General features: G+C 40.7%; 49 protein-coding genes and 1 riboswitch (1 of these 50 running past the window's edge). Of the genes, 23 read left to right on the forward strand and 26 right to left on the reverse strand.

Translation table 11 applies throughout. The annotated features are described in order from the left end of the window. Nucleotides 1-468: 468 nt before the first annotated feature. The 4 genes from BFL47_RS15080 to BFL47_RS15095 all read left to right on the forward strand — a co-directional run bounded on the left by BFL47_RS15080 (nt 469) and on the right by BFL47_RS15095 (nt 7792). Nucleotides 469-1035, forward strand: a complete 567-nt coding sequence (locus tag BFL47_RS15080) for a hypothetical protein (RefSeq protein ID WP_069660633.1) — start codon at nt 469-471, stop codon at nt 1033-1035. A 162-nt stretch (nt 1036-1197) separates the two neighbouring features. Continuing rightward, on the forward strand, nt 1198-2751 hold the full coding sequence (locus tag BFL47_RS15085; RefSeq protein ID WP_069660634.1) for a cryptochrome/photolyase family protein: 1554 nt from the start codon (nt 1198-1200) through the stop codon (nt 2749-2751). 84 nt (nt 2752-2835) lie between these two features. Then, nucleotides 2836-2937: riboswitch (SAM riboswitch) on the forward strand. A gap of 75 nt (nt 2938-3012) precedes the next feature. Beyond that, nucleotides 3013-6696 carry a methionine synthase gene (gene metH / locus BFL47_RS15090; RefSeq protein ID WP_069660635.1) on the forward strand — a complete coding sequence of 1228 codons (3684 nt, stop codon included), beginning with the start codon at nt 3013-3015 and terminating at the stop codon, nt 6694-6696. 139 nt (nt 6697-6835) lie between these two features. Further along, a complete protein-coding gene (locus tag BFL47_RS15095) occupies nt 6836-7792 on the forward strand; it encodes a methylenetetrahydrofolate reductase (protein ID WP_069660636.1) in 957 nt (318 codons plus the stop codon). 138 nt (nt 7793-7930) lie between these two features. Here the strand turns inward: BFL47_RS15095 and thrC are convergent, their stop codons facing one another. The 3 genes from thrC to thrA are packed head-to-tail and all read right to left on the reverse strand — an operon-like array spanning nt 7931 to nt 12614. Then, nucleotides 7931-9238 (reverse strand): threonine synthase, encoded by a 1308-nt coding sequence (thrC, locus tag BFL47_RS15100; protein WP_069660637.1) that lies wholly within the window; start codon nt 9236-9238, stop codon nt 7931-7933. Next, the gene (locus BFL47_RS15105; RefSeq protein WP_069660638.1) at nt 9235-10167 is read right to left on the reverse strand and encodes a homoserine kinase; all 933 of its coding nucleotides are present in this window, start codon (nt 10165-10167) and stop codon (nt 9235-9237) included. Before BFL47_RS15105 ends, thrC begins: the two co-directional genes overlap by 4 nt. After that, complete coding sequence (gene thrA, locus BFL47_RS15110) at nt 10167-12614, reverse strand: bifunctional aspartate kinase/homoserine dehydrogenase I (protein WP_069660639.1); 2448 nt, start codon at nt 12612-12614, stop codon at nt 10167-10169. The genes BFL47_RS15105 and thrA overlap by 1 nt, the downstream gene beginning before the upstream one ends. A gap of 384 nt (nt 12615-12998) precedes the next feature. On the opposite strand from thrA, the gene rsgA reads away from it, so the two are divergent. The 3 genes from rsgA (at nt 12999) to BFL47_RS15125 (ending at nt 14785) form a co-directional block, all read left to right on the forward strand. Then, nucleotides 12999-13919 (forward strand): ribosome small subunit-dependent GTPase A, encoded by a 921-nt coding sequence (gene rsgA / locus BFL47_RS15115; protein ID WP_069660640.1) that lies wholly within the window; start codon nt 12999-13001, stop codon nt 13917-13919. After that, nucleotides 13919-14377, forward strand: a complete 459-nt coding sequence (gene dtd / locus BFL47_RS15120) for a D-aminoacyl-tRNA deacylase (protein WP_069660641.1) — start codon at nt 13919-13921, stop codon at nt 14375-14377. The genes rsgA and dtd overlap by 1 nt, the downstream gene beginning before the upstream one ends. 81 nt (nt 14378-14458) lie before the next feature. Continuing rightward, entirely contained in the window at nt 14459-14785 is a 327-nt protein-coding gene (locus BFL47_RS15125) for a nucleotide pyrophosphohydrolase (RefSeq protein ID WP_069660642.1), read from the forward strand. Nucleotides 14786-14794: 9 nt separating this feature from the next. Here BFL47_RS15125 and BFL47_RS15130 read toward each other — a convergent pair whose 3' ends face one another. The 6 genes from BFL47_RS15130 to BFL47_RS15155 form a co-directional block, all read right to left on the reverse strand. Next, nucleotides 14795-15532, reverse strand: coding sequence for a 2-phosphosulfolactate phosphatase (locus BFL47_RS15130; protein WP_069660643.1), 738 nt, complete (start codon nt 15530-15532; stop codon nt 14795-14797). A gap of 2 nt (nt 15533-15534) precedes the next feature. Then, nucleotides 15535-16611, reverse strand: a complete 1077-nt coding sequence (gene gcvT, locus BFL47_RS15135; protein ID WP_069660681.1) for a glycine cleavage system aminomethyltransferase GcvT — start codon at nt 16609-16611, stop codon at nt 15535-15537. A 122-nt stretch (nt 16612-16733) separates the two neighbouring features. After that, complete coding sequence (locus tag BFL47_RS15140; RefSeq protein WP_069660644.1) at nt 16734-17360, reverse strand: ribonuclease HII; 627 nt, start codon at nt 17358-17360, stop codon at nt 16734-16736. A 1-nt stretch (nt 17361) separates the two neighbouring features. Beyond that, the gene (locus BFL47_RS15145; RefSeq protein ID WP_069660645.1) at nt 17362-18615 is read right to left on the reverse strand and encodes a PP2C family protein-serine/threonine phosphatase; all 1254 of its coding nucleotides are present in this window, start codon (nt 18613-18615) and stop codon (nt 17362-17364) included. A 65-nt stretch (nt 18616-18680) separates the two neighbouring features. Beyond that, nucleotides 18681-19781: a glycosyltransferase family 2 protein gene (locus tag BFL47_RS15150; RefSeq protein ID WP_069660646.1), complete on the reverse strand. Its 1101-nt coding sequence runs from the start codon at nt 19779-19781 to the stop codon at nt 18681-18683. A 13-nt stretch (nt 19782-19794) separates the two neighbouring features. Beyond that, on the reverse strand, nt 19795-20769 hold the full coding sequence (locus tag BFL47_RS15155) for a lysylphosphatidylglycerol synthase transmembrane domain-containing protein (protein ID WP_069660647.1): 975 nt from the start codon (nt 20767-20769) through the stop codon (nt 19795-19797). A gap of 83 nt (nt 20770-20852) precedes the next feature. Between BFL47_RS15155 and ruvC the strand changes: the two genes are divergently transcribed. Then, nucleotides 20853-21422: a crossover junction endodeoxyribonuclease RuvC gene (gene ruvC / locus BFL47_RS15160; RefSeq protein WP_083257213.1), complete on the forward strand. Its 570-nt coding sequence runs from the start codon at nt 20853-20855 to the stop codon at nt 21420-21422. A gap of 49 nt (nt 21423-21471) precedes the next feature. Here ruvC and BFL47_RS15165 read toward each other — a convergent pair whose 3' ends face one another. From BFL47_RS15165 to dxs, 3 genes are all read right to left on the reverse strand, one after another. After that, nucleotides 21472-21870 (reverse strand): HIT family protein, encoded by a 399-nt coding sequence (locus BFL47_RS15165; protein ID WP_069660648.1) that lies wholly within the window; start codon nt 21868-21870, stop codon nt 21472-21474. 2 nt (nt 21871-21872) lie between these two features. Continuing rightward, nucleotides 21873-22346, reverse strand: a complete 474-nt coding sequence (gene greA / locus BFL47_RS15170; RefSeq protein WP_069660649.1) for a transcription elongation factor GreA — start codon at nt 22344-22346, stop codon at nt 21873-21875. 147 nt (nt 22347-22493) lie between these two features. Further along, nucleotides 22494-24422, reverse strand: a complete 1929-nt coding sequence (gene dxs, locus BFL47_RS15175; RefSeq protein WP_069660650.1) for a 1-deoxy-D-xylulose-5-phosphate synthase — start codon at nt 24420-24422, stop codon at nt 22494-22496. A gap of 119 nt (nt 24423-24541) precedes the next feature. Here dxs and BFL47_RS15180 point away from each other — a divergent pair, with 119 nt between their 5' ends. From BFL47_RS15180 to BFL47_RS15190, 3 genes are read left to right on the forward strand one after another with little or no spacing between them, the layout of a single operon-like run. Next, entirely contained in the window at nt 24542-25321 is a 780-nt protein-coding gene (locus BFL47_RS15180; RefSeq protein WP_069660683.1) for a segregation and condensation protein A, read from the forward strand. Then, nucleotides 25321-26592: a serine hydroxymethyltransferase gene (glyA, locus tag BFL47_RS15185; protein ID WP_069660651.1), complete on the forward strand. Its 1272-nt coding sequence runs from the start codon at nt 25321-25323 to the stop codon at nt 26590-26592. Before BFL47_RS15180 ends, glyA begins: the two co-directional genes overlap by 1 nt. A 25-nt stretch (nt 26593-26617) precedes the next feature. Then, a complete protein-coding gene (locus tag BFL47_RS15190) occupies nt 26618-27028 on the forward strand; it encodes a response regulator (RefSeq protein WP_069660652.1) in 411 nt (136 codons plus the stop codon). Nucleotides 27029-27295: 267 nt separating this feature from the next. Here BFL47_RS15190 and BFL47_RS15195 read toward each other — a convergent pair whose 3' ends face one another. Together BFL47_RS15195 and rlmN are read right to left on the reverse strand one after the other, a co-directional pair. Further along, nucleotides 27296-27997 (reverse strand): ComF family protein, encoded by a 702-nt coding sequence (locus BFL47_RS15195; protein ID WP_069660653.1) that lies wholly within the window; start codon nt 27995-27997, stop codon nt 27296-27298. A 7-nt stretch (nt 27998-28004) separates the two neighbouring features. Further along, a complete protein-coding gene (rlmN, locus tag BFL47_RS15200) occupies nt 28005-29129 on the reverse strand; it encodes a 23S rRNA (adenine(2503)-C(2))-methyltransferase RlmN (protein ID WP_245681386.1) in 1125 nt (374 codons plus the stop codon). Between the two features lie 100 nt (nt 29130-29229). On the opposite strand from rlmN, the gene BFL47_RS15205 reads away from it, so the two are divergent. The 11 genes from BFL47_RS15205 to BFL47_RS15250 all read left to right on the forward strand — a co-directional run bounded on the left by BFL47_RS15205 (nt 29230) and on the right by BFL47_RS15250 (nt 39841). Then, nucleotides 29230-30408: an amidohydrolase family protein gene (locus BFL47_RS15205; RefSeq protein WP_069660654.1), complete on the forward strand. Its 1179-nt coding sequence runs from the start codon at nt 29230-29232 to the stop codon at nt 30406-30408. A gap of 24 nt (nt 30409-30432) precedes the next feature. Further along, complete coding sequence (locus BFL47_RS15210) at nt 30433-30714, forward strand: acylphosphatase (protein ID WP_069660655.1); 282 nt, start codon at nt 30433-30435, stop codon at nt 30712-30714. An 11-nt stretch (nt 30715-30725) separates the two neighbouring features. Further along, entirely contained in the window at nt 30726-32237 is a 1512-nt protein-coding gene (locus BFL47_RS15215) for a lipopolysaccharide biosynthesis protein (protein WP_170827331.1), read from the forward strand. 15 nt (nt 32238-32252) lie between these two features. Next, the gene (gene dut / locus BFL47_RS15220) at nt 32253-32684 is read left to right on the forward strand and encodes a dUTP diphosphatase (protein WP_069660656.1); all 432 of its coding nucleotides are present in this window, start codon (nt 32253-32255) and stop codon (nt 32682-32684) included. A 3-nt stretch (nt 32685-32687) separates the two neighbouring features. After that, on the forward strand, nt 32688-34415 hold the full coding sequence (locus BFL47_RS15225) for a tetratricopeptide repeat protein (protein WP_069660657.1): 1728 nt from the start codon (nt 32688-32690) through the stop codon (nt 34413-34415). Continuing rightward, on the forward strand, nt 34393-35178 hold the full coding sequence (locus BFL47_RS15230; RefSeq protein ID WP_069660658.1) for a DUF4292 domain-containing protein: 786 nt from the start codon (nt 34393-34395) through the stop codon (nt 35176-35178). The genes BFL47_RS15225 and BFL47_RS15230 overlap by 23 nt, the downstream gene beginning before the upstream one ends. An 18-nt stretch (nt 35179-35196) precedes the next feature. Beyond that, the gene (locus tag BFL47_RS15235) at nt 35197-36456 is read left to right on the forward strand and encodes a murein hydrolase activator EnvC family protein (RefSeq protein WP_069660659.1); all 1260 of its coding nucleotides are present in this window, start codon (nt 35197-35199) and stop codon (nt 36454-36456) included. An 83-nt stretch (nt 36457-36539) separates the two neighbouring features. After that, nucleotides 36540-36863, forward strand: a complete 324-nt coding sequence (locus BFL47_RS20425) for a Sec-independent protein translocase subunit TatA/TatB (protein ID WP_211480976.1) — start codon at nt 36540-36542, stop codon at nt 36861-36863. Nucleotide 36864: 1 nt separating this feature from the next. After that, nucleotides 36865-37062 carry a twin-arginine translocase TatA/TatE family subunit gene (tatA, locus tag BFL47_RS15240; protein WP_069660660.1) on the forward strand — a complete coding sequence of 66 codons (198 nt, stop codon included), beginning with the start codon at nt 36865-36867 and terminating at the stop codon, nt 37060-37062. Nucleotides 37063-37165: 103 nt separating this feature from the next. Further along, complete coding sequence (gene gatA, locus BFL47_RS15245) at nt 37166-38599, forward strand: Asp-tRNA(Asn)/Glu-tRNA(Gln) amidotransferase subunit GatA (protein WP_069660661.1); 1434 nt, start codon at nt 37166-37168, stop codon at nt 38597-38599. 57 nt (nt 38600-38656) lie between these two features. Continuing rightward, the gene (locus tag BFL47_RS15250; RefSeq protein WP_069660662.1) at nt 38657-39841 is read left to right on the forward strand and encodes a lytic transglycosylase domain-containing protein; all 1185 of its coding nucleotides are present in this window, start codon (nt 38657-38659) and stop codon (nt 39839-39841) included. Between the two features lie 25 nt (nt 39842-39866). Here BFL47_RS15250 and BFL47_RS15255 read toward each other — a convergent pair whose 3' ends face one another. Both BFL47_RS15255 and BFL47_RS15260 read right to left on the reverse strand, forming a co-directional pair. Then, the gene (locus BFL47_RS15255) at nt 39867-40394 is read right to left on the reverse strand and encodes an OmpA family protein (protein WP_069660663.1); all 528 of its coding nucleotides are present in this window, start codon (nt 40392-40394) and stop codon (nt 39867-39869) included. A 2-nt stretch (nt 40395-40396) separates the two neighbouring features. Then, entirely contained in the window at nt 40397-41185 is a 789-nt protein-coding gene (locus BFL47_RS15260) for a DUF4198 domain-containing protein (protein WP_069660664.1), read from the reverse strand. 168 nt (nt 41186-41353) lie between these two features. Between BFL47_RS15260 and BFL47_RS15265 the strand changes: the two genes are divergently transcribed. Continuing rightward, nucleotides 41354-42139: a hypothetical protein gene (locus BFL47_RS15265; protein ID WP_139125834.1), complete on the forward strand. Its 786-nt coding sequence runs from the start codon at nt 41354-41356 to the stop codon at nt 42137-42139. Here the strand turns inward: BFL47_RS15265 and BFL47_RS15270 are convergent. The 10 genes from BFL47_RS15270 to BFL47_RS15315 all read right to left on the reverse strand — a co-directional run. Then, nucleotides 42136-42756, reverse strand: a complete 621-nt coding sequence (locus BFL47_RS15270; protein ID WP_069660666.1) for a SprT-like domain-containing protein — start codon at nt 42754-42756, stop codon at nt 42136-42138. The two genes, BFL47_RS15265 and BFL47_RS15270, sit on opposite strands and share 4 nt — an antisense overlap. An 11-nt stretch (nt 42757-42767) precedes the next feature. Then, entirely contained in the window at nt 42768-44870 is a 2103-nt protein-coding gene (gene feoB / locus BFL47_RS15275) for a ferrous iron transport protein B (protein WP_069660667.1), read from the reverse strand. Nucleotides 44871-44880: 10 nt separating this feature from the next. Further along, entirely contained in the window at nt 44881-45102 is a 222-nt protein-coding gene (locus tag BFL47_RS15280; protein ID WP_069660668.1) for a FeoA family protein, read from the reverse strand. A 182-nt stretch (nt 45103-45284) separates the two neighbouring features. Continuing rightward, nucleotides 45285-45683 (reverse strand): VanZ family protein, encoded by a 399-nt coding sequence (locus BFL47_RS15285; protein ID WP_069660669.1) that lies wholly within the window; start codon nt 45681-45683, stop codon nt 45285-45287. Continuing rightward, nucleotides 45680-46063 carry a glycine cleavage system protein GcvH gene (gcvH, locus tag BFL47_RS15290; protein WP_069660670.1) on the reverse strand — a complete coding sequence of 128 codons (384 nt, stop codon included), beginning with the start codon at nt 46061-46063 and terminating at the stop codon, nt 45680-45682. The genes BFL47_RS15285 and gcvH overlap by 4 nt, the downstream gene beginning before the upstream one ends. Before the next feature lie 45 nt (nt 46064-46108). Continuing rightward, nucleotides 46109-52993: a T9SS outer membrane translocon Sov/SprA gene (gene sov, locus BFL47_RS15295; RefSeq protein WP_139125835.1), complete on the reverse strand. Its 6885-nt coding sequence runs from the start codon at nt 52991-52993 to the stop codon at nt 46109-46111. Between the two features lie 197 nt (nt 52994-53190). Next, a complete protein-coding gene (gene ruvA / locus BFL47_RS15300) occupies nt 53191-53775 on the reverse strand; it encodes a Holliday junction branch migration protein RuvA (protein WP_069660672.1) in 585 nt (194 codons plus the stop codon). Between the two features lie 8 nt (nt 53776-53783). After that, nucleotides 53784-56075, reverse strand: a complete 2292-nt coding sequence (locus BFL47_RS15305; protein ID WP_069660673.1) for an NADP-dependent malic enzyme — start codon at nt 56073-56075, stop codon at nt 53784-53786. Nucleotides 56076-56140: 65 nt separating this feature from the next. After that, nucleotides 56141-57532, reverse strand: a complete 1392-nt coding sequence (locus tag BFL47_RS15310; protein ID WP_069660674.1) for a LutB/LldF family L-lactate oxidation iron-sulfur protein — start codon at nt 57530-57532, stop codon at nt 56141-56143. 12 nt (nt 57533-57544) lie between these two features. Next, nucleotides 57545-57671: the final stretch of a M61 family metallopeptidase gene (locus BFL47_RS15315; protein ID WP_069660675.1), read on the reverse strand. It continues 1697 nt past the right edge of the window; only the last 127 of its 1824 coding nucleotides appear in the window; its start codon lies beyond the right edge, outside the window — the gene reads right to left on this strand; it ends in the stop codon at nt 57545-57547.

The raw sequence follows: 57671 nt of genomic DNA on the forward strand, positions 1-57671 counted from the left end.
GTGTATAGCTATATTAGGACGAGACATCATGATCATATTGGCTATATTGCTGGTTCGATGCTGCTTCGACCATGGTAGCTTAGTGCACCCTTGGTTGTTCGCCTTCGCACGAGCGAGCGAGCTGTCGAGAAGCTTTTAGCATGGTATCACCTACGTTACAAATATATACACTTTGTACAGCTGCCTCCTAGCTGGTACTTACCCGAATACAATAACAATCAATAAATCTACCAAACTTATTATCCACTTAAATCTTCTAAAACATACACTTGATTGTAAATTCGTTGATTTAATACGAATTAACCATGAACAGTGCACCTTTATATTTGACTTAAGGAAGAACTTTTCAAAAAGATTATACCTATTATAACCACATTTCACAATTAAGAAACATCGGTTGGCGTTATATTTGTAATAGCATTTATATCTTTATATTAATTACAGAGGCACTTATTACTACCGAATAATATGCACGAGATTGAACCATTTTATCGCTGGCGGGATGATTATGTAGCTGCTGAAGACGAGCTTTCGCCGTTTTATCAGACGGAATACAGCGAGTTTGAATTTGACAAAAAAATATACAATTACTTCATCCATCCGCAATGGGATTACTTTGGGTCGCAAACGTTATACCTTAAAATCCTTTTTGCTGATTATGACAACAACTTCGCCATAATCGAATTTATTGGCGAATGGAATGACACTATTTATAACGACGTCATGCTTTTAAAACGCGAAATTATTGAGGTGATGATGCACGAAGGAATAAATAAATTTATCCTCATTGGGGAAAATATATTAAATTTCCATTCCTCAGATGATCTCTATTACGAAGAATGGTTCCAGGATGTGGAAGACGGATGGATTGCCGCAATCAATTTTCAGGAGCACGTTATAGAAGAATTTAAAAAGAGCAATATCGATTACTATATCAATTTCGGAGGACATTTAGACGATCTACCCTGGCGGAGTCTGAATCCGGTTCAATTATTCATGCGCGTAGAAGAACAACTAACCAAAAGGCTTAATTAGATATCTCAGCGCTCAAATCTTTCTTGAATTATCTACACTATAAGCCTATTAGCGTAGCCTATTAACAAAAATTATGTCTCTGACAGATAAACAAGAATTCAAGGTTGATTTTGCTTCTGATAGTTGTACAATTAAATTTAACCTGATAAAAGAAAGTAACCAATGGCATCTTCAAAACCTACATTTAAAACACTTCGGCTTATTTTAGGAGATCAACTAAATAGCAATCATTCCTGGTTTAAAACGGTTGATCCTTCGGTTACATACGTAATGATGGAAGTTCGGACGGAAACAGACTATGTCTGGCATCATATCCAAAAAGTGGCTGCTTTTTTTTCGGCTATGCGGCATTTTGCAGAGGAATTGAAGCATAAAGGACATCAGGTTATTTACATCCGCTTAAGCGACGTTGGGAATTTACAATCATTTCAGCACAACCTGGATCTATTAATAGACAAGGAAGCATTTACACACTTCGACTATCAGCTACCGGATGAATACCGACTGGACCAACTATTAAAGAGTTATACTGACTCCCTTTCGATAATAACTCATGTAGTGGACTCTGAACATTTTATGAGTACCAGGGATGAGCTGGGCGAGTTTTTTCAAGGCAAGAAGATTTTCCTCATGGAAAGTTTTTACCGCTATATGCGTAAAAAACATCATGTACTGATGCAAGGCGATGAGCCTGTAAATGACAAATGGAACTTTGATAGTGATAACCGTAAAAAGTTGCCGGCCAATCATAAAGCCATCCCTCCTTTCGTATACGCCAATGATGTTTCAGAAATTGTGAATGAGATCGAGGGCACCACTATTAAAACAATAGGCACAATAGATGCGAAAAACCTGATTTGGCCAGTTACAAGAGAGCAAGCTTTGGAGCAGTTAGCCTTTTTTGTCAGGGAATGTTTACCTCTTTTTGGAACCTATCAGGATGCCATGACGCCTCACGAATGGTCTTTATACCACTCCCGGCTTTCCTTTACCATGAATACAAAAATACTTTCGCCTTTGGAGGTAATTAATAGGGCAGTAGAGGAATGGAAAAATCGCCCAAAGGAAATTGCTTATAACCAACTGGAGGGTTTTGTCAGACAAATTATCGGTTGGCGCGAGTACATGCGTGGCATGTATTGGTTAAAAATGCCTGAATATGCTTCAGCTAATTACTTTGATCATCAAAATAAATTACCTGTTTGGTACTGGACAGGGAAAACAAAGATGAACTGCTTAAAATATGCGATCAGTCAATCTTTAGAATTTGCCTATGCGCATCATATTCAACGGCTGATGATTACCGGAAACTTCGCCTTACTGGCTGGTGTCCATCCTGATGAAGTGGATCAGTGGTATCTGGGAATTTACATTGATGCCATCGAGTGGGTTGAAATTACAAATACCCGGGGAATGAGTCAATTTGCGGATGGAGGAACTGTTGGAACTAAGCCCTATGTAAGTTCTGCTGCATATATCGACAAAATGAGTCATTATTGTACTTCATGTTATTATTATAAAGCTAAAAAAACGGGTGACAGAGCATGTCCGTTTAACAGCTTATACTGGAATTTTTATGATAAACATGAAGATAAATTGGCTAAAAATCCTCGTATCGGAATGATGTACAACATATGGCATAAAATGCAGCCAGATACCAAAGCAGAATTACTGGAACAAGCTGAATATTATTTAAAACACATCGACGAATTATAAGCGCATGGAACCTTAAATTTTGTCATATAATCATCCCTTTACGCCAGTATTTGCATTTCAGCAAATTATATCGCATTTTTGCATTGCTTATTCAGAAAGACGGAGGGATTAGACCCAACGAAGTCTTAGCAACCTGTGCTTACAAGGTGCTAAATTCTATCTCATAACAATGGGAGAAGATAAGTTTATGACAGCATCCAAAGGATCTTTCAAAGATAAGCTTCATGCAGGAGAACACCTGCTAATTTGCTATATACAACAATGGACATTAGGAAAGAATTAGAAAAACGCATTCTCGTGATTGATGGGGCGATGGGTACAATGATCCAGCGCTATACATTAACGGAGGACGATTTTCGTGGCGAGCGGTTTAAGAACCACCCAAGTGATGTAAAAGGGAATAATGACTTGCTTAACCTCACACGACCTGACATCATTAAAGCGATTCATGCTGAATATATGGAAGCCGGTGCCGATATAATTGAAACCAATACCTTTAGTACGCAGCGGATTTCCATGGCTGATTATAAGATGGAAGATCTGGCATACGAACTGAGCTTTGAGGGTGCCCGCATTGCAAAAGAAGTGGCTGCCGAATTTACAGCTCGCAATCCGGGCAAACCCCGCTTTGTTGCAGGGGCAGTGGGTCCGACTAACCGGACAGCCTCTATGTCGCCCGATGTGAATGATCCAGGTTACCGTGCAGTTTCTTTTGATGATCTGGTTGGCGCATACGATGAACAGATCAGAGGGTTGATAGATGGCGGTGCAGATATGCTGCTAATTGAAACCATCTTTGACACCCTGAATGCTAAGGCAGCGATATTTGCTATAAAAGAATATGAAAAAGTTATTGGCAGGAATATAGATATTATGATTTCCGGCACGATAACAGATGCAAGTGGGAGAACATTATCCGGACAAACAGTCGAAGCCTTTTTAAATTCGCTTACTCATGCCAATCTGTTGAGTATCGGCTTAAACTGTGCATTGGGTGCAAAGGAGATGCGTCCGCATATTGAAGAGTTATCCAACAAAGCACCTTGTTATATATCGGCGTATCCGAATGCAGGATTGCCAAATGAATTTGGCGCTTACGATGAAACCGCTCACGAAACAGCCCATTTACTGGAAGATTTTATTGATAGTGGATTTGTAAATATCGTTGGAGGATGTTGTGGAACCACACCAGAACATATAGGATGTATTGCGGCTAAGGCTGCAAAAGTAGCTCCACGTAAAATCCCTGTGATAGAACCTTACCTGCGATTGAGTGGATTGGAGCCCGTTACGGTAAAACCAGATACGATGTTTATCAATATCGGGGAACGTACAAATATTACAGGATCGCCTAAGTTTTCTAAACTGATCCTGGGTGGCGATTATGAAGCGGCGCTTGCCGTTGCGCTGCAACAAGTTGAAGGTGGAGCTCAGATCATTGACGTGAACATGGATGAGGGGATGCTGGACTCGGAAGCAGCAATGACGCGCTTCTTAAATCTAATTGCCTCCGAACCTGATATTGCTAAATTGCCTATCATGGTCGACTCCTCGAAATGGAGTGTCATTGAAAATGGATTAAAATGTATACAGGGTAAGGGGATCGTGAATTCGATTTCGCTGAAGGAAGGGAAGGAAAAGTTTGTAAACGGGGCTAAAAAGATCATGCAATATGGCGCTGCTATTGTCGTGATGGCTTTTGATGAGCAAGGCCAGGCAGATAGCTACCAGCGTAGAACGGAGATCTGTAAACGGTCTTATGATATTTTGGTGGATGAAGTGGGCTTTCCTCCGCAGGACATTATTTTCGACCCTAATATATTAACGGTTGCAACCGGATTGGAGGAGCATAATAATTATGCGGTAGACTTTATCAATGCAACCCGTTGGATTAAAGAAAATCTGCCTCACGCCAAAGTAAGTGGTGGGGTATCCAATATATCTTTCTCTTTCAGAGGGAACAATGTGGTCCGTGAGGCCATGCATTCTGCCTTTTTATACCACGCCATTAAAGCGGGTTTGGATATGGGAATTGTAAATGCGGGCATGCTGGAAGTGTATGAAGAAATCCCTAAAGAGTTATTGTTACGGGTGGAAGATGTGTTATTAAACCGTCGGGATGATGCAACGGAACGGTTGGTTGACTTTGCGGAAACGATTAAGACTAAGGGAAAAGAGCTGGTTAAAAATGAAGAATGGCGCGATGCTCCGGTTGAAAAGCGCCTGTCGCATTCTCTTGTTAAAGGTATTATTGAATACCTGGATGCCGATGTGGAGGAAGCCCGCCAGATGTATGACCGCCCGTTGCATGTTATTGAAGGTCCGTTGATGGACGGGATGAATATTGTGGGCGACTTGTTTGGGGAGGGAAAAATGTTCCTTCCGCAGGTAGTAAAATCGGCCCGTGTAATGAAAAAGGCGGTTGCTTATCTCCTTCCGTTTATAGAGGAGGAGAAACTTTTAAACCCATCGGATACGAGTTCAAGCTCAGCAGGAAAGGTGTTAATGGCCACGGTTAAAGGCGATGTGCACGATATAGGTAAGAACATCGTGGGGGTTGTATTGGCTTGTAACAATTTTGAAGTGATTGACATGGGGGTAATGGTGCCCGCTCAGGAAATACTGAAGCGCGCCATAGCCGAAAAGGTTGACATTATAGGTTTAAGTGGGTTGATTACTCCTTCGCTGGATGAAATGGTACATTTTGCGAAAGAAATGGAACGTGAAGGTTTTACTTTGCCACTTATGATTGGTGGTGCAACAACATCCCGGATACATGCGGCCGTTAAAGTAGATCCTCATTATTCGGGAGGGGTGATTCATGTCCTGGATGCTTCCAGAAGTGTTTCGGTATGCAGCCACCTGATGAATCCTGATCTTCGGGACGGCTATATTAAGAATATTAAGAGTGAATATACCAAAGCAAGAGAGGCTCATGCTAATCGAACCTCGGATAAAAGGTTTAAAACAATTGAAGAAGCGCGTACTGAAGCTTATAAAATTGATTTAGATCAGGTAGTGGCAACGCCCCCTTCTTTTATCGGTACGCGAAACTTTGACAATTATCCGCTGGAAGAACTGGTTCCTTATATTGATTGGACGCCTTTCTTCCATACCTGGGAATTGAGGGGTACATATCCCCGGATCTTTGATGATGCAACGGTAGGAACGGAAGCAAAGTCCTTATTTAATGATGCGCAGGAGTTAATGAATCGGATCATCAAGGAAAAGCTGCTGACTGCCAGGGCTGTAGTTGGTTTCTGGCCTGCGTATGCAGATGGGGATGATATCGTGGTGAATGCTCCCGGTAATGGGCATTTTGAAGAAAGCGGCAAGGCTGTTATTCATACCTTGAGGCAACAGGCGGAGAAAGTAAAGGGTGATCCGTATTATGCTTTGTCAGACTTTATTGCGCCAAAGGAATCGGGCATCCAGGATTACTTTGGAGGTTTCGCTGTCACAGCAGGGATCGGTACGGATGAACTGGTAGAGAGTTTTCAAAAGGTACAGGATGATTATAATGGCATCATGGTTAAAGCGCTGGCAGATCGTTTTGCGGAGGCTTTTGCCGAACGCATGCATGAATTGGTTAGAACAGAACTTTGGGGTTATGCCAAAAACGAGGGGTTGACCAATACCGACCTGATCAAGGAAAAATATCAGGGAATCAGACCGGCACCAGGTTACCCTGCTTGTCCGGATCATACTGAAAAAAGAACTTTATTTGACTTGCTGGATGCGGAAAAGAATGTAGACATGCATCTTACTGAAAGCTTTGCTATGTATCCTGCTTCTTCAGTGAGTGGCTTTTACTTCTCTCATCCGGAATCGCGCTATTTTGCATTGGGCAAAATCAGCAAGGATCAGGTTGAAGAATATGCCGTCAGGAAAGGTCTTTCTATGGATGACACAGAAAGATGGCTAGGTCCTAATCTGGCTTATTAAGTTATTTAAACTATTCGTACACAATAGGATGATTTGCATAGTGCTTTATTAGTTTAAAGTACTATGCTTTTTTATACTTACAAAGCGATATAAACATACCGCTCATTATAAAAACAAAAAGACAATACTTAACCGTAAAATGAAAATTGTAGACCATATAACCAACGCGAAGGGTAAGACCTTATTCTCATTTGAACTTCTTCCACCAATAAAGGGACAAAGCATCAAGGGTATTTTTGATGCGATAGATCCGCTGATGGAGTTCAATCCTCCTTTTATTGACGTAACTTATCTACGCGAAGATTATATCTATAAACAACATGCCAATGGTTTACTTGAAAAGGTAGCTTACCGTAAAAGGCCGAGTACAGTGGCTACTTGTGCGGCCATTATGAACAAGTATAAAGTCGATGCGGTGCCTCATTTAATTTGTGGTGGGTTCACTAAAGATGAAACGGAAAATGCCTTGATCGACCTGCAGTTTTTAGGAATTGATAATGTGTTGGTACTGCGGGGTGATGCCCGAAAGAGTGATAATGCGTTCATCCCTACGCCAAATGGGTATGCTTATGCATCGGAACTTTTGCAGCATGTGGTGGACATGAACAACGGACGGTATCTGCATGATGACATGGAGAGTGCGGAAAAAACAGACTTTTGTATTGGTGTTTCTGGTTATCCGGAAAAGCATTTTGAATCGCCTAACCTGGATACAGACTTTAAATACATTAAGCTTAAAGTTGATCTGGGTGCTGAGTTTATTGTAACGCAGATGTTTTTTGACACTAGTAAATATAAAGCGTTTGTAGATAAATGCAGGGCAAACGGTATTCATGTGCCTATTATCCCTGGATTGAAACCTATTACCAATAGCAAACAGCTGATTAGTCTGCCTAAAACCTTTCATTTAGATATTCCATTAGATCTGACGGAGGCTATCCAGTCCTGCAGCAATGAAAAGGAAGTAAAAGAAGTGGGAATAGAGTGGATGATTAATCAATGTAAAGAGCTTAAAGAGATGGGTGCTCCTGTATTGCATTTTTATACGATGGGAAATGCGGAACCTACTAAAAGAATTGCTCAGGCGATATTTTAGGGGTTGACATTATCGAACTCATTAAACAGAAAAAGATCATCCGGCTGGATGATCTTTTTCTGTTTATGTCCTATATGTTTGCAAGTCTGTAAATTGCAATTCATTAACAACTAGCTTTTTGAACTTTGGGGTTTCCTATTAATTTTCCAGCAGATACTGTTTAAATAAATCAAAATCTGCCTGAAGTTGAACAGTAAGGATAGGCTTACCAAGAAGCTCCTTTACCTGTTCGGGAATAGTGATGCTTGCTTTTATTTCGCCCTCATACATATCGGGAAATTTACAAGGATGCGCTGTGGCTAAGAATACGGCTGAGGAGGTGTCATCTTTGGTATCATAACGATACTGGCCGATGGCCATCCAGGCGATTGCAGTATGCGGGCAAACTACATATTTGAAATCATCATAGACAATATTCACCGCATCACGGGTTTGTTCGTCATCATAACTGTAGGCGGTAACAATCTCTTTCAGCGCTTCTGTATCATCCTTGAAAAGATTCATTATGCGTACCCAGTTGCTTGGATTTCCAACGTCCATGGCATTGGAGAGGGTGGCAACAGATGGCTTTGGGGTATAAACGCCTGTCTCGAAAAAGGAGGGTACCGTATCATTGCTATTTGTGGCAGCAATAAACTGTTTCACAGGAAGACCCATCTTCCAGGCTAACAGTCCTGCACCTATATTTCCAAAATTACCGCTTGGCACAGAAAATACAATATCGGTCTTTCCCTGGCGCTTTAATTGTGCATAAGCATTGAAGTAATAGAACGTCTGTGGAATCAAACGGGCTATATTGATGGAGTTAGCGGAGGTTAGGCGGAACTTCGCATTTAATTCGGGATCGGTAAAGGCTTGTTTAACCAGTGCCTGACAGTCGTCAAATGTACCGTCTATTTCAATAGCACGAATATTCTGTCCGTTTGTAGTCAGTTGTAATTCCTGAACCGCACTCACTTTTCCTTTGGGATACAAGATTGTAACCAGCGTATTGGGTACGCCTAGAAAACCAAGGGCAACGGCTCCACCTGTATCTCCAGAAGTAGCTACCAGCACATTCAGCATCTTCTCTCCTGTTTCCATAAAGTATCCCATTACACGACTCATAAAGCGTGCACCGAAATCTTTGAAGGCTAAAGAAGGTCCGTGAAACAGTTCCAGCACGTAGGTCTTTTCATCCAGTTGGATGACAGGAGCAGGAAAGTTGATCGCTTTTTCTATGATATTCTTCAGGTCAGCTTCAGGAATCGCACCATTCAGGATATGATTAGCCACTTTAAAGGCAATCTGAGGTAGGGAAAACTGATCTATATTTTCAATAAATTCCGGATCAAGCACAGGAATAGATGCCGGCATATAAAGGCCTTTATCCTGAGGCATGCTGTTAAATACGGCTTCCTTGAAATCTACAAAAGAAGAGGGATTGTTGGTACTGTATAGTTTCATAATATTCGTGGTCCTTCACCATTAATAGGGGAAACATAAGTTTGACATCCTATATGAAGGGCATTTAAATGTTTTTTTATTTCTATAGTGATTTTATCGGCAGTGTCTTTATCCTTAGCAAAGGAGAAAACAGAAGGGCCTGATCCGGAGATTCCAAAACTAATGGCACCCAGGCGCATGGCGATATCTCTTAATTTATAAAAGTCAGGTATCAGAATCGAACGTACTGGCTCTACCAGCACATCGATCATACTTCTTCCAATCAGATCAAGATCCTTCATAAACAGGCCGGTTACCAGACCAGCAATATTTCCCCATTGGGTTACTGCATCTTTTAAAAGAACCTTATCCCGGATCATCCTTCGCGCATCACGGGTAGGGACATCCACTTCAGGAAATACAATAGCGCAATATAGGGATTCGGGAAAGGGTAATTTAATGAGATCTAAAGGCTTGTAACTCCTGATGAGCACAAATCCGCCCAGGAGAGCGGGGGCCACATTATCTGCGTGTCCTGAACCACAAGCCAGTTCCTCGCCCTTCATGGCAAATGGCACCATCTGCATTCTGGTAAGAGGCTCATCCAGCAAGGTATTGATGGCAAATAAACCGGCAACCGTACTGGCAGAACTGGAGCCAAGACCACTACCTATTGGCATCTTTTTATGCAATTCGATCTCCACACCAATATCAGTCCTTTCGATATAAGAAAGATAATCCTGAACACTGGCGCTTACTGTATTCTTGGAGGCTTCCATAGGAAGTCTTCCATCATCGCCTGTTATCTTCGTAATAACAACTCCGGGTTCAGCCTTACGGCGCATGATTACTTCATCGCCGGGCGCATCTACGGCGAAGCCTAAAATATCAAATCCACACACCACATTGGCTACAGTAGCCGGGGCAAATACCTTTATTGATTCTCTCATTATGCCCCTACGTTTACAATGTCAGAAAATACACCAGCGGCAGTAACTTCTGCTCCTGCCCCTGGACCTTTTACTACAAGTGGACGTTCTTTATACCGCTCTGTCGTAAATGAAATGATATTATCACTTCCTGATAACATATAAAAGGGGTGTGCATCATCGACCATTTGCAGGGTTATTGCCACCTGACCATCTTCCAGTTTACCTATATACCGAAGCACTTTACCTTCAGCCTCGGCTTGTTGTTTAATCTGCTCAAAGTAATCGTTATTGGCAAGCAGCTCTGCGTAAAAGTCTGCTACAGTTTCTGCTTCCAGGCAGGATTGTGGAAGAATATTCTGAATTTGGATATCTGCCTGCTCCAGGACATGACCGGCATCACGGGCAAGAATTAACATCTTCCTCATGAAATCCATTCCGCTTAAATCATCACGTGGATCAGGTTCGGTAAAGCCTTTTTCCTGAGCAAGTTTCACTACATCATGGAACTTCACGTCTCCTTTAAAGTTATTAAAGATAAACGATATGGTACCTGAAAGAATTGCTTCGATACGGATCACCCTGTCGCCACTAAGCTGTAAATCTTTTAGCGTACGGATGATAGGCAGTCCGGCACCCACATTGGTTTCATAATAGAAATCAACACCATGCTTGCGTGCCAGATCGCGGAAGGTTTTATATTGTTCGTAAGAAGAGGAGTTTCCTATTTTATTGCAGGTTACCACGGATACATTAGAGCGAAAAACATCAGCATAACGGCTGATGGGTGCAGTACTCGCTGTATTGTCGACGAATACGGCATTTGGAAGATTCATCTCTTTCATGCGGGCAATGAATAGATCAAGGTCAGCTGTTTCTTCAGATTGATCTAATGTTTCCTTCCAGTTCTCCAGATCCAGTCCTGCGGCATTAAACACCATCTTGCGACTGTTGCTGATTCCAATTACATTAACCAGGATTCCGTTTTGAAGCTGCAGGAATTCCCGATGCTCCTGTAATTGTTTAAATAATGTTCTCCCGATGTTACCGGTACCCAGACAAAACACATTCAGTGTTTTCTTCAGGTCGGTATAATAGGCGTCATGAACCGCGTTTAAAGCTTTTGCAAGATCATGACGGGAGATGATTACGGAAATGTTATATTCAGAGGAGCCCTGTGCAATCGCGCGGACATTGATACCATTTCTACCCAGCGCGTGGAACAGCGTACCGGAAATACCCGGGGTTTGCTTCATATTCTCGCCTACGATAGCCAGAATTGAAAGGGAATCTTCTATTACAGGAGAGTCTATTTTCTTAGCCTCCAGTTCGAGTTCAAATTCTTGTTCAATAAGTCTTTTTGCACTCAGCGCGTCAGCAGGTTTCACAGCAAAAGTTATACTGTGTTCGGAGGAAGATTGGGTAATCAGTATGATGTTGATCTGTTCCCTTGCTAACAAGGAGAATAAACGTCCACTGAAACCTGCTTTTCCTACCATTCCACTCCCTTGCAAATTCAGAATACTGATTTCATTGATGGAGGAAATTCCCTTAATATTCTGTGTTGATTCGTGACAATCATGACGTATAACGGTGCCTTCAAACAAAGGTTCAAACGTATTGCGGATCACAATAGGAATCTTTTTCATGAAGGCAGGAATCATGGTAGGCGGATAAATAACCTTCGCCCCGAAATAGGAAAGCTCCATGGCTTCGGTATAGGAAAGTTCCTTTAAAGGAAAGGCTTTCTTCACCATCTTTGGATCAGCCGTCATCATTCCATTGACATCTGTCCAGATCACAATTTCTTCGCAATGTAGCGCCGCACCTATAATCGCAGCGGTATAATCACTGCCTCCCCTGCCTAAAGTGGTTACCCGACCTTCGTTATTACTGGCAATAAAACCGGTAACGAAGATTAATTTCCCTTTGTGCTTGGCATAAAAATCCTGAACCAGGATATCAGTAAGCTCCGTATTTACATACGCTTGTCCGTAACTACTATCCGTTTTAATTAATGCCGTAGCATCTGCAAAGACCGTTTCACCGAGATGTTGCTCTGCAATTTTACTAACCAGTAATGCGGAACAACGTTCCCCATAACTTAAAACCAGGTCATTGATCCTGGGAGTCAACTCACTCAAAATTGCAATTCCCTGTAAGATGTCCTCCAGATCGTTAAAATAGATTTTAAGTTGTGTATAAACCGGATTCTGACGAGGCACATCCAACAGCGTCTTTACGACTTCGAAATGCCTGCTTTGCAGTTCTGTAAGGTACGTACTGAAATCATCACCAGCGGCAGCCTTAGAGGCCATGGCAGATAGAAGATTAGTCACACCTCCCATTGCAGAAAGTACGACAACCGGATTTCCGTTCGTCGTCACTTCACTTTTAAGAATATCTATTAAAGTACCTATACTCTTTACTGAACCAACGGAAGTACCGCCAAATTTAAGGACCTTCATTTATTTGCTTTTTTTAAACAAAAGCGCCTTCCCTTTATCGGGGGAAGGCGCTTGTACTGGTTTCTTTATCTATTTAAAGATTTACACCATAAACGATCTTCCTCCAGGCCTCGAGGGCGTGATGGTTGTGGTCGTACTCATATTGGCATAAATCATATTATTCATTTGTATTACTTCTCTAAAGTAGTAGTTTAATCTACAATATAAAAACAAATTGTAGATTAAATGGAAATGAATTGTAAATTATATTTCCATTTGAGCATATAAACAATTACAAATCAACAAAATACGATTCTATTTCGTATAAATTCTATTCCGGAAGTATCATTGTTAATTGTAGAATAAGGTATAAATACCGACTAATACGCTTAAATTTACAACTTTATGCAGGGATTAGTTATTAAATCTACGGGAAGCTGGTATCAGGTCGCTACAGACGGTGGTGAACTGGTGGAATGCCGTATTAAAGGGAAATTCAGGACAAAGGACATTCAAACCACGAATCCGATTGCGGTGGGCGACCGTGTGAAGATTGAAATGGAGCCTGATCAGGATACAGGCGTCATTAAGGAGCTGATCCAAAGGAAGAACTACATCATCCGAAAATCGGTTAACCTGTCCAAACAAGCCCAAATTATTGCGGCAAATCTAGATCAGGCCTTTCTGGTTGTTACCCTGGCATCTCCCCGGACCTCACTGGGCTTTATTGATCGCTTTCTGGTCACTGCGGAAGCATATGACATTCCGGCGAAGCTTATTTTCAATAAACTTGACCTTTTTAGTGAAGAAGGAATGGAGATTCTGGCAGATTATCAGGCTATTTACACCAGCATTGGCTATCCTTGTTATGAGGTGTCTGCTCTGGAGGGAACAAACCTGAATATTCTGGAAGATCTGTTAAAAAATAAGGTCAGTCTCTTTACCGGCCACTCCGGTGTGGGCAAATCAACGCTTATTAATACCTTAATTCCTGGCATGGTATTAAAAACAGGTGCTATATCCGATTGGAGCGATCAGGGTAAACATACGACAACCTACGCGGAAATGCATCCCCTTCCTAAAGGAGGTTACTTGATTGACTCCCCGGGAATCAGGGAACTTGGTGTAATTGATATCGACAAAGCGGAGTTAGGCCATTTCTTCCCGGAGATGCGTGAACGGATGAACACCTGTCGCTTTAACAACTGCAGACATATAAACGAACCAGGATGTGCTGTTTTAGATGCGGTAGCCAATGAAGAAATTGAGCTATCACGCTATGAAAGCTATTTAAGCATTTACCATAATAATGATACACGGAATTAATGAGAGCTGTAATACAAAGGGTGACAGAGGCTTCCTGTTCGGTTGATGGAGAAATCACTGGCTCTATTGGTACGGGTCTATTAGTCCTTTTGGGAATAGAAGATCCCGATACTGCCTTAGACATTAAATGGCTGGCTCAAAAGATTGTTAACCTCAGGATCTTTAGTGATGCGGACGACAAGATGAATCTGTCGCTGATGGATATAGATGGTGGAGTCCTTCTTATTTCTCAATTTACTTTATTCGCCAGTACGAAGAAAGGAAATCGCCCAGGCTTTACGCGTGCTGCTAAACCTGAAATAGCCATACCGCTTTATGAAGACATGATAAAGGAACTTGAACTCCTGAGTGGTAAAAAAACACAGGCTGGCATCTTTGGTGCGGATATGAAAATCAAGCTTTTAAATGACGGCCCGGTAACCCTTATTATGAACACCCATGATAAAGAAAATCATTAGGCAGGATAAAGAAAATTACTAATCAGAATAAAGACAATCATTAACCAGGATAAAGACAATCACTAATCTTAATTGCAAACTATGAGTCTTAAAGAAACACAAACTCGCGTAGATGACTGGATCAATACGACCGGAATCCGCTATTTTAATGAACTGACGAATACGGCAATCCTCATGGAAGAAGTGGGAGAAGTAGCGAGGATCATGTCCCGCCGTTACGGTGAACAATCTTTTAAAGAATCAGATAAAGCGGTAGATCTTGGAGATGAAATGGCCGATGTGCTGTTTGTGCTTATTTGTCTGGCCAATCAAACCGGCATTGACCTGACTGAAGCCTTTGAAAAAAACATGCAAAAGAAAACGCTAAGGGACACGGATCGCCACAAGAATAACAACAAATTAATATAAGGCCGAACCTTATATTAATTTGATTAGTCTATCACCTTCAAGCACAGGAATAGCTGTTGTAATATCAACATTCAAACAAAAATCAATATCAGCCTCAATTCCCAACAACCTAAGGCGTTCACCATGTGAAGTTTTCTTTAAATAACCGCGCAAATCATCCTTTGCCAGAAGATACAGATCTTCAGCCGCAATAGAAGAGTCATCCAGTTTATAACTTGCTCCGTTTAATTGATGCACCACCGCCCCTGCAAAAATACTATCCTCCAGATTAAACTTATTTTTCCAACCCGCACATACCAACAGTACATTCTCCTTCTTGCTAATCAAATAATCACAAAGAGCAGTCAGATTAAAAAATGAGCCAATCACAATTTGTTTAGCCATCTTGGAAAGGTGAATAGCATGTGTTCCATTGGTAGTGGTTAAAACCACTGTGCGGCCCGCTATCTTTTCAGGAACATACGAAAACGGTGAATTGCCGAAATCAAAACCTTCCACCACTTTTCCATCCCGTTCTGCTGCCAGAAGATGATCCGTACCATGATAAGCAGCACATTCTTCCACTTCGGAAACCGGAATAATTGCTGTTGCTCCATTATCGATGCCATAACAGATCGAAGAGGTTGCTCTGAAAATGTCAATTACAACGACTATACTGTCATTGATGTTGTAAAGTGGCAATAAAGCTGGTGTAAGGCACACTTCTACATTTAACTTTCCTGCTGAGGATAACTTAACTACTTTCAATTTTATAAAACTGGAAATTTAACAACACTTGCTTTTATTGCAGCATTACGGATCGAAATAAATATCTCTGACCCTAAGGCGGAATATTCAGACTCCACATACCCCATACCAATCGCTTTATGAAGCGAAGGAGATTGCGTACCTGAAGTAACTTTCCCAATTACACGGCCTTCTGCATTTACGATCGGGTAATCATGACGCGGAATCCCACGATCAATCATTTCAAAACCAACCAGCTTTTTAAGTACCCCTGCCTTTTTCTGTGCTTCCAAAGCATCAGAATTAGTAAAATCTTTAGAAAATTTAGTGATCCATCCCAAGCCTGCTTCCAGAGGAGAGGTTGTATCATCTATATCATTACCATATAAACAATATCCTTTTTCTAAGCGAAGTGTATCGCGGGCACCTAGACCGACCGGCTTGATATTTTGTTCTTTACCTGCTTCAAATATCGCGTCCCAAATCTTTTCTGCGTACTCATTGTCGAAATACAATTCAAAACCTCCTGCACCTGTATATCCTGTTGCTGAAATTAACACATTATCTACCCCAGCAAATTCACCCTTTTTAAAAGTGTAATACGCCATTGAACTCAAGTCTACAGGAGTTAACTTCTGCAATACTTCAATCGCAAGCGGACCTTGAACAGCCAACAAAGAAGTCCGTTCCGAAATATCCTTAATATCTACACCAAACGTATTAAACCGGGTGATCCAGTTTAAATCTTTTTCAATATTGGAAGCATTAACAACTAAAAAATACGTCTTTTCATCTATACGATATACCAGAAGGTCATCTACAATTCCACCATCCTCATTAGGCAAACAACTATATTGTACTTTTCCATCAACCAATATAGAAGCATCGTTAGAAGTTACATGTTGAATTAAGTCAAGAGCTTTGTCCCCTTTAAGAATAAATTCACCCATATGACTTACATCAAATACCCCTACTGCATTCCTTACTGTAAGATGCTCAGCGGTAATTCCTTCGTATTGAACAGGCATATTGTATCCTGCGAATGGCACCATCTTAGCTCCGAGTTGGATATGTTTATTGACTAAGGCTGTATTTTTCATAAAATCTGTATTAGTATAGTTAGGACAAATATGCACAACAATGTTCTGCATATAAATGATATTGAACGGCAAAAATAGAAATATGAATTAGCATTTCGGGTATACTTTAAAGCGCTATGCGTTTAAATCGTGCCGGATTCCGCATGTACTGTTCGAAAAAGATCAAGCTGAGGGTCTGTAACACGGAAGGTTTTCCGATGATAAGGTGAAAAGCCGTACTGCAAAACAGCATTACGATGTTTGATAGTCGGGTAGCCCTTATTATTACACCAGTCATACTCAGGATGAAGTAATGAAATAGCTTGCATAAAGTCATCCCGATACGTTTTTGCCAGAATCGATGCTGCCGCAATAGAAAAGAACTTTCCGTCCCCTTTTACAATGCAGGAATGAGGAAGATCCCGGTATGACTTAAACCTGTTTCCGTCAACCAGTATATATTCAGGTCGTAGCGCTAACAAATCAAGGGCCTTATGCATAGCCAGAAATGAAGCATTTAATATATTGATCCGATCTATTTCTTCATGATCTACTTCGGCGACAGCCCAGGCAATAGCATTTTTTTCAATGAAAACACGTAGTTCGGCTCTTTCATCTGCTTTAAGTTGCTTTGAATCGGTTAATATTTCGTGATAGAAATCTCTGGGTAAGATGACCGCAGCGGCAAATACAGGTCCAGCCAGACAGCCTCTACCTGCCTCATCACAACCTGCTTCAATTCGTTCTTCCTGATAATAAGGCAATAACATTTTAATGAATCTTTAAGGTAAGCAAAGTGATATCATCCGAGTTCATTTTAGCCCCTTTTGACTCTTTTATATCTGTTAAAACGCTTTTATTGATCCGCTCGGCCGTTTGATGACTATGCTTAAAAACATACCCCACTAAATCCTCCTCCAAAACGAATGCATCTTCTTCGAAGCTTTCAATAAGACCATCTGTATAATTAAAGATCAAAGAATTTTCCGGGATTATCTGCTTACCCTGATGTACAAAAGGTAGCTCATCAAATACACCCAAAAGCGTAGTGCCTGTTTTCAAGAAAGAAATTTGATCCCCAATAATTAATACCGGTGCGTTATGGCCAGCATTTATATATTCCATTTCCCTGCTTATAATATTATATCTACCCAGGAATAACGTAATGAAACGTTCGCCTTTTGTATTGTTTGTGACCACTGCATTTAACTTGCGGATTACTTCACCCAGATCACGCTCCACAGAAGTCCAGGCACGCAGACTAGCTTGCAGATTGGCCATCAGCAACGCAGCCGACACTCCCTTTCCCGACACATCAGCAATACACCAAAGAAATTCATTTTCATTCAGATGAATAAAATCGAAATAATCGCCACCAATATTTTCATGAGGCAGATAGGTCGCCGCAATTTCATAAGCTCTACTCTTGGGTAATCTCAAGGGCACAAGCATATTCTGCACTTCACCTGCCAGTTCAATATCACGCTGAAGTCTTTCCCTTTGTACCCGCTCTCGAAATAGCTTCTTATTTTCTAAAGCCACCATTACAATATTAAGCAGGGTTTGAATATAGCTCAGCTCATGACTTAATAATTCCGGAACTGCATTAAAATCTCCAATCAGAACAAAGGCAAGCGTTGTATCATTATGCCTTACAGGAACATAATAATCATACTTTTTGAGATTTGGAATCTCATATTCAGCAAGGGCCGTGATGGCTTTGAGCGTAATAAGCTGTGAACACATTTTTTGAATACCTACAAAGCTATCATCAGGTTTACCAAAATGCGAAGCACAATCGAAATGATCTTCCTCTTTTACAAGGAGTAACATGCTGCCTACTTTAAGATTAACCTGAAGAATAATCTTAAGCATTTCAAAAAGTACCGAAGCCGAACTATTTTTATTAATAGCCAGTGTAATTTCAAGTAATGAGTTCAATTCCGCCTGCCGCTTTAACAGCATTTGAACTAATTCGTTATCAGAGGGATTCTCAATATGCTTCACTTCTTCCAAAGTAGCCATTATAAAGTTAAAAAATTAATCTTTACTCTCCTGATACACCAAGAAAGCTTAATATACATGAAATACTAACGAACAAGTCTGTCTTTCCATATATATTTTCCTGAATTTCCCGCTATGCCAATGTAAATGATATAAATAACATGCACAACCGATAATAATGGAAGATATTTTAGAAGTTCTGTTCGATGCGCAAACCGGGTAACAGGTTTTAGAAACAGCATTTCCGCCAGGGCCTTCAAAACCAAAGCCAGTAAAGCAGTAATCCAATTTCTCGAGTCAAAAAACCCGGCAAGCATACTTACCAGCAGCATGACGTTAAAGAACCATATAGCCACACCTAATACCACAATCTTTTTATCCTTGTAACGGGTACTTTTAGATGCCCATCTTTTACGCTGACTAATAAATTCCGACAAACTAGCTTTTGCGTCTGTAAATACGATTGCATCACTGGATTTGCAAAAACCGATACTTTCAGGGTAACGTGATGCTACCTTATGCAAAAAGAGTTCATCATCTCCCGAAGCAAGGTCGTCAATTCCTTTGAAACCACCCAATTCAACAAAAACCTCTTTCTTGTAGGCCAAATTAGCACCATTACATGTAGAGGGCATCTTATTCCCGATAGTTGAAGCGCCTAATCCGATCAGGTACAAAAACTCAAGGGTTTGTAACCTTTCAAAAAAACTTATCTCGTTTGCGTATACTACAGGTGAAGAAATCAACTTACTGCCCGTCTCTTCATAAAATCCTACAATCGCTTTTAACCAATACGGTTTCATCCTGCAATCCGCATCGGTCGTAATAATCAATTCACCAGTAGCCAGATTTATGGCCTCAGATATAGCCTTCTTTTTATACGAATTAAGCTTTTCCTTTTCATTTAACTTGATTAAACGTACTCCCCTATCCCGGTAACTTAAAATGATAGCTGAGGTTTGATCGCTTGAATGATCATCTACCACAATCAGCTCCCGTAAATCTGCGGGATATGACTGGGCCAGAATATTCTCAATCGTTAAAGCAATCTTATCTTCCTCATTCCTTGCTGCTATTAAGATACTCACTTTTGTTCGGGGAATTCCTTGAACCGAAACATAAGGAGGAATTGAAAGCCACCCTTTCCTAAGAAATAATATCGCTGAAACATACAAACATGTCAGCATCAGAGTTAAAAAACTAATTACGAGCAGTACCAAAGAAATTAAGCTTAAAGACGAAACCAGCACCTAAAATAGCCGGAATAATTAAATTAATAAACCAAATACAAGCAGTAGAGGCCATAATTGCAACTTCGTGTTGTGTGATAAAACTAAAAAAATACGTGGCAGTCATGGCCCTTACTCCTACATCCAAGAGATCCAGGGAAGGTAGAGCTGATTGTACAAAGAACAGGATAAAAATCATCATGACCATTCCTAAAATAGGAATTTCAGGAATAAGTAAGTGAATTACCAAACAATACTGCGAAGTAAAGACAATAAATCGGGTCATCGCATAATTAAAAACGATCATCAAATCGCGCTTACTATACCGTGCCAGGATCATATAAAACTTTTTAAACTGCTTCAGGAAGGAAATTCTCGAGAGTAAACCAATGAGCCATTTGATGTTGAAATAGAATAGCAAAAAGAAGAGGGAAAAGACAATAACGACAGGAATAAGGGCATATAACAGCCATTTATCAATCGGTATAAAGTTCCATATAAACCATAAAACGGCCACAGCACCTACTACATTGGTAATGACCATTTGGCCAACGGCCCCAACAGCCATGGCTATAGCACCAAAAACGCGTTTGCGTGGTGTTAAGAAAAATATCCTGCCACCATACTCGCCAATTCGATTTGGTGTAAATATCGCCCATGTCAGACCGCAAAAAACTGACTCCACGGCTTTCAAGATACTAATTCGCTCTATATGCTGAACCAGAAACTTCCATTTTAAAGACTCAAGAAACCAGTTTAACAACATCAGTATAAACAAAGCTATCATCGCGCTATACACCTGCTTATCAGACAATTGATTTACAAGTCGCTTAAAATCGCTTAAGTTGGTGTTATGATTCAGCTTATATACAATAAATATGGTCGCAAGAATCAGTACAGAACACTTGACAAGAATACTTATCGCTTTTTTGTTATTTAGATTCAACTGTTTTGAAAGTTTGATACAATGTTACGGAAAAGTTAACAAGCCGTATATAAAGTTTGATTTTTCCATCGTAATATTGCCAGGTGTTAGAAAAAGAAAAATCCATAGAACGAGTGATCCTGGGAATAGATCCGGGAACTGCAATTATGGGATACGGGTTGATTAAGGAAGTGAAGAGTAACATAGAGCTCATCAGCATGGGAGTAGTCAAGATGGATCATCTGGATGATCATCCTTTAAAGCTGAAAAGAATCTTTGAAAAGACCATTTCTTTAATAGACCAGTATCATCCGGATTGTCTGGCTATTGAAGCCCCTTTTTATGGAAAAAACATCCAGGTGATGCTCAAACTAGGACGCGCTCAGGGTATTGCCATAGCTGCGGCCCTGTCAAGAGACATCCCTATTTTTGAATATGCACCCCGAAAAATCAAACAGTCGATCACCGGAAATGGAAATGCCGCCAAAGAACAGGTCGCAGCCATGCTTCAAAGTTTATTAAAATTTACAGAAACCCCACAGTTTTTAGATGCCACGGACGGCCTCGCTGTAGCGGTATGCCATTCCTTTCAGCGAAACGCAAGTATACCGGGTAAAAAGTCTTATTCAGGATGGGAAGCTTTTGTAAAAGATAATCCGGCAAGAAAGAAATAACCTGTTGGATTTCGTTATGATCAATTTAAAAAACTATCTCCCATTAATTTCAGGGAATAAATTCAATTGCAATCTTTTTTGCAGTCATTTCCAGCTCTTCAGCAGAAGGACTGAGCTTAGGTAATGTAAAATCCAGATCCTGCATCGCGTTCATTGGCACCAGGTGGATATGTGTGTGAGGAACCTCCAGGCCCATCACAACCACCCCTACCCGTTTACAAACGATGGCTTTTTTAATACTAAGCGCTACTTTTTTAGCAAAAAGCTGTAGCCCGATATAAGTCTCATCGTCCAGATCAAAAATATAATCCACCTCTTTTTTAGGGATCACCAATACATGACCCACTACAAGTGGATTAATATCTAAAAAGGCAAGGTAATGCTCGTCTTCAGCTACTTTATGCGAAGGAATTTCACCCAAGGCTATTTTTGAAAAAACAGATGCCATAATTATCTTGATATTTCGAGAACTTCAAACTCCACTTTTCCGGCAGGAACATCAATTTCCACTTTATCTCCTACAGACTTCCCAAAAAGACCTTTTGCGATAGGTGATTTCACAGAGATTTTGCCCGACTTTAAATCGGCCTCTGTTTCCGAAACCAGCTGATACTGCATCACACTTCCATTTTTGGTATTCCGGATCTTCACAATAGAAAGAGCCAGCACTTTTGAAGTATCCAGCTTAGATTCATCAATTAAGCGAGCATTCGCATAAACACCTTCCAGCTTAGAAATCTTCGCTTCATGATGACCCTGCGCTTCTTTAGCCGCATCATATTCTGCGTTTTCTGAAAGATCTCCCTTATCCCGCGCTTCAGCTATTGCCTTTGCAATCTGGTAACGACCTTCTGTCTTTAAAAAATGAAGCTCCTTTTTTAGGTTTTCTAATCCTTCCTTAGAATAGTATATTAATTCTGACATTATCTTTTTGTTTAAAACCGTATAAAAAAAGACAAGACCACACCTGCAGTAAAGCCGATATAGTCTTGTCTATTAATAATACGAATATATATTTACATTATTACAATTGCAAATTAGGTTTAATTCTTAAATGAAAATCACAAACAGTTAACAAGCCATACTATCAGTAATTATCCCAATAGCCAGCTTTTTTATTGTCGCCACAATTGAAGCAGCATCATACCCACATTCTGCCCATAGTTCCTTTTGTTCCCCATGTTCAATAAACTGATCAGGAATACCTAAGCGAATAACCGTAGCGGAATAATGATGATCCGCCATAAATTCCAGCACGGCAGTACCCATTCCCCCCTGCTTGCATCCATCTTCTATGGTTACGATTTTTTTATATTTTGAAAACACTTCATGAAGCAACTCTTCGTCAATAGGCTTTACAAAACGCATATCATAATGAGCCGGATTTATACCTTCGGCAGAAAGCTCCAGTCTTGCTTTAACAGCTTCATTTCCAATATGCCCAATAGTAAGGATGGCTACCTCTTCGCCATCACAAAGCTTCCTTCCTTTTCCAATCGGAATCGCCCTCATCGGCTGACGCCAATGCTGCATTACGCCATTCCCTCTTGGATAACGAATAGAAAAAGGCCCCATATCGTCCTGCTGTGCCGTGTACATTAAATTACGCAACTCCTCTTCGTTCATGGGTGCAGATACGATCATATTAGGAATGCACCTCATGTAAGCCAAATCAAACGCCCCATGATGTGTAGCCCCATCCGCACCTGCCAAACCTGCCCTGTCCAGACAAAACACTACATTTAATTTTTGTATAGCAACATCATGGATCACCTGATCATAAGCCCTTTGCATAAAACTAGAATAGATATTACAAAAAGGCAACATCCCCTGAGTAGCAAGTCCCGCCGAGAATGTAACAGCATGTTGTTCCGCTATTCCTACATCAAATGCCCGCTTTGGCATTGCTTTCATCATAATATTCAAAGAACTGCCACTTGGCATAGCTGGAGTAACACCCATAATCTTTGGATTAACCTCTGCAAGCTCTACAAGAGTAAGTCCAAAAACATCCTGATATTTAGGAGGTTGTGGTTTATCATTACCCGACTTGGTTATTTCACCGGTAATTTTATCAAACAGTCCCGGCGCATGCCACTTCGTTTGATCCTTTTCTGCCAGTGCATATCCCTTTCCTTTCACCGTTACACAATGAAGTATTTTCGGTCCCGGGATATTCTTTAAATCTTTTAATACTTTAACAAGTTGTTTAATATCGTGACCATCAATAGGACCAAAATATCTAAAATTAAGTGCTTCAAAAAGGTTGCTCTCTTTCAAAAGAGTACCTTTAATACTCTTCTCAATTTTTTTAATCGTCTTATGCGCATTAGGCCCAAGTTCTGATATTTTACCAAGAACATGCGATATGTCATCCCTGAATCTATTGTAAGGTCTTGAGGTTGCAATCCTGGTCAGATATTCTTTCAAAGCACCTACATTTGGATCAATAGACATGCAGTTATCATTCAGGATCACCAAAAGATTGGTATTTTCAATCCCGGCATGGTTCAGCGCTTCAAAAGCCAAACCGGCTGTCATTGCACCATCACCAATTACAGCTACGTGCTGACGATCGGTTTCCCCTTTATAATGCGATGCGACTGCCATTCCCAAAGCTGCGGAAATAGAGGTAGACGAATGCCCGACACCAAAAGTATCGTATTCACTCTCTGCCCGCTTAGGAAAACCGCTTATTCCCTTATAAAGTCTGTTGGTATGAAACATGGGTCTGCGGCCAGTCAGTATTTTATGCCCGTATGCTTGATGTCCCACGTCCCAAACTAGCTGGTCATAAGGCGTATTTAAAACATAGTGTAAGGCTACAGAGAGCTCAACTACGCCTAAACTAGCACCAAAATGTCCTCCGTTTACCGATACAACATCAATAATATACTGACGCAATTCCTGTGATACCTGCTCTAATTCACTTTCGTTAAGTAATTTTAAATCAGACGGATAATTTATTTTATCAAGTAGCTCCCCAGACTTTACTTCCATACAGTAATAGCATAAAAAAATTCAGACGACAAAGTAACTCAATATTATTAATAAATTATTGCCCTAAGCTGTTTTATTTATAATTTACAGATCAAATTAAATCTTTATTTTTGAATGTTGTGAAAGATCAGGATACTTATGGAATTAGATTGCCCCAGTTCGAAGGCCCATTTGACCTCTTGCTGTTTTTTATCGAGCGCGATGAGCTCGATATACATGAGATCGCTATAGCAAAAATTACAGATGATTTTTTATCTTACATGTTAAAAATGAACGCTTTGAACATAGAGTTAGCCAGCGAATTTATATTTGTTGCCGCTACCCTTATGCGCATAAAATCCAAGACGCTTTTACCACGACATGAGCCGGATGAGGATGGAAACGAACTGAATACGCGCCGCGATCTGATCCAAAAGCTGATCGATTACAAGCATTTCAAACAGATCTCCGAAAAGATGTACCTGCTCGAAGAGTCCCGGACGCACATATCAAGACGAGGAAATATTTTAGCCGATCTCTCCCTGATCACAGAAAAGGCAGAGCCGGCAGAAGAACTTTCATCGCTGGGCCTATACAAGCTGCTGATTATATATAAAAAAGTACTGGCAAAATATCAGACAAAAAACACACATGTAGTACATACAGTTGCTCCATACCCCTATACGATAGCACAGCAAAAAAAAGTCATTGCCGAGCTGCTGCAAATAAACAAACAAATAGACTTTTCGGACATGAAAAAGCATTCCGCTAACAAAGTTCAGTTTGTTTACAATTTTCTTGCGGTACTCGAAATGCTTCAACAACAGTTAATTTCCATTCAAACAGGATCACTATTTAATGATTTCAGGATAACAGGTACAACTTTCCCTGAAAATAATATACAATTAAACAATATATAATGAACAGAGACAACGTAGTTTTCAAACTCATTGATGAAGAGCAGGAACGACAGGAAAGCGGTATTGAACTTATTGCATCCGAAAATTTTGTAAGCAAGCAAGTGATGGAGGCAGCAGGTTCTGTTCTTACCAACAAATACGCCGAAGGGTTACCAGGAAAACGCTATTACGGCGGTTGCGAAGTTGTAGATGAGATTGAAACTATTGCCATTGAACGCGCAAAAAAACTATTTAATGCAGAATGGGCCAATGTTCAGCCACATTCAGGCGCTCAGGCGAATGCTGCAGTATTACTTGCTGTTTTGCAACCAGGAGATAAGATTCTTGGATTTGACCTATCGCACGGTGGACATCTGACTCATGGTTCTCCAGTTAACTTTTCTGGTAAAATATACACCCCTTTCTTTTATGGTGTAGAAAAAGAAACCGGACGAATTGACTACAAAAAGCTGGAAGAAGTTGCCTTAGCCGAAAAACCAAAGCTGATTATCTGCGGTGCTTCTGCTTATTCCAGAGATTGGGATTATAAATTTATTCGTTCTGTAGCGGATAAGATCGGTGCATTAGTTTTAGCTGATATCTCCCATCCAGCAGGATTTATTGCACGTGGATTGCTTGACAACCCACTTCCATATTGTCATATCGTTACCACTACCACGCATAAAACATTGAGAGGTCCCCGTGGAGGTCTGATATTATTGGGTAAAGATTTTAACAATCCTTTCGGAATAAAAACACCTAAAGGCGAAATACGCAAAATGTCATCCCTGCTTGATATGGCTGTTTTCCCGGGCACACAAGGTGGACCCTTGGAACACATTATAGCAGCAAAAGCAATAGCCTTTGGCGAAGCTTTAAGCGATGAATATTTGGAATATATCACTCAGGTTAAGAAAAATGCTGCTGCAATGGCCAAAGCATTTGTTGCCCGTGATTACCAGATCATATCAGGTGGCACAGATAATCACATGATGCTGATTGACCTTCGGAATAAAAATATTACTGGAAAACTTGCTGAAGCTGCACTTCAACAAGCCGATATCACCGTAAATAAAAATATGGTACCTTTCGATGATAAATCACCATTTGTCACTTCAGGGATTCGTGTGGGTACTGCTGCAATTACAACACGTGGTTTTAAAGAGGAACAAATGGAGACTATTGTAGACTTTATTGATGCGGTACTATCAGACCCTGAAAATCAGGAAAGTTTGAAGCTAATCAACGCTAAGGTTAAAACAATGGTAGCTGATTATCCTTTATATAAATAATAAAGATTTAGCAACATCGCTCATAATGAATTCAGAACTTCCATTAACAGGTAAGATCCTCGTTGTCGAAGACAACGAAATTAATAGATTTTTGGTTAACAAACTACTGAGCACATGGGGTATTCATGTAGAATTTGCCGAGAATGGCCAGGTTGCTGTTGAAAAGGTGACAAGCAGACCTTACGACGTTGTTTTGATGGATGTGCACATGCCTGTTATGGATGGATTTGAAGCTGCGCGAACAATCAGATGTTACAATAAGGGCCAGTTTAAAAGCCTTCCTATAATAGCTTTAACAGCCTCTGTGATGCAGAATGATCTGGATGAAATTATGTTGTCGGGTATGAATGGGTACATCATTAAACCTTTTGTACAAGCTGAATTAAGGCTTAAGATCTCAGACCTTTTGAATAATGCTGCTTTAAATAAGAACTAAAGAAGAAAAAGCCGGGAACCGATATGGTTTCCGACTTCTTCTATCTAAATTAACGCTCTCATATACTTATACGACGAAAAAGTGTTTATGTTACATTAATATTGTTTTATTTATTTTAAAATATATTATTCGTATTTTTAATATAGTGATCATCTTAATTATCAGGCAGATTACCCGGACCTAAGTCGCACATCCTCCGCACCTTGTCCGCTCGCCAAGCAACTCAGCTGAATTTAATATCATAATTAATTCAAATAAAAATAAATACTAATGTGCAAAGGCGATACTGACTATACTAACACGTACCCCCGGAATGGTCAGCAACATTGAAGCACACGCTTCCAACGTTGCCCCGGTAGTAACCACATCATCAACCAGCAAAATATGTTTACCTTCTAGTTCATGAGCGTGCTCCAGGGTAAATACCTCTGTCATGTTTTCAAAACGAGAAAACCTGTTTTTATGCGTTTGGGTATCTGTTGCTTTATGTCTTAGTAAATACTTCTCCGATACCGGGATCTCTAACACGGAAGAGAGGCCAACTGCTATACAATTGCTTTGGTTATACCCCCTTTCATTAAGTCGGGAATGATGCAGCGGCACAGGAATCAGAAGATCTGTACCCGAGGAATGAACGAGTTCATGGAGTACTTTTCCATACATCCTCCCGATCAGGTGACCAAGCTCCGGCTTATTTTTATACTTCAGTTGATGGATTAAATCCTGAACATTGGTGTGTTTATGAAAATAGAGAAAGGCGCAGGCATAAACAAGAGGAACTCGGCCCCAAAACTGTCGGGCAACCGGGTTATCGGGTTGCAAGTGAAAATTGGTATAAGGTAAATTGTAGATACAAGCTGTACAGAGCAGATTTTCATACGCAATAAGGTGTTTTCCGCAGGCACAACATACCTTAGGGAAAAACAGGGATAAAAAATCTTCCGCATATTGTTTAACCACATGAAGCATGTGCGGGTTAGCTTTCTTTTATGGCCAGCTGTCCGCAAGCCGCGTCAATATCCTTCCCCCTACTTCTCCTGATATTCGTAATCACCCCTTGTTTCTTTAAAAAAGCAGCAAAAGCTTCTGTTTTATCTTCTTCGGCATTTTGGAACGAGGCAAATGATATCGGATTATATTCAATGATATTAACCTTGCAGGGAATATGTCTACAGAACTTAGCCAGTTCAGCAGCGTCTTCTAAGCTATCGTTAAAATCATCAAACAGAATATATTCGTAAGTAACGGGATTCTTGGTTTTTAAGAAATAGTATTTTAGCGATTCAGCAAGTGCCTTCAAGGTATTCTGCTCATTAATGGGCATGATCTCATTTCGCTTGGCATCATTTGCAGCATGAAGAGAAAGGGCCAGATTAAACTTGACCTGATCGTCGCCTAATTTTTTAATCATCTTTGCAATTCCCGCAGTAGAAACGGTGATACGCTTTGGCGACATATTCAAACCATCCTCAGCAGTCAGCCTATCAATCGAGCGCATTACATTCGCATAGTTCAACAACGGTTCGCCCATTCCCATATAAACAATATTAGAAAGAGGGATGTCGTAGTTTGCCTTTGCCTGCTGATCGATGAGTACAACCTGATCGTAGATTTCACCTGCATCCAGATTTCGCTTCCGGTCCATATAACCTGTGGCACAAAACTTACAGGATAAACTACAACCTACCTGAGAGCTTACACATGCAGTCATGCGCTCCGCAGTAGGAATTAATACGCCTTCGATAATATTATTATCAAATAAACGGAATGTGTTTTTAATCGTCTTGTCTGAACTATGTTGAGACTGATGAATTGTTATAGCATTAATAGTGAATCTGTTATTGAGTTTTTCACGCAACGCCTTTGGCAGATTACTCATTTCGTCGAAAGTCTGGGCAGATTTCATCCATAACCATTCTAAAATTTGTTTAGCTCTAAAAGCCGGCTCGCCTTCAACAGCAAGAATTCCTTTTAAATCCTCTATAGAAATATTTCTTATCTCTTTTTTTTTAACAATCTCATTCACAGCGCAAATGTACTTAATAATCTGAGCATCATTATAATCATACTGCAAGGATCCTGCAATTGAAACAAATTTCATATAAATTAAAAACTCCAGTTAATAAATTCGTATTATTGTTATAAGAAATTAATAATAACAGACGTTTATCCATGCAGAATAATTCTGTTATCCCTTATATATGAATACTTATTATTCGGCAGACTATATTCTTACCGCATCCGGACCTCCTATCCAAAATGGATATATCGAGTTGGATGACAGAAATGTTATTCAAGGCATCTATCAGGAAGACGAGTTAAAGTTGCCCGACACCTCAATCGTTCAGCGTTTTAGCGGGATCCTCGTCCCAGGTTTTGTTAATACCCATTGCCATCTGGAACTTTCCTGGTTGAAGGGAAAAGTTGAAAAAAAAACAGGCCTGATTCCTTTTATACAAGAGGTTATAAGCAAGGACAGATTGCGTACAAAGGACTATATGGAAGCCATGCAAATTGCAGATCAGCGCATGACGGATAACGGTATTGTAGCGGTTGGCGATGTTTCAAACACGATTGATTCGCGCGATGTGAAGTTAAAAAGCACTATTCACTACCATACCTTTGTAGAAGCACTGGGCTTCGATCCTGATAAAGCGAAAGATATCTTCCGTTCGGCTGTTGAACTAAATGAATCCTTTGCGCCTTTAAAATCTTCGATTGTACCTCATGCTCCCTATTCCATATCGAAAGAACTATTACGTTTTATCAGCCATTTTTGCGGACAATCAGAAAGTCTGATGTCTATTCATAATCAGGAAAGTGAAGAAGAGAACGCACTATTTCGCTATAAAAAAGGACTTTTTCTGGATTTCTACAAGGGCATGAATCTGGATATAGATTTCTTTAAAGCGCAGGCAAGGAGTTCTATACAATCTATTTTACCTCATCTTTCAAAAAATCAGAAAATTTTGCTGGTGCATAACACGTATACCACCTTGAAAGATATTTACTCTACAAAACGCACAGACAGGGATATCTTCTGGTGTTTGTGTCCTAATGCAAACATGTATATTGAAAACAAACTTCCCAAGATAGATCTTTTTATAAAAAATGATCTGGTAATCACCCTGGGAACGGACAGCCTGGCTTCCAATGATGATTTGAGCATTCTTTCTGAGTTAAAGACGTTGCATCGTTATTTTCCCTCTTTACGCTTGGAGCAAACTATTGAATGGGCAACTATAAATGGAGCGAAATTTCTAAATATCGACGCTGATTACGGGAGTTTTACGGTTGGTAAAAGTCCGGGGATTAATTTAATTACTCATGTAGAAGGACTTCAGCTCAGTGATGATTCTAGTGTGCAAAAAATTGTTTAACGGGTTAATAGAGGTTATTTGCAGATGAAGCATATCACAATCATTATATATGGTAAGGTCCAGGGTGTATCTTTCAGGGCGGCAACAAAGGCAATCGCTAATCAATTGTCGATCACCGGACTGATCAAAAACGAAAAAGACGGTTATGTTTATATCGAAGCGGAAGGTGACAAGTTTTCACTTGACTTTTTGGTAGATTGGTGCAAAACAGGTCCCGATCGAGCAATTGTAGAAAAAGTAGAGGTAACGGAAGGCGAATTAAAAAACTACCTTAACTTTGAGGTCGTAAAAAGACATAGTATATAAACGATCTGTAATTGTCAACCTTAAAGAAATTTGCCGGACAAACTGTTATTTATGGATTAAGTACAGTACTATCACGTGTACTTAGTTTCCTGCTCACCAAGCTATATGTAAAGCTTTATCCTGCAAAAGTTTACGGTGTATTTATTAATATGTATGCCTGGGCATCCATATTAAATGCGGTTTTGGCTTTCGGCATGGAAACCACTTTTTTCAGGTATTTAAACAAATCAGAACACGACAAAGAAAAGGTATACAGCAATACGTTTATTATTATTCTGTTTCTATGCTCCATTTTCCTGGTTATTGCGTTTGTTTTTTCGGGAAACATTGCCTTATGGTTATTGAGCGACGATACAACCAGTCTGTCTGATTATGAACATTACGTCCGGTTTTTCATTCTGATTCTGGTGGTCGATTCGCTGAGTGTGATTCCTTTTGCACGACTCAGAGCAGATGGACGACCGTTACGCTTTGGCATGATCCGGATACTGAACATCTTATCTTTTATAGGGTTTAATCTATTTCTACTTGTTACTGTTCCTTCTATCATTGCCAATAAGGGATTTCTGGCCGAATACTTTACCCCCTGGTATCGTGAAGGCTGGTTAGGATATGTATTTATCTCCAACCTGGTAGCCAGTTGTCTGACACTATTGTTTTTGTTGCCGGAATTCAGAAAACTAAAATTCAGTTTTGATAAACCACTGGTTTTAGATATGCTGAGCTACAGTTTTCCGGTACTAATAGCCAACCTGTCTTTTATCATAAATGAAAATTCGGATAAGATCTTTTTGAAAGAACTTTTGCCTCCTAATAATGGAGCTCAGGAAGCAGGGATCTATGGGGCTTGCGGAAAGATTGCAATATTCCTGATGATCTTCATTCAAGCATTTAGGTTAGGGGCAGAACCTTTCTTTTTCAGTCATGCTAAAAATAAAAACTCAGGAGAGACCTACAGTAAGATCATGAATTATTTCATTATAGCTATTTCATTAATCTTTGTGGGAATAGCGGCAAATATTGAGATCCTAAAGCATTTTATCGGCTCAGACAATCCCGTTCAGCGCGAATTGTACTGGTCAGGATTAAAAATCATCCCAATCCTTCTTTTAGGATACGTTAGTTTGGGGATCTATATGAATTTGTCCATCTGGTATAAGCTTTCCGATCAAACCCGGTTTGGCTTATATATCTCAGGAATAGGGGCCATACTAACCATCGTGTTAAACGTGCTCTTCATTCCTGAATACGGGTATATCGCTTCGGCCTGGATCTCCTTTACCGCCTATACTACCATGATGGTGATGTCATATTTGACAGGGCAAAAACATTATCCTATACCCTATGATGTGAAGAAGGCACTCGCTTATTTAAGTACAGCGGTGATTATTGTCATCATATCCTATCATTTTTTAAACCGCAATTTAATTGCCGGAAACATCTTATTCATCGCATTTGCAGCAGGCCTCGCTTATGTAGAAAGAAAAGACCTGCGTAAAATAATAACAGGAAACATAAATTAATACTATACCATACACATGAACGTTAAAGTAATCAATAAATCAAATAATCAATTACCAGCATATGAAACGGCTTTTTCGGCCGGAATGGATATAAGGGCTTTTATTACTGAAGAACTTACGCTAAAGCCTTTTCAACGTATGCTGATCCCGAGTGGTTTATTTATTGAATTGCCACAGGGTTTTGAAGCTCAGATCCGCCCAAGAAGCGGTTTAGCTCTTAAATTTGGCATTACGGTATTAAATTCACCTGGAACTATTGATGCTGATTACAGGGGAGAACTTAAGATCTTGCTGATCAATTTATCAGATACCGATTTCCAAATTAAGAGTGGTGACCGTATTGCTCAGATGATTATTGCCAGACATGAACAGGTTCTTTGGGAAAATGCAACTATTTTAAATGAAACAAACCGTGGCGCTGGAGGTTACGGACATACAGGGGTATAATACATGTTAAAGAAAACGTTTCTTATTGCCTTTGCACTTTGGTCAGCAGGGTTCAGCTATGCGCAGGTTAAAAATAAAGCAGGCAGTACATCACCTGCAAAGGTGCTAAGCGGCATTGACAGCATTGAAGTAAGAAACGATTTTTTTGCAGGCCTGAAAGAAAAAACATCTGGCCGATCAGATCAGGCTGAAGTGTATTTCAAGGAGGTGATTAAAAAAGATCCTTTAAATGATGCCGCTTTATACGAACTCAGCAACCTATACCGCGCCCAGCAGAAAGATGACCTGGCAGAAGAATATGCAAAAAAAGCTACGGATGCCAATCCTTCTAATAAGTGGTATTTTCTGCTGTTATCGGATATTTATAAACAGAGACAAAAGATTGATAAGCTGCCCGCTGTACTGGATAACCTGATCCGGATAGATCCTGACTCGCAGATGTATTACCTCGACAAGGCAAATGCCTATGTTCTGTTGAAAAAGACTAAAGAAGCCCAGCTCACCTATCAGGCTATAGAAAACCGTTTCGGCCCATCTGACGATTTAGAAACACTAAAACAACGTCTGGTTATTAATCAGGATGACCCTCTAAAAGCAATCGCTTCCTTAAAAGAATCGATCAAGAAAGACCCATCTAATGCGAGTAACTATTTAGCGATAAGTGAATTATATATTAAAACAGGGGCAAAAGACAAAGCTTTAACTGTATTAAAACAGGCACATGAGGTAGATACCCAAAACCCTTATGTAATTCTGCTTATGGCAGATATTTACCGATCTGACGGAAAAGACAGCGAAGCTTTCACTGAATTAAAAAAGGTGGTATCCGACCCTGCGGTAGACATTGATATTAAAATGCAGATTATCCTGTCGTACTTTCCAAAGTTAAAAAATCCTACTTCTCTATCTGAAGCAACCGCGCTGGCACTATTAACGACCAAAATGCATCCTGCCGACCCAAAAGGCTTTGCAATTTTTGGCGATTTACAGGCACAATCTGATAACTTTACCGGAGCAAAAATCGCCTATAAAGAAGCTTTAAAATTAAACAAAAATGTATTTCAGGTTTGGGAGCAATTACTGCAGATTGAAACTGCTGAAGGCAATTATAACTCCGTGATTAAAGATGGAGAAGAGGCCCTGGTGTTATTCCCTGAGCGATCTCCCTTGTACTTGTTTACCGGCATAGCCTATGCGGGTCAAAATAATCATGAGAAAGCAATTGTCAACTTCCTTAAAGCCGCAAGTATTGATCCTGAAAATGCGGTGTATCAGTCGCAGGTTTATGCCAGTCTGGCAAATTCATTAAACAGCTTAAAAAAATACAAAGAATCGGATGCTGCCTTTGATAAAGCGCTTCAGCTGGATCCGATAAATGCATTCGCACTAAACAATTATGCCTACTTTTTATCGCTACGGGTAGAGCGTTTGGAAAGAGCGGCTGAAATGTCCAAGCAAACAAACGAACTTCAGCCGGAAAACGCCTCCTTTCAGGATACCTATGCCTGGGTGCTTTTTAAACAAAATAAGTATGACGATGCACGGATATGGATGGAAAAGGCAATTAAAAACAACAAAGAGAACGGTGTGCAGTTAGAACATTACGGCGACATCCTGTTTCATCTGAGACAGGAAAAACAGGCTGTTGAATATTGGATTAAAGCGAAAGAATTAGGCGTCAAGTCGGCAATCTTGGATAAGAAAATAAATGAAAAGAAATACACAGATTAAACTCCTGGTTCTGTTAAGTGTGATCTTATCAGGTTTTGGGTGCAAGACAAGAAAGGAAGCAAAACCAGCGGTAGTACCACCTGTTGTGAAAGTGACCAGCAATAAATCAGCTGTAATTGCGGCCATCAACTCCAGCGCATTTGAATTTACCACGCTTTCGGCGAAATCAAAAGTTGGTTTAATGATCAACACCAATTCCAATGATGTCAGTATGAACATCCGGATGCAGAATAAAAGCATTATCTGGATTTCGGTTACTGCTATAGCGGGTATTGAAGTAGCGCGTGTACTCATTACCCCCGATAGCATTAAGGTATTAAACCGCATACAGAGCTTGTATACAGCAAAACCATTCAGCTATATTTACCAATACGCCAACAAACAGATCACTTTCGGTACGCTTCAAAATTTATTTTTAGGGAACGCCATTGAAGGTACGGTAACCGAATCTTCCATTTTCAGCGTCCATGAAAATCAAACTCAAATTACTTCTGCCCTCAGTGGTATGCTTTATAAACTGATTATGAATGCAAATAACAAAGTAGTTGAAAACACATTGCAGGATCCGAAAGGACAGCGACTGATTGCAAAATATGCTGATTTTCAAGCAGTAAACGGACGCAAGCTCCCCTATTCTATAAATTTGAGCTCAAATGCAACAAACAGAAATATTAAGATTGATTTAAAATATACCAGTGTTTCTGTGAATGAATCGCTGGATTTTCCATTCAGTGTCCCTAAAAGGTTTACAGTAAAGGATTAATTAAATAGATTTGTGCCCATGAGTTTGATTCGGGTTTTCTTCATCTTCACATTTATACTAATTGCAGGAACAACTTTTGCACAAAGCAGTTCAGAATTAAAACGGCGCAAAGAATCGCTTACACGCGAGATTGAGATGCTGCGGAAATCGCAAAATAAGGTTGTGAATAACAAACGTTTGTCACTCCGGCAAATTAATGCATTAAATGCGCAGATCAGACTTCGTCAGGAAAAGATTACGACCATTAATTCGGAAGTTCGGCTCCTCGACAATCAGATTTCAGAAAACTCCAATAATGTACGATCCCTTCAGAGCCAGTTAAACAGGTTAAAAAAGGAGTATGCCGCCATGATTCTCTTTGCCTTTAGGAATCAAAGTTCGTATAGTAAGCTCATGTTTATCTTTGCTTCAACCGATTTTAATCAGGCCTATAAAAGATTAAAATACTTACAGCAATTTGGCGACTACCGTCGTAAGCAGGCCAATTACATTCAGCAGACCCAAAAAGATCTGGGATATAAGATTGTGCAGCTCGATCATAATAAAAGAGAAAAGAGCACCTTGCTTCAGGATCAGGAAAAAGAAAAAGTAACGCTGGGAAAAGAAAAAAGCAATCAATCGGTACAGCTGAGTAAATTAAGTAAGCAGGAAAAAGAACTGAGAAAGGAGCTGTCTCAAAAACAAAGGGAATCAGCACGTCTTAACCGGGCGATAGAAGCTACGATCCGCAGGGAAATAGAAGTTGAACGAAAAAAAGCTGTAGCCTTAGCAGCTGCAGCTGCCCGTGCAGCAGCAGCAAAAGGAGATGATGTAGTAGCTAAACCAGTGGCCACAGGTACTAAAGTATTATCCGCTACTCCAGAATCAGCAAAAATGACTTCTGATTTTACAGGAAATAGAGGAAGTCTGCCATGGCCGGTTGCCAACGGAACGATTGTAGAAAGATTTGGAAGACATAACATTGGAAATGTTTCTACGGAAAACAATGGGGTCAACATCCAGACCAATGAAGGGGCAAGTGTCCGTGCCATATTTGCCGGTACCGTAACCAGTGTACTGAACATGGGTTCCTCCAGTGCAATCATCATCCGTCATGGGGAATACTTTACCGTATACACCAACCTGCGCGCAGTGAACGTGTCAAAGGGACAAAAAGTAAGTGTAAAACAAGGAATAGGCACTGTTGCCAGTGATCCTTCTGATGGAAGCTCTGATGTACATCTGGAGATATGGAAAGGCAGTACGCCAATGAATCCGGAAGCCTGGTTAGCCAACTAAATCAATTTCCGGTCATTTAATAATAAGCGTAAACAAATGGCGTTTAATTTTATTTATATCTTTGTAATATAAACATTTAGATCATGCTGACTTCAGTATTATTATTTCTTAATATGGGCACACCCGAACTCATGTTAATCATGTTCGCCATCCTTTTATTGTTCGGAGGTAAGAAATTACCAGAACTGGCTAGAGGATTGGGTAAAGGTATCCGTGAATTTAAAGATGCTTCAGATGGTGTTAAACGTGAAATTCAGCGTAATATCAACGATGTTAGTGACAATATGCAAGTGGACACGGAAAACAAATATCCAGAGCCAGAAACTTCTAAAAATGAATTACCGGAAGCTATAGCAGCACCGTCACCTCCATTTCAACAGACTGAGAAACCTCATATAAATCTTTAACATGGTAAACACAATTTTATTAATTGGATTGGGAGCACCCGAAATTATACTCATCGTGGTTGCTTTACTGCTACTTTTTGGTGGTAAGAAAATCCCTGAGTTAATGCGCGGACTAGGAAGAGGCGTTAAGGAATTTAAAGAAGGTAAAGATGGTGACGGTACTGATCCCGTTAAAGAAAACGACCCCAAAAAGTATTAAGATTCTGAATAAAAACTTCTTTTATTAACAGATTACCCCATATAATGCAAAAAATGCAGGATATGGGGTTTTTCGGTTTAATGGAATTATGTACCTTCACGCCATGGAACCGTATATTCCTTTAAACGTCTTACAGTTAAAGATCAAAAAGGGTAAACTCAATTTAACAACAGTAGTAGAACATTACCTGCGAAGAATTCAGGAAGAAGCTCATTTAAATGCTTTCATTGAAGTATATGAGCAGGAAGCACTGGACCTTGCGCTGACCGTAAATGAGAAAATCATGAACGGGACTGCAGGTAAACTCGCCGGGATGGTAATAGGTATCAAAGATTTGATTTGCTACAAGGATCACGGCGTATCTGCCGGATCAAAGATCCTTGAAAATTATGTCTCTATATTTTCCTCTACGGTAGTGGAACGCATGCTTGCAGAAGATGTGATCATTATTGGCAGGCTGAATTGTGACGAATTTGCAATGGGCGGCTCTAATGAAAACTCTTATTTCGGGCCGGTGAAGAACTATGCAGATAACACGAAGGTTTCCGGAGGCTCCTCAGGGGGCTCTGCGGTAGCTGTGCAAGCAGGATTATGTATGGCCGCACTAGGAACAGACACAGGAGGTTCCGTAAGGCAACCTGCTTCTTTTTGTGGTATCGTAGGACTTAAGCCTACATATGGACGCGTATCAAGGCATGGTATTGTGGCCTATGCGTCTTCATTTGACCAGGTTGGCCCTTTAACGAATTCCGTTGAAGATGCTGCCCTTATTATGGAGGTCATCGCAGGACGTGACGAATACGATAGCACCTCATCTTCCAAGCCTGTTCCCCTGTATTCACAGGAACTTACTTTCGAAGGGAAAAAACGAATTGCTTATTTACCGGAAACATTGAATTCTGAGGGGCTCGATCCTGAAGTCAAGGCACTCTCCGAAGCCACTATAAAAAAACTACAAGACGAAGGTCATATCGTAGAGCCTATTTCGTTTCCGTATCTGAATTATGTAGTTCCTACTTATTACATATTAACGATGGCAGAATCGTCATCAAACTTAGCCCGCTATGATGGTGTTCATTATGGTTATAGAAGTCCCAATGCTGTAGATTTGGAATCTACGTACAAGAAATCCCGTTCTGAAGGATTTGGCACTGAAGTAAAACGCCGGATTTTATTGGGGACATTTGTATTAAGTGCCGGACATTATGATTCTTTTTATGGCAAGGCGCAGCAGGTAAGAAGATTAATCCGGGAGAAGACGGACGAGATCCTGCGGGATCATGACTTCATCCTCCTTCCTACATCTCCAGGACCCGCTTTTGGATTAGGGGAAAAGACCGAAGATCCGGTTGTGATGTACCTGGCAGATATTTTTACGGTACAGGCTTCGCTGGCAGGAATTCCGGCCATCTCACTTCCCATACGTAATAACTCGCAAAACCTACCGTTAGGTATTCAACTCATTGGGAAACGTTTTGGTGAATCAGAGTTACTTGCTTTTTCGAAATATTTAATGGAAGTGACTAAAATTCAGTAAATTATTCCTGACGCCCCATTCATCTTAACAGAATTATTTGGCTATAAGCGATATATAATGATTAAAAATGCGGCATTAGCCCTTTTTTTGCTTGTTGGTTCTTTCGGCAGCACTTTTGCTGTTGCTCCATCAACTGGCAATCTGACTTCAAGAAACAGTGCAATCAGTCTATCTGATTCCTTAGTTTATAAACGCTCACTTCAGTCTATCCAGAACAGGGTTCCTTTAACCTACAATGCAGAGGTGCAAAAGTATATAGATAGCTATGTACGAGGGCAAAAGAGCCGGGTTTCAAGAATGCTGGGTCTCTCCAAATACTATTTTCCTATTTATGACAAGATATTTGAAAATCGTAATGTGCCTGAAGAACTCAAGTATATCTCGGTAATTGAGTCCTCGTTGGATCCGCATGCTGTATCGCATATGGGCGCAACTGGTCCATGGCAATTTTTGTATGAGATAGGTAAGTTATATGGTCTGCAAATCAATGATTGGATTGATGAACGTAAAGATCCTAAACTAGCCTGTAATGCTGCGGCAAGCTACCTGCTGGAGTCGTATTATATGTATGATGACTGGTTAATGGCAATCGCCTCTTATAACTGCGGAAGAAACAACATCAAGTGGGCTATGGAGAAAGCTGGAGGCAAAACTGATTACTGGTCGATCAGACCTTATTTACCCCTGGAAACACAAAATTATGTCCCTGCTTATATTGCAACTGTATATATCATGAATAATTATTGGAAACATGATATTAAACCGGGAGAAGCAGAAATAACAGTGGAAACGAAAACCATACCGGTAAGCAGCACCGTTTCTTTGGGCTCAATTGCGGCGGCCAGCAATATGACCATTGATGAGATTACGCTATTAAACCCTTCCTATATTCAGCAAACCATTAAAGGGAGTCCGGAGAAGCCTCAGAATCTGGTTATTCCGCTTACGCGCAAAGTATATTACAGTCTGGTTGATGATGTGCTGAACGGAAAAGCAATAACAGCCGGACAATTACAAGCGGCAAATAACCTGTTTTTTCAAAACCAAAGAACTGTTAGGAAGAGCATCGGTGCATCAGGTTTCGATTCTATAATTTCCTACCGGGTGAAGGAAGGCGATACCTTATCGTCCATAGCAGAACAATTCAAAGGAGCAACAGAAGAAGAAATCAGGGTGATTAATAAACTCAAGGATCCTCCTGCTGTTAAGCCGGGTATGATCCTTAAAATTATTGGAGGATAGCCCATCAGGATCATACCTGCAAAACTTATTTAGCTCTAGAAATAATTATTTCCACACGCCTGTTTTTAGCTCTTCCTTCAGGAGTACTGTTATCGGCAACTGGTTTTGTATCTCCATAACCTACGGTACCGATTGAGGCATCTGAAATGCCCAAACTTACAGCAAACGCTTTCACCGATAATGCTCTTTTTTCGGATAACCATTTATTATAATCTGGGGGGCCTGTTTTGTCGGTGTGCCCTTCAATTGACAAATTAGTATGCCCTTTTTGTTTAATTATCTCTAACAAACTTGACAGCTTCGCTTTTGCGGGCTCTGTCAGATAAGAAGAATTGATAGGAAACAGGATTTCTGAGTCGAAAGTAACCTTCAACCCACTTTGAACCCGATCTATTTTTGTATCAGGTAACTTATTCCGGTAAGCGTCGTATTCCGCGTCGCTGTCGGAAGCAGATGTACCCACGGGCATAGATACCAGTGCTTTTTTACTTTTACAGGAACTAAACGAACCAAATGCGACTATTAAAACGAGTATCCAGGTTTTTTTGATCATAATTATAAGTTATTAAAACTGAAGCTATAAGAAGAAAACCACCTGTCGAAGTCCGCTTCCTTTTCCGCAGGCACAATATTAATCGCTTTTATCAGCCAGATTCCAGCTCTGTTTAGTTTCACATATACCTTTCCATCATCATCAGTGATCTGCTCTGAGCTGAATAAACTTCCACTCAGTGTTTTAGTTACAATGGACACATGAACCTTAGGCAATGATTTCCCTTTAGAAAGTATCTGTACGGTAACATCTTCCCCATATTTCATTTTATACGGATTCTGCATCAATACAATTTCAAAATCACTTTCAGAAGGCATCTTATAGGCATCACCTGATGGCTTCTCCGCCATGATTAATGTTTTGACTGCATAGTGATTGTTTATAGAAAACAATTGCTTCATAGCGATCTTTTCAGCCAAATCGGCAAATCCTTCTTCGGTAAACTGATTACTTAAAGAAGTCTTTGATTTCTGTTCTACACTGCCATACAACTCTACAGATGTCAGGTAAAGTCCCTTATCCTTCAACGGAATCAGAAAGGAAGATTTTAAGGCTCCTGCGCTATCGATAAGTGATACCGGTTTTGAGTCCTTAAAATATGCTGCACTTTTAATTTTTACATTTTCAATCTTCCTGTCTACTGCTGTATCAAATTTATTGCCTCGATAAAGGTCTATAACGACTTCCTTTTCTGAATTTGGCATGAATGTTTGAGGTTTAAGATAATATTCCTGCGCTGATCCAGCTCCTGCGAAAAGTAAAATTATGAATGTTGTATATATATATTTCATTTTGCTTTTTTGAAACTCAAACTTACAAGTTTTTAATCTGTGTTTAATAGAATGAAATAGGCAAATTACATTGAAATATGTTAAATTTTGTCCTTTTGCGGTTAAATTAATCTAAACGGTTTGCCTTTATTTTTGTTTATAGGATACATGTGCATGACAAAAACATTCATGAAAATAGGTATTTCATATTATATATTTTCTTTTATTCTCCTTTTTTCCCTCTCTTCCTGCGACCGCATAAAGCAAAAACAGAAGCATCCCCAATCTCTGATGAGTGCTGACAAATCGGCTTATACGGATGAAAGAGGCATCAGCAGGTATGGAGATTCTTTAGATATTCTGGTTCCTGAATATGAAAAAAAACAAAGTATGATCTATACGCTGGGTGATTACTCCTTTTATATTACCGCTTATCTCAACAATGGGGAACCACTGTTATATATTGAGAATGGCGAAAGCAACCAATACGGTCATATTACAAAACACTACTATCTGCACAAAGGCAAAGTGATCCTGTTTAAAGAAAATCATCATAATGAATCCATTGATTTCGCTTACCAGTCTGAAAGGGAATATTTCAGGAACAATGTTTTATTTTATGCGGAATCAAAAAAAGGAAGTAATTCTTCCGATTTCAATGCCGCTCCTTATAATCCGGTAAAAGGTGTTACACGAGATTTGGACAGTACTGTTTCATTCATGACAGATGCGCTTAAAAGAGAAGGTAAATTCAATTTAGTACTTGAAGGAATTACAGAAGATTCCAGAGTAAGGTATATCGTCCTCAGCCGGCCGGGATTAGGTACCTACAGAACGGTGATCCGGGTAGAAAAAGAAGATGAATTTATCAGGGAACTGGTATCAAATACCGAAAAATTTATAGGAGATAAACTTCACCTTAATTTCGATATTATTGATAATGAAGCCGTTTATAAAAGTGGAAGTATCAACTAATCTTTATTTTCTAAAGGTGGTACGAGCACAACCTGAGCCATAGGATGGAAAAGGTAAATTTTACCGGTACTTACTTCCATACAGCTGAATCGGGTTCGAATTTTATTCCCCTTTTTAAACAAGCGATTTTTCAACAGGAAAGACGATTCAACAGGGAGACTTTCAACAAACCGGAGATCTGAAGCAGCATTATAGGCCTGCAACGCCCTAAATAACTTTAAATCGCTACAACTTGAAGCAGCTGGATTTTGCAGATAACGCTCAATGATTTGATGCAGATCTTCAGGAAATAGCTGCATGTCAAAAAAAGGCTTCATCATCCTCTTGAAGTTATTCTTCCATTCTGCACCATGAGGTTTCACCCTATTCTTATTTTCATTCCAGGTAAGCAAATGTGCAAATTCATGAACCGTAGTAATCAAAAATCCATAAGGATTAAGGTCATGATTAACAGAGATACGATGATTCTGACCTTTAAAAGGGGCTCGGTAATCGCCCATTTTGGTACTTCTTTTCACAGAAACTTTGAAATCGCATTTATAGTAATCTATCCACCTGGCTATTACCGGAGCTGCTTGTTCGGGTATGTATTTAGCAAGAATTTTAACTTTATCCACGAAATCTGTTCCTATTTTAAGAGGTTAAATACAATAAGACTTGCAAAATAAGCAAGCGCTGTCATATAAACAAATTGAATCAAAGGCCATCTCCAGGATTTGGTTTCCCGGTACACTACTGCAATTGTACTGATACATTGCATCGCAAAGGCATAAAAGATCATAAGTGAAAAAGAAGAGGCCAATGTAAAAACAGGAAGTCCTGTATCAGGATTCCGCGCATCCCTCATTTTATCTGTAACAGATGAAATATGCGCCTCATCATTACTCACACTATAAATGGTAGCCATAGTACCTACAAAAACTTCCCTGGCAGCAAATGAAGTGATCAGGGCAATCCCTATTTTCCAGTCATATCCAAGGGGAACAATAGCCGGCTCAATAAATTTACCGATCACCCCGGCATAAGATGATTCCAGTAATTCGGATGAACGATGCAGATTGAGTTCTTCGGGTGTATACGTATTGGCTACTTCTGCAGACTGATATTTACTTTCTACCTGAGCCCGCTTGCCCGGCGGACCATAATTGGAGAGTCCCCATAACACAATAGAAACAGCAACAATTACTTTTCCCGCCTCCAGAACAAATGTCTTTACCTTCTCATACATGGTCAGCAATACATTGTCCCAGCGCGGCATTCTATATACGGGAAGCTCCATGATGAAATATCCTTTTTCCTTTGCTTTCAACACCAGTTTAAACACAAGAGCCACTACAATAGCCGCAATAAAACTAATGAAATACATACCCATCAATGCCAGTCCCTGCAGATTTAGAAACCCAAAGATTTTAGTATCAGGTACCACTAAGGCGATTAAAACGGCATATACGGGAAGCCTGGCGGAACAGCTAATCAAAGGAACAATCATAATAGTGATCATCCTGTCTTTCCAGCTTTCAATATTCCGGGTACTCATAATGGAGGGAACGGCACAAGCTAAACTGCCAATCATAGGAACAACAGACTTTCCGTTAAGCCCTACCTTCCGCATCACTTTATCCATCATAAAGGTGACCCTAGACATGTAGCCGGTATCTTCCAGAATAGAGATAAAGGCAAACAAAATAGCGATTTGAGGAATGAATACCAGCACTCCACTTAAACCGGCAATAATTCCGTCACTCAGCAGATCTGTCAATACCCCGGTAGGTAAATGAGTATGCACTAAACCCGTCAGCCACATAAAAGCATTTTCTATCAGTGACATGGGGTAGGCAGACCAGGCAAAAATGGATTGAAATATGATAAAAAGAATAAAAAAGAAAATGACAAAACCCCAGATCCTGTGCGTTAATACTTTGTCTATTCTATTGCTTGGCGTTTCTTTCTTCGGTTCAGAGCTTGTGGTAACGGTGTCTGCAAGAATTATATTAATATAATTATATCGGGCTATGGTTTCTTCTGCTTTTGATGATTGAGAGTGAAAAGAGAATTCTTGTTCGAGTTCTTCAATCCGGCTGCTCTCGTCGTGCGTCAGGAAACGCAAATTCTCATGCTGATGTGCCATCTGAAGTGCCACATAAGGGCTATCCAACAGCAATTCTTCACCAATCTTATGGATCAGTTCCGGTGCAAGGAGACTTACCTCAATCGTGTCTTTTTGCAAAGCAATCGCCGGATTGAAAGCAATCGCCTCTTTCAATTTATCAACATTGATCCCCTGCCTGGCGGTAACGGGCACAATCTGGACACCCAATTTATCCGAAAGGGCATCTACGTCAATGACTGAACCCGACTTATTAGCCAGATCCATCATATTCAAAGCAATAATTACGGGGATTTTAAGATCGGCAACCTGCGTGTAGAGCAGTAGATTTCGCTTTAAATTAGTGGCATCTACCACCACAATGATCAGGTCGGGATGTACAGGATTCTTCACATCAGCAAGAACCTCAAACACAATAGATTCGTCTTTACTTTTTGGATAAAGACTATAGGTTCCGGGAAGATCAATGATCAGTGCGTTTCTTTTATCCGGTAGCTTGCATGTTCCTGTCTTTTTATCGACGGTAATACCTGGAAAGTTGCCAACCTTCTGATTTAATCCTGTTAGAACGTTGAATAACGTAGATTTACCTGTGTTAGGGTTACCAACTAGCGCTACCTTCAAGTTAATTTAATTATAAGTGCTGCAATACTATAGTTGAAGCTTCCTGCATACGTAAGCTCAACTGGTAACCAGATACTGTAATCGCTATTGGGTCTCCTAAAGGAGCATAACGATCAACTAAAATCAATTCTCCGGGTAAACATCCCATTTCCATTAACTTAACCGACATTTCCAAATCAGTGAATTCTTTAATGATACCTGATTGACCCGGGCGCAATTGCGATAGCTTCATTTGTAATTGTTCTATATGCAAACATAGTCCTTATTTGGTATAAATCCAAATAAGACTTCTACTAAGATTACCTTTTAATTGTAAAATTAATATGCTGTTTACTAAAGTGCGGACAATTGCATTTTTTTCGAAAGATTCCACAAGAACTGGACACCAGGATAATAAGAACCAGAATAATCAGCTTAAATCTTCTTTCCATGTCGCGTTCTGCATAAAACTAAATAGCTAAAAACGGCCATTCCTACACCTACTGTATCGCAAAATAGATCCCACCAATCACCCGAGCGATAAGTAAAGACTTTCCATTGCAGCACTTCAATAAACGCCCCGAAAAAAAAACTTAAAAAAGCAATTTTAAAAATGGTAAAAAAGCTTAAAAACAGGCTCTTATGAGAATTGATGCTACCGTAGAAAATCAGGGTGGTTAAAACAAAGAACAAACCAGTATGAACTGTTTTATCAAAACCCTCATAATATTCTTGAGAACTTCCCGGTATATCATTCATCGGCACATTGCAAATCACCAGTACCAGTACCAGCCATAAAATGGCAGGTAACTGATATTTTAAGCTTTTGATCATTGTACGCCAATCTGATCTTTATATTCCTCAGCATTCAGAAGGTCATCAAAATCAAGAATAGACTTCACCTCGATTTTAACCATCCAGCCATCACCATAAGGATCCTGGTTCACAAATTCAGGATTAGCATCCAGTTTATCATTCAGTTCAAGCACCGTACCTGTCACAGGCATAAATAGATCAGAAACCGTTTTAACCGCTTCCACTGTACCGAATACATCATTCTTTGCCACTTCCTGACCGATGGTATTGATATCAATATACACAATATCCCCTAATTCACTTTGTGCAAACTCAGTAATACCGATTATAGCATTATTACCATCTAAACGGATCCACTCGTGATCTTTGGTATATTTTAACTCTGAAGGAAAATTCATGTTGTTTTTTTTCAAAAATACTGTAATGAAATTACTTTCCAATGCTTACTGGATAGTAAACTTCAGATTTATTCCAAAATTACTAAACGAGGTATTAAAAGTTTGCGAAGTATATGGCTTATTGACACTTCCATCATAGAACAAACGGACATTTAACCGCTGATTCAATATATAATCCAAAGAAGGTTTTATACTGATTGTTTTAGCGCCTGATGACACTTCGGCATCTTCTACATCCGCACGATAAATAACCGTTTTTATATCATTTATAGCAACATCCATTTTAAGATTCACATCGTTCTTCGACTTCCTGGAGGCAAACAACCCAAAAGGAAAGCGGAAATTAGCGGAACGATAACCCATACCCATAACAAAACCCTTTTCTTCCTGCTGAGCAAGCTGACTATTGGTTAAGCTCAAGCTCAATCCCCTGGTTTGGCGGTATTCACAGTTCAGCGACACATTATTCTTCAACCGGAAGTCAACACCGATCAACGGAACGAACTGCTCAAATAAAGTCACTTGCGTAAACTGATAATAAGGAAGAAAATTACCCTGCGCATCCTTCACACTCACCGCACCATCCACTTCTGCATATCGTACCAGCGAATTGAATCCATTTACATTATAAGTGGAACGGTAGCTATGATTTAAATTAAAAGAGCTAAACATATTGCTAAAGAAATCGTACTTCGTTAAACCATTATATGAAATTCGCCAGTTTGGTATAGGTATGCCTGGAAAACGTTTCAAGCTAACAGATGAAACATCCTGTCCTGTATACGCAGCGATAAAAGAGGCTACAACAACATCCTGAGAGTTCTTACCATATCCATCCGCATAACCATCCGTCACACCATTTGAATTCGGATTTCCTGCAGCAAGTCTGGAGGATATAAGGGACCTGTTCGCCTCAAACTTCCGGAATAGATTGGTATTTCCTGATGAAGCATTTTTCCCAAATGCAGTACGCAAGGCGATAAAGGAGATACTGAAGTCGCCACTTGTAACCGGACTTTGATTCTCAAACTCGTTGGTCACTTGGTTAAACCTGAAGTTAGTTGAATAATTAAAGTTCGAACTTTTCAATGCGATGAGCTCAATCCGCAAATCCTTGATAGGTTCAATCGTTCCTCTTAAATTGATATCTTCTTTTCTGCTGGTCACGTACAATTGATTCAGTAAGGTATCACGCGTAATCCAGCCCTTTTCAACCGCCTTTCCCCGTATATCTTGCTGACTTCCAAAAATGAAGCCCCAGCCCGGTGCATTTTCATCCAGATCATAACCAAGTAGATTTGTACCCGGAAGATAACCCGGCATAAACGTCCCATTTGTAATGGTATAAGCACCCGTCAAGTTTTTAATACTTGTAACCGTACCCACCAGGAAGGAACTTAAAGACCCTTTATCCCTGGATGCTTTCCGTACAAAATCAAACTTATTATATAACCCTACAAAATTTAAAGTTGGATTAATCTGGATGATCCTCGAATTCTGAATCGTATTACCGTAATCAATAGCCGGATCACGAAGCGTAATTAAAGGCTCGGTTTTCCAACTAAAATTAGTTCCATAACGGGCAATGACATTCGTCCAGCTGAACCCCGGAATCTTATTTACCGGAAGTGTATAGCTTACATTCATCGTGTGGTTATAATCAGTTGTCCGCCCCAGCTTTTTCAGGTTCTCCCAAATCGTGTCTCTTGCCAGTCCATTCACCTTTCCCTGCGGCTCATCAATTATAGAATAATTCGTCGCGTTGAAATCCACCTGCAGAGACTTAGTCAAATTCCAGCTGATCCCATACAATCTGCTCATCTGAAAGTTCTTATTAAACGTGGACAGCGGCAACACATTTCCCGGATCATTATCCCGAAGCGAGTTTTCCGTATACAAACGGTCCACATCTATTCGAAAGTTCAGAACCGAGGGCATGAGGTTGAAATTAAAATCACGCAATAGCGCAAATGTGTTCGACTTAATGATCTTCGCGAAAGGCGTGTAGTTCCTTGGTTTACTATTATAGTTATAGGCCAGACTTCCACGATAAGTCTTCTGTACTGATTTTTCAGTGATATAATCCCGGTGACTGTAATCCGTAAACGAATAAGAAGCACTCAGATTCTCCACATCCCAAATCCTGCTTTTACTCGTCGGATCCGTTTTGATTTTACGCACATTAGTCAGATTAAAACTCCTCCTTTGTGTATAATCATCTACGATCCGGTGAATAGAATCCTGCTTCGCTTTAGAAAGATTCTTCAACACTGTTTTTAACTCCAGATCCGAAGACCGTGGATCATATTGCGGCGTACTGTTCTGAGTGGAAACCTGCACAAACACCGGAATCTGAATTCCTGATTTAGCCGGGAAAAACTTACCGAGCTCTACATTAGCAGCTACGTCCACCGATTTGTCATCATTTCTGTTGCGCTCACTGGTACGCTGATCAATAGACCCGAAACCAACTGTACTTTTACTTCCCGAAACCGTCACATCAGCGAAATCAGCCAGTTTCGCATTCATTCTCGCTGTAGCAGCCCATCCCCCACGCTCGTCAAAATCCGTTAATCGCAGTTCATTGAACCATACCTGTCCCGATTTCTCTAATCCATCATCACCTCCCGGCCTGGTACTGGTACGCAAAGGATTCTTAATCCCAACCATATAGACCCTCACCTTACTTAGATCGGGCTGTCCCATTACCCGGATGGTATTCAAGCCATCCGTATACACATAAGGCACATTTACGGGCCAGGGTAAGCCATCCAGTAAAGCACTGTTTCTTTCCGCCTTTGCAGCCTGCAGATTCTTAAGATCCAGATCCATCGCATTGCTTTCAGGCCAGATCGAATACGGATCACCTGTACCTGCCGGAGTAATCTGCAACGGAATCTCATACTCATAGTAATTATCCTGATTATCCGTTCCTATCCTGACTACAGCAGAAATTTCATTGTCCTGAAGCAAGTCGCCTTCCGCATGGATAAACATTTCCAAACGGCCATACGACCTGAAATCATTATAGCCTGTTTTAAATGCAGCCCTCGTATACCCATCCCTCAGATTCTTCACATTAACCAACAGCGATTGCTCATTTTGCTGCGTATCGCCCGTATAATTGGTTAAATCACGCTCCCTGTTAATGCCAGGCGGTACCACATAAGGAATAGGACTACGCTTTCCATTCTCTTCAATATTGATCGTACTCACATCCAGAACCGAATTATCTAAACCGGGGTTAGTGCCTAAAGTAGGATCAACCAATACTTTCGCCGGACTGCTCTCCGAATTATACCTGCGCCACTCCCCTCTTGCCAACTGTAATTTAGCCAGCCGAAGCACGGAAGAATCAGCAAAGTCAGTCATAAACATCCGCATAAAACGAATGGACTTAAAATCTTCAATATTTCCTACCCGCTGCTGATACTGCGAAATAGGAATTTTAAACTGATACCAGGAAACCTGTTGCGTACTTCCATTGGCCAGTTTCACTGTGGAAGTCACTTTATCTGCAATAAAGTTCTGACCCACCACCATATCCTGTGGACGGATTGAAATCTTATACTGATAATATTCATCCGTTAACGACATGTTATTGTCCCGGTTAATATCCTCCCCATCCGGCAAAGATGTCGCCGCTGAGTTCTCAATGCCGGTTTCCGAAAGCGACTGCGCTATCGTTTTCGAATTACCCTCTGTTCCATTGTACTTCTCATACCGCTTTAATATTCCGGCATTCGTATCTTCCAGACTTCCTCCTCTGTAATACTGATAATTATCTGATGATGGATCCGCATTGATCTCCGCAGCTGCAGAACTAGTCAACTGGCCCGATACTTGGTTCACAAACGGAGCGAAATATTGCTTCTCAATCCCGTCACCCAATCCATCCAAGCCCACATCCTGCACCTTTCTAACCTCTGGATTATTGTCAAACGCCTGAATAATAGGCTGAAGTTTAGGCACCCTTCCCCATTGCGTACTATCCGTGCGACTTTCGCCCCCATCAGCAGGCAATCCATTTTCCAATGACTTCCTGCCATCTTTCAGGATATCCTCTGAGATATTACCCAAATTCAAATACAAATCTCCACCCTCCGAATTCGGTTTGTAAATAAAAGGATCCATCATCCAAATCTCCACAAACTCCACGTTTAACGACTCAAAGTCAGTCGTTTCCAGTTTACGGAATAAACCGCCCCAACGGCTTTTTGGATTAAGCAGCTGCCCATTCTGGTTCAGCCCGGTCGTCGTATAATTATAAGGACCTCGCAACATCGGATAAAACGCCAGGTCAAAAGTAGGCAGCGTCAGCGCCAAACCTGTAGGCGACTGTTTCAGCGGAAATACCTCCTGCTCGTAAACCTCCCGCACATAATGATTCGAAAGCTCATCTTTATTCGAACGGATACTAGCAGGCGCAGTAGAACCCGCCCGGTTAAAAAATATAGGATCCAGGTTATAAAACGCCAAACGAGAACGATTATAACCATACGAACGATCATTACTCAGTGTTGATTCAGGAAACAATTGCGGCGTACCCGATAATTGCCAGCCAATTGCACTCTTCAAATCTATAATAGAACGTGTCCCCTCAAAATCATCCACATAACTCACCCCATTCGTACTACCGGCAAAATCCAGTGACTTAGGATGACCGGGAATCAGGTTGGCAAATTCACCCGACATCGTCACCGAAGAAAGCACCTTAGTATCAATAAATGGTATTTTATCCACCATCCGTGTCAGCCATCTCGAATCTGAACTATAATTCGCATCAAGCCCCCACATCGTATTTGAAATAGGTTCCTCGCCAATGTTTACCTTAGCGGTCAAAGGTTTTTCCGTCAGGTTCATAATCGTTCCCCCAATATTAAAACGGTCGCTCACTTTATAATCCAGACGGGAGCCGAATAAAGAACGCTGCTGAAGTCCAAACAACTCATTACTCTCCAATTTAATCCGGATCGTCTGACCTGAATTCAGCAATGCCTGGTTCAGAATCCGCACCCTCCCAATATTATAATCCACAGTAAAATCTACCCCCTCTGCCAGCGGAAGCGTCCCTGCGAAAACTTGTACAGAGCCAGCAGGAATATTAGTCGCGTTCAACTGAAACTCAGAACTAACTTCCGACTGATACGTTCCTTTAATAATATAGCGATTCAACTTTGGAAACAACTGTTGTGCAATCACACGCGTAGAGTCATACAACGGCTGATACGCATACTTATCCTTCAAACTTTGCTCAGCCGGCGTAAACTGGGCAGCCAGATCAGCACCGAAAGGCTCTACCAGCGGAAAAGTAATCCGGCCATAAAGAGGGTCAATCGTAACGCCATCCACAAAATCAAACGTTCCATCAGCACCCCTATCGCCCGCCTGATTCAAATTATCCAGATCCGTTAACTGCAGCCAGCGTTGCCCAGCCGTATTCTGCCCTTCAGACATCTGCGGTTTCTCTACTCCCGAATTCTCATCCAGACGATAAACATTCAGATTAAAATCAGTTCTACTCACTTGGTAAGCCCCCAAAGAATAGATATTTTTCATCATCAGGTCCCAGGTAGGCAAACTCGTCTTCAAATTTTCATTCTTTAGCAACTTAGTCACCAATGTCTTTGGCGCATTCGGATCAACCGGAACATCCGACGAAAGCTGTCCCACCTGGTATTCCACACCATTACTATTATACCGATAGGCCACCGCCAAAACCTCATCTGCATTTAATGCAAAATTAAGCGAGATATAACCCAAACGAGAATTAAGCACATACTCCTGATCGGTCAGCTTACGCGCATACGTTAATTTCGAGTAGTTATCCGTACCACCATACTGTTGAAAATAAGCATTAATACCGTTCGAATTCGTCAGCAAAGCATCCTGGGGCAGGTTTTGCAACAAATTATTAGATTGCTGCGGAAATGCTGGATCATTTATCGGTCCCCCCGCCGGAAGCTGCGAATATCCCCCTCCACCCTGAAATAAACCAGTCTGGTAAGGAGCATTCTCCCCTAGGTCCATAAAAGCCAGCACATCCCTTGAATCCGTTGCACTATTTGTACGGTTGGTAATCCATACCTCCACTTTCGTAATATTTACACTGCTCCTGATAATAGGAATACTTTGCAGCGCCTCATTATACCGGTTCCGAAAGTAATGCGCAAGAAAATAATGTTTGTTTGTCTCATAACTGTCCGCACTGATCCTGAACTCGTTCTGCTGCGAACCATTTGTAATCGTGATCTCACTTTGCTGCGACTTCTGCTGCGAAAACACACTCGTCACACTCAATGGCCCAAACTGAAGCTGTGTTTTCAATCCAAATAAAGCCTGACTCCCTGTAATCAGGGAAGAACTCAGTGGCATACTCACATTCCCAATCTCGATCTTCTGTATAATATCATCCGGTTTACCCTTCAAATCCAGCTTAATCTCGTTTTCAAAGTCAAACTGCGATTCCGTATTGTAATTGGTCGCCATGCGAAACCGCGTACCAATCTGTCCCGTCACATTCATCTGAATCCGCTGATCAAAATCCAGGTTAAATTGCTGCCTTTGCCTTTCCGTCAACAGCGGATTCTCATTTTTATTAATCTTGCCCGAAAGGGTGATATCCGCCGATCCTTGTGCACGAATGTCAATGTTCGTGCCCCCAAAAATGGTATTAAACAAAGGACTGTTCACCGAAAAGGAAGGAATTAACCCTCCCTGCTGTTTAGTTGAATCTACCTTAGCTGAAGATATCCCTTTCCAGAAATCATATTTAAGCTGCTGATTTTCATACCGCTGGTAGTCATCTATGGTCATATATTGCGGAGCACGGTATAAATGCTCGCCTATTTTCTCCTGAATGATGTAACGTCGGGTTGCCGGATCAAATTCAACCGTACGGATAATATTAGATGGATTGGGCAATATCATTCCCGACGGTTTCCGAAGCTCTAAAAGACGCGAGTCTTTAAAAGGGTAGGGAACCCTTAAACTGTCCGCATGTTTATCTTGAGAATGTACCAGTCTATTTTGTGCATATAATGGTAATGCGGAGAAGGAAACAAGAAATAAAAACCATACTGCAACGACAGTATTAAATCGTTTAAAAACAGGGGATATTTCCGTAATTACAAACTTTTAAGTGCAAATTTAATGAGCTGCTCTACTGATAAGTCACCAGTCTCTCTTTTATATACATTATCTAAAGCTTTTTCTGCTACATTCTTTGCAAAACCTAACATTACCAATGCAGACAAAGCTTCGTTTTTAATCGTATTATACTGGGGAAGAGATGATAAGGTTTCAATCCCTTCTTTTTTTAATTTATCCTGCAATTCCAGGATCATTCTTTGTGCAGTCTTCGGACCTATTCCTTTAATCTTCTGGATCAGAGGCACGTCCCCCTTCACAATTGCAATCTGGATCTCATCAGGCGTAATCGACGATAAGATCATCCGTCCGGTACCGGGACCAATTCCCGACACAGAAATCAGATGAAGGAATACACGTCGTTCTCCTTCATCTGCGAACCCGTATAAAGTATGCGCATCTTCTTTAATATGCTGCCAAACGTACAGCTTACAATTCTCCGTTTCCGGCAGCTTAGCATAAGTATGAATGGATATATTGATGTGGTAACCTACGCCACCAGCTTCTATAATCACATACGCAGCGCATTTAAACACCAACTTTCCATCAATATAAGCGAACATACTTTCTACTATTTAAATAACATTTGAGCAGCATCTTTTTGCTTCTCCTGAACTTCCACCACCGCAATGGTCACCATGTTGACGATCTCGCGCACAGAACTTCCCATTTGCAAAACGTGCACCGGTTTGTTTAAACCTAATAAAATAGGTCCCACAGCCTCCGCTTCGCCCAATTCCTGAAGTAATTTATAAGCAATATTTCCTGACTCCAGGTTAGGGAATACCAAAGTATTCGCAGGAGCGTCAATCAGCTTACTGAAAGGGAAATTTTCTTTCAGCAAACATTTGTTTACTGCAAAGTTCCCCTGCATTTCACCATCTACCACTATCTGTGGATAATATTCATGCAACAAACGAACAGCCTCCCTGGTCTTTTCAGGAACAACCCCTTCATTGGAGCCGAAATTCGAATAAGACAATACAGCAATCCGGGGACTGACATTAAACTTCCGCACAGACTTATCCAGCAAAAGTGCAATGCTGACCAGATCCTCAGCAGTAGGATCTTTATTTACAGTGGTATCCCCAAAAAACACAGGGCCCTTTTTCGTCAGCATCATATACATCCCAGCCACACGATTAATCTCCGGATCAGCACCAATTACCTGTAAAGCAGGTTTCAGTGTGGAGCCATAATCATTCGTCAAACCAGTAATTAAGGCATCCGCATCACCAAACTGTACCATACTTGATCCGTAATAATTACGGTCACGCATCAGTTTACGTGCCTGGAATAAACTTACACCCCTTCTTTTTCTCTTTTGATATAGGAATTCCGAATACTCCTCAAAACGGTCACCACTCTCAAGCGGGTCAATAATTGTGACGCCCCTCAAATCCAGGTCGTGCTCCTTGATGATCTTTAAAATATTCGTTCTGTTGCCCAATAAGATAGGAGTCGCTATTCCCTCCTCTTTCACGATCTGAGCCGCTTTTAAAATCTTGTATTGATCCGCCTCAGCAAAAACCACACGCTTCGGATCCAGCTTAGCCCTGTTGCTCAATGCTCTTAAAATAGCATCGTCACCACCCAGGCGCCTGCTTAACTGCTCCTTATATGCATCCCAATCCGTAATTACAGTACGCGCAACACCCGATTCAATAGCCGCAAAAGCCACTGCCGATGATACCGTTGTAATCAAACGCGGATCCATTGGTTTCGGGATGATATAATCCTTTCCAAACTTCAAATTCTGGATATTATACGCCAGCATCACCGCTTCAGGAACCGTTTTCTTTGCCATATCAGCAATAGCCCTAACCGCAGCAATCTTCATTTCCTCATTGATTGTGGTCGCCCGCACATCCATTGCACCGCGAAAAATGTAGGGAAAGCCCAATACATTATTCACCATATTCGGATAATCCGAACGGCCGGTCGCCATAATAAGATCCTGACGGGTAGCAGTAGCCAATTCATACGAAATCTCAGGGTTTGGATTCGCCATCGCGAAAACAATAGGGTCCTTTGCCATAGAAAGCAAAGCAGCAGCAGAAAGCGAATCAGCAGCCGAAAGCCCGATAAATACATCCGCATTCACCATTGCCTCTTCCAGTGTATGCAAGTCCTTCGTAGTGGCAAACTCTTTCTTCAACGCCTCCAGGTTTACACGATCAGCACGAATCACACCCTTTCGGTCCACCATCACAATATTTTCCCGCTTTGCACCCAGCGTAACATACATTCTGGAACAGGATATCGCAGCAGCACCCGCACCATTCACTACGATACGCACCTTATCCAGGTCCTTATTTTGCAGCTCGCAGGCATTCAATAAAGCAGCAGTAGAAATGATCGCCGTACCATGCTGATCATCATGCATCACCGGAATCTTCATCTCTGCCTTCAAGCGGCGCTCAATTTCAAAACACTCCGGAGCCTTAATATCTTCCAGGTTAATCCCACCAAAAGTAGGTTCCAACGCTTTCACAATCGTTACAAACTCATCAATATCCGTGGTATTCAACTCGAGGTCAAACACATCAATATCTGCGAAAATCTTAAAAAGTAATCCCTTTCCCTCCATCACAGGTTTACCTGCTTCCGGACCAATATTTCCCAGTCCCAATACCGCAGTACCGTTACTGATCACCGCAACTAAATTACCTTTAGCTGTATATTTATAAACATCTTCTACGTTTTCAACGATCTTCAAACAAGGTTCAGCTACTCCCGGAGAATAGGCTAAAGTAAGGTCACGCTGTGAATTAGTAGGTTTGGTTGGTATGACCTCAATTTTACCCGGACGCCCCTGCGAATGATAATCCAGCGCATCTTTTTGCTTATTTAATTTATCCATTTTTGCCCATTAAGAAGGGGCAAAATTACAATTCTTTATATACAAGATTTAGAAAATAATATATTTTATAATTCATCTAAGTTCCGTTTCCCCTCTTTCCACTGTTTACTGAACGATTTAGGCGCTACAACAGGCAATTCACGGTGTTTTCCCCAACTTTTCTTAAAGAATGTGTTTAACATCATATTCTTTACCTTACCGCCCAACAGGTCCACCCAGCGACGCTTGAGCATAGCCATTTTCCATCCTTTCCAGCCAATTACCTCCACTTTGGGCGATAGTCCTGCCGAAACAGAATCCCTGCGGTTCAGCAATAACATTTTGTGGATATCAATCTTCACCGGACAAACTTCCGAACATTTACCACATAAACTCGAAGCAAAACTCAAATGCTTAAACTCCTCCATACCACTTAAATGCGGTGTAATAATAGAACCAATCGGGCCGCTATACGTCGTTTCATACGTGTGGCCACCAATATTTTTATAAATCGGACAAGCATTCAAACAAGCCCCGCAACGAATACAGTATAATCCCTGCCGCTGTTCTTTCTGTGCCAGCAAGTTCGTGCGCCCATTATCCAGCAAAATCACATACATCTCTTCCGGACCATCCGTTTCGCCATCCTGACGCGGACCACCTAAAATAGTATTATATACCGTCAGGTTTTGTCCCGTACCATGCGTAGAAAGCATTGGCCAAAACAAATCCAGGTCATTAAGAGAAGGAATCACTTTCTCCACACCAGCAATCGTAATCTGGATCCGCGGAAAAGTAGTCGAAAGCCTGGCATTCCCTTCATTTTCGGTAACCGCCACACTGCCCACATCCGAAAGCAGAAAATTAGCCCCAGTAATGCCCACATCTGCAGTCGTATATTTCTCCCGCAGCAGCACTCTGGCCTTAGCCGTTAACTGTTCCGGTGTCGCATCCGCAGGCGTATCAAACCGCTCATGGAACAGTTTGGCAATATCCTCCTTGCTCAAATGCATGGCAGGAGTCACAATATGATAAGGCTTTTGTCCCAGCAGTTGCACAATAAATTCACCCAGGTCACTCTCCAGCGAGTCAATCTGATTGGCCTCCAGAAACTCATTCAAATGAATCTCCTCCGTAGTCATCGACTTCGATTTAATCACCGTTTTGGCATTCGCACGCCTGATGATCTGCAGAATTTCCGCCTGCGCCTCCTCCTTATCATTCGCCCAGATCACCTTTCCGCCCTTTTTCTGAAAGTTCGACTCAAACTCCAGCAGATACTTATCCAGGTTCTCCATCACTTTCCACTTAATCACATGCCCCTTTTTCTTAGAAGCCTCCAGATTAGCCAATTTGGAAAGACCACGATTTACCGCAGTGGTATAGCGTCCAATATTAAAGTTGATGATCCGGCGATGATCCAGATCAAACGCCTTTTCTTCCGAAACCTGTTGAAACTCCTCAGCGAATTTTGTCATACCTAAATTCCGTTATAAATTAAGCCATCTCTTCCGTACTGCAAACTGATCCACAGTCGCATCATTCGAATTCTCTATATGAAATTTCCCCTTCGGATCCTTTTGCAGCGTCACAGACACTGTTTTAATCAACCCATCA

Origin of the sequence: Arcticibacter eurypsychrophilus (genome assembly GCF_001730525.1) — a bacterium.
GTDB classification, from domain to species: domain Bacteria; phylum Bacteroidota; class Bacteroidia; order Sphingobacteriales; family Sphingobacteriaceae; genus Arcticibacter; species Arcticibacter eurypsychrophilus.

Excerpts from the sequence above, each read along its gene's own strand:
- BFL47_RS15080 (WP_069660633.1), top strand. The coding sequence starts at position 469 with ATGCACGAGATTGAACCATTTTATCGCTGGCGGGATGATTATGTAGCT.
- BFL47_RS15085 (WP_069660634.1), top strand. The coding sequence starts at position 1,198 with ATGGCATCTTCAAAACCTACATTTAAAACACTTCGGCTTATTTTAGGA.
- metH (WP_069660635.1), top strand. The coding sequence starts at position 3,013 with ATGGACATTAGGAAAGAATTAGAAAAACGCATTCTCGTGATTGATGGG.
- BFL47_RS15095 (WP_069660636.1), top strand. The coding sequence starts at position 6,836 with ATGAAAATTGTAGACCATATAACCAACGCGAAGGGTAAGACCTTATTC.
- thrC (WP_069660637.1), bottom strand. The coding sequence starts at position 9,238 with ATGAAACTATACAGTACCAACAATCCCTCTTCTTTTGTAGATTTCAAG.
- BFL47_RS15105 (WP_069660638.1), bottom strand. The coding sequence starts at position 10,167 with ATGAGAGAATCAATAAAGGTATTTGCCCCGGCTACTGTAGCCAATGTG.
- thrA (WP_069660639.1), bottom strand. The coding sequence starts at position 12,614 with ATGAAGGTCCTTAAATTTGGCGGTACTTCCGTTGGTTCAGTAAAGAGT.
- rsgA (WP_069660640.1), top strand. The coding sequence starts at position 12,999 with ATGCAGGGATTAGTTATTAAATCTACGGGAAGCTGGTATCAGGTCGCT.
- dtd (WP_069660641.1), top strand. The coding sequence starts at position 13,919 with ATGAGAGCTGTAATACAAAGGGTGACAGAGGCTTCCTGTTCGGTTGAT.
- BFL47_RS15125 (WP_069660642.1), top strand. The coding sequence starts at position 14,459 with ATGAGTCTTAAAGAAACACAAACTCGCGTAGATGACTGGATCAATACG.
- gcvT (WP_069660681.1), bottom strand. The coding sequence starts at position 16,611 with ATGAAAAATACAGCCTTAGTCAATAAACATATCCAACTCGGAGCTAAG.
- BFL47_RS15140 (WP_069660644.1), bottom strand. The coding sequence starts at position 17,360 with ATGTTATTGCCTTATTATCAGGAAGAACGAATTGAAGCAGGTTGTGAT.
- BFL47_RS15145 (WP_069660645.1), bottom strand. The coding sequence starts at position 18,615 with ATGGCTACTTTGGAAGAAGTGAAGCATATTGAGAATCCCTCTGATAAC.
- BFL47_RS15150 (WP_069660646.1), bottom strand. The coding sequence starts at position 19,781 with ATGCTGACATGTTTGTATGTTTCAGCGATATTATTTCTTAGGAAAGGG.
- BFL47_RS15165 (WP_069660648.1), bottom strand. The coding sequence starts at position 21,870 with ATGGCATCTGTTTTTTCAAAAATAGCCTTGGGTGAAATTCCTTCGCAT.
- greA (WP_069660649.1), bottom strand. The coding sequence starts at position 22,346 with ATGTCAGAATTAATATACTATTCTAAGGAAGGATTAGAAAACCTAAAA.
- dxs (WP_069660650.1), bottom strand. The coding sequence starts at position 24,422 with ATGGAAGTAAAGTCTGGGGAGCTACTTGATAAAATAAATTATCCGTCT.
- glyA (WP_069660651.1), top strand. The coding sequence starts at position 25,321 with ATGAACAGAGACAACGTAGTTTTCAAACTCATTGATGAAGAGCAGGAA.
- BFL47_RS15190 (WP_069660652.1), top strand. The coding sequence starts at position 26,618 with ATGAATTCAGAACTTCCATTAACAGGTAAGATCCTCGTTGTCGAAGAC.
- BFL47_RS15195 (WP_069660653.1), bottom strand. The coding sequence starts at position 27,997 with ATGCTTCATGTGGTTAAACAATATGCGGAAGATTTTTTATCCCTGTTT.
- rlmN (WP_245681386.1), bottom strand. The coding sequence starts at position 29,129 with ATGAAATTTGTTTCAATTGCAGGATCCTTGCAGTATGATTATAATGAT.
- BFL47_RS15205 (WP_069660654.1), top strand. The coding sequence starts at position 29,230 with ATGAATACTTATTATTCGGCAGACTATATTCTTACCGCATCCGGACCT.
- BFL47_RS15210 (WP_069660655.1), top strand. The coding sequence starts at position 30,433 with ATGAAGCATATCACAATCATTATATATGGTAAGGTCCAGGGTGTATCT.
- dut (WP_069660656.1), top strand. The coding sequence starts at position 32,253 with ATGAACGTTAAAGTAATCAATAAATCAAATAATCAATTACCAGCATAT.
- BFL47_RS15225 (WP_069660657.1), top strand. The coding sequence starts at position 32,688 with ATGTTAAAGAAAACGTTTCTTATTGCCTTTGCACTTTGGTCAGCAGGG.
- BFL47_RS15230 (WP_069660658.1), top strand. The coding sequence starts at position 34,393 with ATGAAAAGAAATACACAGATTAAACTCCTGGTTCTGTTAAGTGTGATC.
- BFL47_RS15235 (WP_069660659.1), top strand. The coding sequence starts at position 35,197 with ATGAGTTTGATTCGGGTTTTCTTCATCTTCACATTTATACTAATTGCA.
- BFL47_RS20425 (WP_211480976.1), top strand. The coding sequence starts at position 36,540 with ATGCTGACTTCAGTATTATTATTTCTTAATATGGGCACACCCGAACTC.
- tatA (WP_069660660.1), top strand. The coding sequence starts at position 36,865 with ATGGTAAACACAATTTTATTAATTGGATTGGGAGCACCCGAAATTATA.
- gatA (WP_069660661.1), top strand. The coding sequence starts at position 37,166 with ATGGAACCGTATATTCCTTTAAACGTCTTACAGTTAAAGATCAAAAAG.
- BFL47_RS15250 (WP_069660662.1), top strand. The coding sequence starts at position 38,657 with ATGATTAAAAATGCGGCATTAGCCCTTTTTTTGCTTGTTGGTTCTTTC.
- BFL47_RS15255 (WP_069660663.1), bottom strand. The coding sequence starts at position 40,394 with ATGATCAAAAAAACCTGGATACTCGTTTTAATAGTCGCATTTGGTTCG.
- BFL47_RS15260 (WP_069660664.1), bottom strand. The coding sequence starts at position 41,185 with ATGAAATATATATATACAACATTCATAATTTTACTTTTCGCAGGAGCT.
- BFL47_RS15265 (WP_139125834.1), top strand. The coding sequence starts at position 41,354 with ATGAAAATAGGTATTTCATATTATATATTTTCTTTTATTCTCCTTTTT.
- BFL47_RS15280 (WP_069660668.1), bottom strand. The coding sequence starts at position 45,102 with ATGAAGCTATCGCAATTGCGCCCGGGTCAATCAGGTATCATTAAAGAA.
- BFL47_RS15285 (WP_069660669.1), bottom strand. The coding sequence starts at position 45,683 with ATGATCAAAAGCTTAAAATATCAGTTACCTGCCATTTTATGGCTGGTA.
- gcvH (WP_069660670.1), bottom strand. The coding sequence starts at position 46,063 with ATGAATTTTCCTTCAGAGTTAAAATATACCAAAGATCACGAGTGGATC.
- sov (WP_139125835.1), bottom strand. The coding sequence starts at position 52,993 with ATGATATTGCCCAATCCATCTAATATTATCCGTACGGTTGAATTTGAT.
- ruvA (WP_069660672.1), bottom strand. The coding sequence starts at position 53,775 with ATGTTCGCTTATATTGATGGAAAGTTGGTGTTTAAATGCGCTGCGTAT.
- BFL47_RS15305 (WP_069660673.1), bottom strand. The coding sequence starts at position 56,075 with ATGGATAAATTAAATAAGCAAAAAGATGCGCTGGATTATCATTCGCAG.
- BFL47_RS15310 (WP_069660674.1), bottom strand. The coding sequence starts at position 57,532 with ATGACAAAATTCGCTGAGGAGTTTCAACAGGTTTCGGAAGAAAAGGCG.